The organism is Sphingomonas sp. (genome assembly GCF_036387535.1).
Classification (GTDB): Bacteria; Pseudomonadota; Alphaproteobacteria; order Sphingomonadales; family Sphingomonadaceae; genus Sphingomonas_R.
This window is the reverse complement of sequence record NZ_DASVTO010000079.1, coordinates 1-51108: the sequence shown is the minus strand read 5'-3', so window position 1 is coordinate 51108 and position 51108 is coordinate 1. Positions and strand designations below refer to the sequence as shown.

General features: G+C 67.0%; 47 protein-coding genes, 1 other RNA gene and 1 pseudogene. 22 read left to right on the top strand and 27 right to left on the bottom strand.

The features are described 5' to 3' along the window. A partial coding sequence (locus VF649_RS07295) for a TPM domain-containing protein (protein WP_331011297.1) occupies positions 1–342 on the bottom strand: 342 nt, incomplete at its 3' end. 5 nt (positions 343–347) lie between these two features. After that, the gene (locus VF649_RS07290) at positions 348–953 is read right to left on the bottom strand and encodes a LemA family protein (RefSeq protein ID WP_331011296.1); all 606 of its coding nucleotides are present in this window, start codon (positions 951–953) and stop codon (positions 348–350) included. Positions 954–1068: 115 nt separating this feature from the next. Here VF649_RS07290 and mscL point away from each other — a divergent pair, with 115 nt between their 5' ends. The 3 genes from mscL (at position 1069) to VF649_RS07275 (ending at position 2680) form a co-directional block, all read left to right on the top strand. Then, positions 1069–1515 (top strand): large conductance mechanosensitive channel protein MscL, encoded by a 447-nt coding sequence (mscL, locus tag VF649_RS07285; protein WP_331011295.1) that lies wholly within the window; start codon positions 1069–1071, stop codon positions 1513–1515. A gap of 4 nt (positions 1516–1519) precedes the next feature. Then, positions 1520–1880: a transfer-messenger RNA gene (gene ssrA, locus VF649_RS07280) on the top strand. A 71-nt stretch (positions 1881–1951) separates the two neighbouring features. Continuing rightward, complete coding sequence (locus VF649_RS07275) at positions 1952–2680, top strand: GNAT family N-acetyltransferase (RefSeq protein WP_331011294.1); 729 nt, start codon at positions 1952–1954, stop codon at positions 2678–2680. Between the two features lie 210 nt (positions 2681–2890). On the opposite strand, the gene pnp is transcribed toward VF649_RS07275, so the two are convergent. The 12 genes from pnp to rimP all read right to left on the bottom strand — a co-directional run bounded on the left by pnp (position 2891) and on the right by rimP (position 14859). Next, a complete protein-coding gene (pnp, locus tag VF649_RS07270) occupies positions 2891–5224 on the bottom strand; it encodes a polyribonucleotide nucleotidyltransferase (protein ID WP_331011293.1) in 2334 nt (777 codons plus the stop codon). Positions 5225–5451: 227 nt separating this feature from the next. Then, positions 5452–5721 carry a 30S ribosomal protein S15 gene (gene rpsO, locus VF649_RS07265; RefSeq protein ID WP_331011292.1) on the bottom strand — a complete coding sequence of 90 codons (270 nt, stop codon included), beginning with the start codon at positions 5719–5721 and terminating at the stop codon, positions 5452–5454. Beyond that, on the bottom strand, positions 5718–6650 hold the full coding sequence (gene truB / locus VF649_RS07260) for a tRNA pseudouridine(55) synthase TruB (protein WP_331011291.1): 933 nt from the start codon (positions 6648–6650) through the stop codon (positions 5718–5720). Before truB ends, rpsO begins: the two co-directional genes overlap by 4 nt. After that, positions 6635–7183, bottom strand: a complete 549-nt coding sequence (locus VF649_RS07255; protein WP_331011290.1) for a GNAT family protein — start codon at positions 7181–7183, stop codon at positions 6635–6637. Before VF649_RS07255 ends, truB begins: the two co-directional genes overlap by 16 nt. Beyond that, a complete protein-coding gene (locus VF649_RS07250) occupies positions 7173–7754 on the bottom strand; it encodes a thymidine kinase (RefSeq protein ID WP_331011289.1) in 582 nt (193 codons plus the stop codon). The genes VF649_RS07255 and VF649_RS07250 overlap by 11 nt, the downstream gene beginning before the upstream one ends. Then, positions 7754–8152 carry a type II toxin-antitoxin system VapC family toxin gene (locus VF649_RS07245; protein ID WP_331011288.1) on the bottom strand — a complete coding sequence of 133 codons (399 nt, stop codon included), beginning with the start codon at positions 8150–8152 and terminating at the stop codon, positions 7754–7756. Before VF649_RS07245 ends, VF649_RS07250 begins: the two co-directional genes overlap by 1 nt. Then, complete coding sequence (locus VF649_RS07240) at positions 8149–8415, bottom strand: AbrB/MazE/SpoVT family DNA-binding domain-containing protein (protein ID WP_331011287.1); 267 nt, start codon at positions 8413–8415, stop codon at positions 8149–8151. Before VF649_RS07240 ends, VF649_RS07245 begins: the two co-directional genes overlap by 4 nt. Positions 8416–8446: 31 nt before the next feature. Then, positions 8447–8839 (bottom strand): 30S ribosome-binding factor RbfA, encoded by a 393-nt coding sequence (gene rbfA, locus VF649_RS07235; protein ID WP_331011286.1) that lies wholly within the window; start codon positions 8837–8839, stop codon positions 8447–8449. 239 nt (positions 8840–9078) lie between these two features. Then, positions 9079–11856: a translation initiation factor IF-2 gene (gene infB, locus VF649_RS07230; protein WP_331011285.1), complete on the bottom strand. Its 2778-nt coding sequence runs from the start codon at positions 11854–11856 to the stop codon at positions 9079–9081. A 7-nt stretch (positions 11857–11863) separates the two neighbouring features. Continuing rightward, complete coding sequence (locus VF649_RS07225; protein ID WP_414713645.1) at positions 11864–12610, bottom strand: DUF448 domain-containing protein; 747 nt, start codon at positions 12608–12610, stop codon at positions 11864–11866. Between the two features lie 82 nt (positions 12611–12692). After that, positions 12693–14297 carry a transcription termination factor NusA gene (gene nusA / locus VF649_RS07220; RefSeq protein WP_331011284.1) on the bottom strand — a complete coding sequence of 535 codons (1605 nt, stop codon included), beginning with the start codon at positions 14295–14297 and terminating at the stop codon, positions 12693–12695. A gap of 4 nt (positions 14298–14301) precedes the next feature. After that, positions 14302–14859, bottom strand: a complete 558-nt coding sequence (gene rimP, locus VF649_RS07215) for a ribosome maturation protein RimP (protein WP_331011283.1) — start codon at positions 14857–14859, stop codon at positions 14302–14304. Between the two features lie 180 nt (positions 14860–15039). Here rimP and VF649_RS07210 point away from each other — a divergent pair, with 180 nt between their 5' ends. Next, entirely contained in the window at positions 15040–16200 is a 1161-nt protein-coding gene (locus VF649_RS07210; RefSeq protein ID WP_331011282.1) for a PQQ-dependent sugar dehydrogenase, read from the top strand. On the opposite strand, the gene VF649_RS07205 is transcribed toward VF649_RS07210, so the two are convergent. Genes VF649_RS07205 through glgB form a run of 6 tightly spaced genes read right to left on the bottom strand, consistent with a single transcriptional unit; the run spans position 16197 to position 27063 of the window. Continuing rightward, positions 16197–16568, bottom strand: coding sequence for a hypothetical protein (locus VF649_RS07205; RefSeq protein ID WP_331011281.1), 372 nt, complete (start codon positions 16566–16568; stop codon positions 16197–16199). The two genes, VF649_RS07210 and VF649_RS07205, sit on opposite strands and share 4 nt — an antisense overlap. 50 nt (positions 16569–16618) lie before the next feature. Further along, a complete protein-coding gene (gene treY, locus VF649_RS07200) occupies positions 16619–19129 on the bottom strand; it encodes a malto-oligosyltrehalose synthase (RefSeq protein WP_331011280.1) in 2511 nt (836 codons plus the stop codon). After that, the gene (gene malQ / locus VF649_RS07195; protein WP_331011279.1) at positions 19126–21090 is read right to left on the bottom strand and encodes a 4-alpha-glucanotransferase; all 1965 of its coding nucleotides are present in this window, start codon (positions 21088–21090) and stop codon (positions 19126–19128) included. The genes treY and malQ overlap by 4 nt, the downstream gene beginning before the upstream one ends. Next, a complete protein-coding gene (gene treZ / locus VF649_RS07190) occupies positions 21087–22805 on the bottom strand; it encodes a malto-oligosyltrehalose trehalohydrolase (RefSeq protein ID WP_331011278.1) in 1719 nt (572 codons plus the stop codon). The genes malQ and treZ overlap by 4 nt, the downstream gene beginning before the upstream one ends. Next, positions 22802–24895 (bottom strand): glycogen debranching protein GlgX, encoded by a 2094-nt coding sequence (gene glgX / locus VF649_RS07185; RefSeq protein WP_331011300.1) that lies wholly within the window; start codon positions 24893–24895, stop codon positions 22802–22804. Before glgX ends, treZ begins: the two co-directional genes overlap by 4 nt. A 5-nt stretch (positions 24896–24900) precedes the next feature. Next, complete coding sequence (gene glgB, locus VF649_RS07180) at positions 24901–27063, bottom strand: 1,4-alpha-glucan branching protein GlgB (protein ID WP_331011277.1); 2163 nt, start codon at positions 27061–27063, stop codon at positions 24901–24903. A gap of 148 nt (positions 27064–27211) precedes the next feature. Between glgB and glgC the strand changes: the two genes are divergently transcribed. Then, on the top strand, positions 27212–28486 hold the full coding sequence (glgC, locus tag VF649_RS07175) for a glucose-1-phosphate adenylyltransferase (protein ID WP_331011276.1): 1275 nt from the start codon (positions 27212–27214) through the stop codon (positions 28484–28486). Further along, on the top strand, positions 28486–29928 hold the full coding sequence (gene glgA, locus VF649_RS07170) for a glycogen synthase GlgA (RefSeq protein WP_331011299.1): 1443 nt from the start codon (positions 28486–28488) through the stop codon (positions 29926–29928). The genes glgC and glgA overlap by 1 nt, the downstream gene beginning before the upstream one ends. Positions 29929–29943: 15 nt before the next feature. Here glgA and VF649_RS07165 read toward each other — a convergent pair whose 3' ends face one another. From VF649_RS07165 to VF649_RS07155, 3 genes are read right to left on the bottom strand one after another with little or no spacing between them, the layout of a single operon-like run. Beyond that, complete coding sequence (locus tag VF649_RS07165; RefSeq protein WP_331011275.1) at positions 29944–30837, bottom strand: amidohydrolase family protein; 894 nt, start codon at positions 30835–30837, stop codon at positions 29944–29946. Beyond that, complete coding sequence (locus tag VF649_RS07160; RefSeq protein ID WP_414713646.1) at positions 30834–31868, bottom strand: 4-oxalomesaconate tautomerase; 1035 nt, start codon at positions 31866–31868, stop codon at positions 30834–30836. Before VF649_RS07160 ends, VF649_RS07165 begins: the two co-directional genes overlap by 4 nt. 13 nt (positions 31869–31881) lie before the next feature. Further along, positions 31882–32556: a 4-carboxy-4-hydroxy-2-oxoadipate aldolase/oxaloacetate decarboxylase gene (locus tag VF649_RS07155; RefSeq protein ID WP_331011273.1), complete on the bottom strand. Its 675-nt coding sequence runs from the start codon at positions 32554–32556 to the stop codon at positions 31882–31884. A 110-nt stretch (positions 32557–32666) separates the two neighbouring features. Between VF649_RS07155 and VF649_RS07150 the strand changes: the two genes are divergently transcribed. The 9 genes from VF649_RS07150 to VF649_RS07110 all read left to right on the top strand — a co-directional run bounded on the left by VF649_RS07150 (position 32667) and on the right by VF649_RS07110 (position 41661). Next, complete coding sequence (locus VF649_RS07150; RefSeq protein ID WP_331011272.1) at positions 32667–33878, top strand: LysR family transcriptional regulator; 1212 nt, start codon at positions 32667–32669, stop codon at positions 33876–33878. Positions 33879–33931: 53 nt separating this feature from the next. Beyond that, the gene (locus VF649_RS07145) at positions 33932–34882 is read left to right on the top strand and encodes an NAD(P)-dependent oxidoreductase (protein WP_331011298.1); all 951 of its coding nucleotides are present in this window, start codon (positions 33932–33934) and stop codon (positions 34880–34882) included. Next, a complete protein-coding gene (locus VF649_RS07140; protein ID WP_331011271.1) occupies positions 34879–35904 on the top strand; it encodes an amidohydrolase family protein in 1026 nt (341 codons plus the stop codon). Before VF649_RS07145 ends, VF649_RS07140 begins: the two co-directional genes overlap by 4 nt. Positions 35905–35950: 46 nt before the next feature. Continuing rightward, a complete protein-coding gene (ligA, locus tag VF649_RS07135) occupies positions 35951–36361 on the top strand; it encodes a protocatechuate 4,5-dioxygenase subunit alpha (protein WP_331011270.1) in 411 nt (136 codons plus the stop codon). After that, positions 36361–37203, top strand: a complete 843-nt coding sequence (locus VF649_RS07130; protein ID WP_331011269.1) for a class III extradiol dioxygenase subunit beta — start codon at positions 36361–36363, stop codon at positions 37201–37203. Before ligA ends, VF649_RS07130 begins: the two co-directional genes overlap by 1 nt. A 25-nt stretch (positions 37204–37228) precedes the next feature. Next, positions 37229–38170: a Gfo/Idh/MocA family oxidoreductase gene (locus tag VF649_RS07125; protein ID WP_331011268.1), complete on the top strand. Its 942-nt coding sequence runs from the start codon at positions 37229–37231 to the stop codon at positions 38168–38170. Further along, positions 38167–39327 carry a 4-hydroxybenzoate 3-monooxygenase gene (pobA, locus tag VF649_RS07120; protein ID WP_331011267.1) on the top strand — a complete coding sequence of 387 codons (1161 nt, stop codon included), beginning with the start codon at positions 38167–38169 and terminating at the stop codon, positions 39325–39327. The genes VF649_RS07125 and pobA overlap by 4 nt, the downstream gene beginning before the upstream one ends. Next, complete coding sequence (locus VF649_RS07115) at positions 39324–40331, top strand: aldo/keto reductase (RefSeq protein WP_331011266.1); 1008 nt, start codon at positions 39324–39326, stop codon at positions 40329–40331. The genes pobA and VF649_RS07115 overlap by 4 nt, the downstream gene beginning before the upstream one ends. A gap of 88 nt (positions 40332–40419) precedes the next feature. Further along, entirely contained in the window at positions 40420–41661 is a 1242-nt protein-coding gene (locus VF649_RS07110; RefSeq protein ID WP_331011265.1) for a threonine synthase, read from the top strand. 4 nt (positions 41662–41665) lie between these two features. Here VF649_RS07110 and VF649_RS07105 read toward each other — a convergent pair whose 3' ends face one another. After that, positions 41666–41953 (bottom strand): DUF1330 domain-containing protein, encoded by a 288-nt coding sequence (locus VF649_RS07105; protein WP_331011264.1) that lies wholly within the window; start codon positions 41951–41953, stop codon positions 41666–41668. 28 nt (positions 41954–41981) lie between these two features. Between VF649_RS07105 and VF649_RS07100 the strand changes: the two genes are divergently transcribed. Genes VF649_RS07100 through VF649_RS07090 form a run of 3 tightly spaced genes read left to right on the top strand, consistent with a single transcriptional unit; the run spans position 41982 to position 44390 of the window. Continuing rightward, positions 41982–42422 (top strand): hypothetical protein, encoded by a 441-nt coding sequence (locus VF649_RS07100; protein WP_331011263.1) that lies wholly within the window; start codon positions 41982–41984, stop codon positions 42420–42422. 52 nt (positions 42423–42474) lie between these two features. Further along, positions 42475–43635 carry a glycosyltransferase gene (locus VF649_RS07095; protein ID WP_331011262.1) on the top strand — a complete coding sequence of 387 codons (1161 nt, stop codon included), beginning with the start codon at positions 42475–42477 and terminating at the stop codon, positions 43633–43635. Further along, complete coding sequence (locus VF649_RS07090) at positions 43632–44390, top strand: LamG-like jellyroll fold domain-containing protein (protein ID WP_331011261.1); 759 nt, start codon at positions 43632–43634, stop codon at positions 44388–44390. The genes VF649_RS07095 and VF649_RS07090 overlap by 4 nt, the downstream gene beginning before the upstream one ends. A 23-nt stretch (positions 44391–44413) precedes the next feature. On the opposite strand, the gene VF649_RS07085 is transcribed toward VF649_RS07090, so the two are convergent. The 3 genes from VF649_RS07085 to VF649_RS07075 form a co-directional block, all read right to left on the bottom strand. Next, positions 44414–45181, bottom strand: coding sequence for a sugar transferase (locus tag VF649_RS07085; protein WP_331011260.1), 768 nt, complete (start codon positions 45179–45181; stop codon positions 44414–44416). A 116-nt stretch (positions 45182–45297) separates the two neighbouring features. Continuing rightward, complete coding sequence (locus VF649_RS07080) at positions 45298–46470, bottom strand: polysaccharide deacetylase family protein (protein ID WP_331011259.1); 1173 nt, start codon at positions 46468–46470, stop codon at positions 45298–45300. Then, complete coding sequence (locus VF649_RS07075; protein WP_331011258.1) at positions 46467–47450, bottom strand: GNAT family N-acetyltransferase; 984 nt, start codon at positions 47448–47450, stop codon at positions 46467–46469. Before VF649_RS07075 ends, VF649_RS07080 begins: the two co-directional genes overlap by 4 nt. A 103-nt stretch (positions 47451–47553) precedes the next feature. Between VF649_RS07075 and VF649_RS07070 the strand changes: the two genes are divergently transcribed. The 4 genes and pseudogenes from VF649_RS07070 to VF649_RS07055 form a co-directional block, all read left to right on the top strand. Beyond that, positions 47554–48663: a GNAT family N-acetyltransferase gene (locus tag VF649_RS07070; protein ID WP_331011257.1), complete on the top strand. Its 1110-nt coding sequence runs from the start codon at positions 47554–47556 to the stop codon at positions 48661–48663. Then, positions 48650–49327: a GNAT family N-acetyltransferase gene (locus VF649_RS07065; protein ID WP_331011256.1), complete on the top strand. Its 678-nt coding sequence runs from the start codon at positions 48650–48652 to the stop codon at positions 49325–49327. Before VF649_RS07070 ends, VF649_RS07065 begins: the two co-directional genes overlap by 14 nt. After that, on the top strand, positions 49324–50925 hold the full coding sequence (murJ, locus tag VF649_RS07060; RefSeq protein WP_331011255.1) for a murein biosynthesis integral membrane protein MurJ: 1602 nt from the start codon (positions 49324–49326) through the stop codon (positions 50923–50925). The genes VF649_RS07065 and murJ overlap by 4 nt, the downstream gene beginning before the upstream one ends. Next, a pseudogene (locus VF649_RS07055) lies at positions 50925–51108 on the top strand (hypothetical protein); the annotation flags it as partial. The gene murJ and the pseudogene VF649_RS07055, both read left to right, overlap by 1 nt.

Below are 51108 nucleotides of genomic sequence, written 5' to 3'. Positions count from 1 at the left end.
GGGGGTAAGGCCGTAGCCGACCTCGATCCGGACCTTGCGCGCGTTCGGCGCGACGATCAGGATGGCGCCATCGTCCGCATTCTTCCGCCCGACGCCCCAATGGCGACCGAGGCGGTAGCCATAATCCTCGATCGTATAGCCTTGCAGGTCGGGGATGGTGGCGACCACCAGCTGACGCCCGGTATCCCTTTGCAGCGCCGCCAGTTTGCCGACCAGCTCCGCTTCGGTCGCGGGCGGCAGCACGTTCGCCTGATCCACGACATAGTCGGTGAAGGCGGGAAAGGTCTGCGTCGCCGCGGGGGCGGCGACCAGCAGGCACAGCAGCATGGCTGCGCGACGCATCCGGCTCAGCCTGCCTTCGGATCGAACGTGATGGTGGGGGCGGTCTGCGCGCCGGGCGTCGTGGCCTCGAACGGCGGCATCGGCTTCGCCCCGTAGAAGATCTTGGCCCCGATCGCGTCGGGAAAGGTGCGGATGCGGGTATTATAGGCCTGGACCGCTTCGTTATAATCGCGGCGCGCGATGCCGATCCGGTTCTCGGTTCCTTCCAGCGTCGCCTGCAGCGCGAGGAAGTTGGTGTTGGATTTGAGGTCTGGATAGTTTTCCGTGACGGACATCAGCCGACCGAGGGCGGCGGACAACTCCCCCTGCGCCTGCCCGAATTTTTCCAGAGAACGGGGATCGTCGACCGACACGCGGATGGCGGTGGCGCTGGCGCGCGCCTGGGTGACCTGTGTCAGGACATCCTGTTCCTGGCGGGCATAGCCCTTCACCGTCGCCACCAGATTGGGGATCAGATCGGCGCGGCGCTGATATTCGTTCTGGACGTCGGCCCAGCGCGCCTTGGCGGTTTCCTCCGCGGTCGGCACGCTGTTCACGCCGCACGCCGACAGCGCGATCGCGGCCAGCGGCGCCAGCAGGGCGGCACGGATGCGGGTTGACGGATGCGGCATGACTGTTCCCCCTGACCGGACCGGCATTTTCTAACGATGCCCGATCGGCGCCGCAATCACCGCTTGATCGTCCGGATCGCGGATGGGATCATATCCGCGATCAAGGAGACCCTGCATGCTATCGCAGTTCAAGACGTTCATCAGTCGCGGCAACGTCATCGACCTGGCAGTCGCGGTCGTCATAGGCGCTGCGTTCGGGCGGATCGTGACGTCGCTGACCGACGATATCATCATGCCGGTGATCGGGCGCATCTTCGGCGGGCTGGATTTCAGCAGCTATTATCTGCGGTTGGGTCCGGTGCCGGCGGGCTATACCGGGTCCCTGTCCGATTATGCCGCGTTGAAGAAGGCGGGCGCGCCCTTGCTGGGCTATGGCCAGTTCGTGACGGTGGCGGTCAATTTCCTGCTGGTAGCGTTCGTGATCTTCCTGATCGTCCGCGCGGTCAATCGCGCCATGCCCAAGCCGCCGGAACAGCCGGCGGTGCCGGTCGAGCCGATTGACGTCATCCTGCTGCGCGAGATCCGCGACGAATTGCGCGCGCGGGGGAGCTCCGCCGTTTGATCGCGCGGTTGCGGAGCCGTGCGCGCCACTCTATATCCCCGGTCGCCGGGTTCGCCCGGCTATGGTGATAAATGATGTCGTGACATAGACGCAGCGGACCCGGGGGCAGTACCCGGCGGCTCCACCATCATCGGCGCGCCCGACCCTAGACGGGGTCGCGCCGATCCTGACGGGGCCGAACTAGGATCGACGTGTGTTGAAAGACGATATTTTTACCCGGCCTGATTGAGCCGTAAAACCGATCAAAACCACAAGTGCTAACGACAACGAGGCACTCGCGATTGCTGCGTAACTAAGTCTTAACGGACGAGGTTAACCAGACAAAAGCGCGGTTCGGGCCGCACCGGGCAACAGAAGCGGACACCGGCGGTACGGGGAGCACCGAGCAACAGAAGCTCCCCACTTTCTTCGTGGTACGATCACGGATGTGCGCCGCATGGCGCCGACACGGGAGATTGGCATGTCTGCCGGGTCCGGATCGCTGTCGATTGCCGTCCTTGATCGCCCTGTTTGGAACGCGTTGACCGGTCGGCAGGCACATCTTGCCCACGGCGATGAAACGGGCCTGCGCTTTGCCCCCGAATATGGCCCCTTCGCTGCCCCACCCGATCCCGCCGGCGATATGCGTGCGCTCGCCCGTTTGGCGGGCAACGCCGAAATCTGGGTGGTCGAAAAGGACCGGATCGTCATTCCTGTCGGTCTGACGCTCGTCCGAAGCGCCGAATGCGTCCAGATGGTGGCCCCCGCGATTGCCGACGACGGGCACGATCATGCCTTTTGCGAACTGGGCAATGAAGATGCTGCGGAGATGTTCGCTCTGGCCGCGCTGACACAGCCTGGCCCCTTCTCGACAAGAACCCATGATCTTGGCCGCTTTATCGGCATCCGCAGGAACGGGGTTTTAGCCGCAATGGCGGGCGAAAGGATGAAGCCGGGTGCTTTTACGGAGCTCAGCGGCGTTTGCACGCATCCAGATTATCGTGGGCGAGGCTATGCCCGGTATCTGATGCGGCTCGTTGCCTTGAGAATGATGGAGCGCGGGGAAGTGCCATTCCTGCACTGCTATGCGACGAACACTGGAGCGATCGCTCTTTATCGAAGCCTTGGCTTCGAAATCCACCAGACCATGAAGGCGATGGTGTTGACGCCCGCCCGGAGGAATTGAGCAGGGCAGCATTTCCCTGTTCCGCACTACATGCGGTTCGAGAAAGCATATCATGCCCACAAACCGATGGTTTGCGGCGAGTGGTCAGGATCAAGATTCGGCTGTTGCCGGCCGGAAGTCCGGTTGTCGTCCAGAGACCTGATGGCGGCATGGGTGCATGAAAAAGGGGGCCTTTCGGCCCCCTTTCCCACGTCATGCCATCGACGCGGATCAGTCTTCGCGGGTCAGGAACGCCGGCGCGAAGGTGCTGTCTTCGTTGGAGCCTTCGTTGCGGGCCGGGCGGTCGCCGTCGTTGCGGTCGCGGCGCGGGCCACGGTCGCCGCCTTCGCGGCGCGGGCCGCGATCGCCGCGCTCGCCGCCACCGCCGCCGTCACGGCGCGGGCCGCGGTCGGGGCGGGGGCCGCGATCCGGGCGTTCCCCGGCTTCGCGCGGCGGGCGGGTGTCCTCCAGTTCGGCACCGGTTTCCTGATCGACGACGCGCATCGACAGGCGGACCTTGCCGCGCTGGTCGATTTCCAGCACCTTGACCTTAACCTCCTGCCCTTCGGACAGGACGTCGGAGACCTTGGCGACGCGCTCGTTCTTGATCTCGGACACATGGACGAGACCGTCCTTGCCACCCATGAAGTTCACGAATGCGCCGAAATCGACGAGATTGACGACCTTGCCGTCATAGATCTTGCCGATCTCCGCTTCGAGCGTGATGCCTTCGATCCACTTGCGCGCGGCCGCGATCTTCTCCGGATCGGACGACGCGATCTTGATCGTGCCGTCGTCTTCGATGTCGACCTTGGCGCCGGTGGTGGCCACGATCTCACGGATCACCTTGCCGCCGGTGCCGATGATCTCACGGATCTTGTCCTTGGGCACCTGCATCGTTTCTATGCGCGGCGCGTGCGCGGACAGTTCGGTGCGGGTGGTGTCGAGCGCCTTCGCCATTTCGCCGAGAATGTGGGCGCGGCCTTCATTCGCCTGCGCGAGCGCGACCTTCATGATCTCCTCCGTGATGCCGGCGATCTTGATGTCCATCTGCAGGCTGGTGATGCCTTCGGACGTGCCGGCGACCTTGAAGTCCATGTCGCCGAGATGATCCTCGTCCCCGAGAATGTCGGAGATGACCGCAAAATCCTTGCCTTCGAGGATCAGGCCCATCGCGATGCCGGACACCGGACGCTTCAGCGGAACGCCCGCGTCCATCATCGCCAGCGAACCGCCGCAGACCGTCGCCATCGAGGAGGAGCCGTTGCTCTCCGTGATGTCGGACAGGACGCGGATCGTGTAGGGGAACTCCTCCTTCGATGGCAGCACCGGGTTGAGCGCGCGCCACGCCAGCTTGCCATGGCCGATCTCGCGACGGCCCGGCGCGCCGAAGCGGCCGACTTCACCGACCGAATAGGGCGGGAAGTTGTAGTGGAGCATGAAGCGTTCGTAGTGCAGCCCGTTCAGGCCGTCGATCATCTGTTCCGCGTCGGCGGTGCCGAGCGTGGTGGTGACGATCGACTGGGTTTCGCCGCGCGTGAACAGCGCCGAACCATGCGCCCGCGGCAGGAAATGGACCATCGATTCGATCGGGCGCACCGTCTTCGTGTCGCGACCGTCGATCCGGCGGCCTTCCTTCAGGATCGCGGTGCGGACGATGTCGCCTTCCAGCTTCTTCGCCAGCTTGCCCGCCTTCAGCCGGGTGGCGGCGTCGGCATCCTTGAAATGTTCGTGCATCGCCTTTTTCGCGTCCGCAATGGCGGCGACGCGGTCGGCCTTGCCGGTGAGCTTGTAGGCGGAGACGAGGCCGTTCCCGATCAGCTTCTTGACCTGCTTCTTCAGATCGCCGCCATCGTCGAGCGCAGGCAGTTCCCAAGGCTCCTTCGCAGCCTTTTCCGCCAGATCGATGATCGCGTCGATCACCTGGCGGCTCGCCTTGTGCGCGAACATCACCGCGCCGAGCATGATGTCTTCCGACAGCTCCTTCGCTTCGGATTCGACCATCATCACGGCGTCGTGCGTGCCCGCGACGATCAGGTCGAGGTCGCTGTCCTTGATCGCCTCGTTCGACGGGTTCAGCAGAAACTCGCCGTCCTTGTAACCGACGCGTGCGCCGCCGATCGGACCCATGAACGGAACGCCGGAGATGGTGAGCGCGGCCGATGCGGCGATCATCGCCAGAATGTCGGGCTCATTTTCGCCATCATAGCTGAGAACCTGGCAGATCACGTTGATTTCGTTGTAGAAACCTTCGGGAAACAGCGGGCGGATCGGGCGATCGATCAGGCGGCTGGTCAGCGTTTCCTTTTCGGTGGCGCCGCGTTCGCGCTTGAAGAAGCCGCCGGGGATGCGGCCGGCAGCGCTGTATTTTTCCTGATAGTGGACGGTGAGCGGAAAGAAGTCCTGCCCGTCCTTGACCGACTTGGCCGCCGTGACGGCGCACAAGACGACCGTTTCGCCGAGCGTCGCGAGCACCGCGCCGTCAGCCTGGCGGGCGACGCGGCCCGTTTCCAGGGTCAGCGTCTGGCCGCCCCACTGGATTTCGCTCTTCTGGATATCGAACATCATGTTTCCTTGTCTCCGACGCGCCCAATGCGGTCGGGGCCTCTTGGTGCGGGCTAGCCGGCCCGCGGCGGTGCGAGGTGCCTGGGCACCCCTTTCGACAAATGGCCGGATTGCCGCTTGCCGTATCGCGTTTGGACCCCGGCCTTGAGGCAGGATCCGGATCGGTCATCGAACCGAGCGCGCCGGAGCGCGGATATGAAAAAGGCGCCTTTCGGCGCCTTTTCCCGTTACTTGCGGAGGCCGAGCTTGCCGATCAGATCGGTATAACGCTGAGCGTCCTTCTTCTTCAGATAGTCGAGCAGGCTGCGACGGTTGTTGACCATCATCAGCAGGCCACGGCGGGAATGATTGTCCTTGGCGTGGCCCTTGAAATGTTCGGTCAGGTTGACAATCCGCTCGGTCAGGATTGCAATCTGAACCTCTGGGCTACCCGTGTCGCCTTCGCCGCGAGCATGTTCGGCGATGAGGGCAGTCTTGCGTTCGGCAGTGATCGTCATGTGTCATCCTCGACATCCGGAACATTGAAGCCCCGCACGACCCGGATGTCCGCCCCGTCGGATTCGACCAGCGCCACGGGGGTGCCGGCGTCAACCGCGAGATGCAGGCCGGGTGATACGGCGATCCCGATCAGCTTGCGCCCCTGGCGGAGCGCCCCTGCCTGATCGGGGGTGACGGGAAAGGCCGGGATGTCGTCCAGCCCCGCCGTCAACGGCAGAAGTGCAATATGCACAGCCCGTTCCTGTCCCATATCGGCCAGTTTGTCCAGCGATATCGCCGCGTCGAGCGTGAACGGCCCCGCCCTGGTCCGGCGCAGCATGGTGACATGGCCGACGGTGCCGAGCGCCGCCGCGATGTCGCGAGCGAGGCTGCGGATATAGGTGCCCTTGGACACGCGCGCGGTGAGGGTGACGGCGTCGCGCGGACCGTCCGACAAGGACGCGGACCCGACGATGGCGAGATGATGGATGGTGACGGCGCGGGTTTCGATCACGAACGTCTCGCCGGCGCGGGCGCGGGCATAGGCGCGTTCGCCGTCGATCTTGATCGCGCTATAGGCGGGCGGCACCTGCGTGATCGGGCCGGTGAACTGCGGCAGGACGGCGTGCAGATCGGAGAGCGTCGGGCGAATGGCAGAGGTGGCGACGATCTGCCCCTCCAGATCGATGGTATCGGTGGCGGCGCCGAACGCGATCGTGAAGTCATAGACCTTGTCGGCATCCAGCATGCGACCGGCCAGCTTGGTCGCTTCGCCAAGCGCGATCGGCAGGACCCCGGTGGCGAGCGGATCCAGCGTGCCGCCATGGCCGACCTTGACCTTTGGATAGCCGCCGCTGCGGAGCGCGCGCTTGACCGCGGAGACGACCTGCGTCGAGCCGAGGCCGAGCGGCTTGTCGATGACGAGCCAGCCGTTCACGGGCGCGGCCATTCATCGGCCAGGATGGCGTAAACGGCGGTGTCGCGGACATGCCCGGTCCAGGTGATACGCTGTTTCCGCAGCACGCCTTCACGGACGGCGCCCAGTTTTTCGACCGCCGCAATCGAGCGGGTGTTGCGGACATCGATGCGAAACTCGACCCGGTTGAACCCGGCCGCAAAGGCGCGGCCGATCAGCGCGTCCTTGATCGGGCGGTTGAGCCCGGTGCCGCGCGCGGCCGGCGTGAGATAGGTGCCGCCGATTTCGATCACATGATTGGCGGCATCAATGTTGAGATAGCCGGACATGCCGACCATGGTACCATCCGCGAACAGCGCGAACGGGCGGCGACCGGGATCGGCGCGCAGGGCGGCGAAACTGGCGTCGAACCGGTCCGGCGCATAGGAGGACGGGAAGATCGCCCATACCGGATCATCGGCGGGACAAAGCGCCCGCAAGGCGTCCCGGTGTCGGTCATCCAGCTGTTCGAGGTGGAGAGCGCCGTGATCGACGGGGATGAGCAGCAGATCATGATCAATCGGCACGATGATGTTCCATGAAATGCCGGCGGCACAGGGCGATATAGCGGTCATTACCGCCAATTTCGGTCTGGGCGCCGTCGCGGACCGCCGCGCCCACGCTATCGACGCGCAGGTTCATCGTCGCCTTGCGTCCGCAGGCGCAGATCGCCTTGATCTCGACCAGCGCGTCGGCGAGGGCGAGCAGTTGCGCGCTGCCTTCGAACAGGGCCCCGCGAAAGTCGGTGCGGAGGCCATAGGCGAGGACGGGGATGCCCGTCCGGTCGCAGATCCGGGTAAGATCCAGCACCTGGGCCTGCGTCAGGAACTGCGCCTCGTCGACCAGCACGCAGGCGAGCGGGGTGACGGCGTGGCGTTCCGCGACCGCGGCGCGGATGTCGGTGGTGCGATCGAACGGCGTCGCGGGGGCGCTGAGCCCGATCCGCGAGGTGATCATGCCGGTCTGGTAGCGATCGTCGACCGCAGCGGTGAACAGCATCGTTTCCAACCCGCGTTCGCGGTAGTTGAAACTGGATTGCAGCAGCACCGTCGATTTGCCGGCGTTCATCGATGCATAGTAGAAATAGAGCTTTGCCATTACGAGACGATCAGGGTTTCGACCGGAAGCGGAGTTTCGGAGCCTGCGGCCTGTTCCAATTTGCGATCGAACGTCACGAAGGCAGGCAGGTTACGTACTGCAACCAGATGGATCATGTCGGCGAAGTCGGCGCCCTTGCGAAGACGAGCGGCGGCCCAGCGCACCAGGAGAGCGTCTTCGACATGCAGCCCTTCGAGTTCGGTCAATATCACCATGGCGTTCGCAATGCGGATGCGATCCCAGCGATAGGCGCTGCGCAAAACCCATTCGACTTCGATCGCGACGGTGAGAGAGACGTATAATGTGGCATTGCGCATGGCCGCACGCGCAAGCGCTGCCTGTTGCTCATCATCCTCCGTAATGATCCGAAGAACGACGTTGGTATCGGCAGCTTTCACTCCCGGCCTTTTTCGGCGAACATAGCGTCGACCGCGACATTCATGTCTTCGATGCTGACGGGAGGTCCGTTATGTTTGGGCACCAGCCGACGAAATGTCTCATAGTCGATTTTGGGACGATCCGCTTCTACGGAGCGCAGCAGCACCATGTCGCCGGTCACGATCACATCCAGCTTGTGGCCGGATGTCCAATGAAGACGGTCCCGCACGTCTTTCGGAATGACGATCTGCCCCTTGGCCGATACTGTGGTTTCAGCGTTCATCCCGGTAAGATACGTCTTACCGTCCGCAGCGTCAATCTTCGGCCAGATCGCGGGCGATGCGGGGGTCGCGAAGGAGGCGGTCGATGTGGGTGCCTTCGTCGAAGCTCTCGTCCGGCAGGAATTTCAGCTTCGCAGCGAAGCGCGACTGGACACGGCGCGCGACTTCGCTCTGCAGATAGGCGGTGTTGGTACGCAGCGCCTTCAGGATCGCGGCCTCGTCCGCGTCGCCCAACGTCTTCACGAAGGCTGTCGCATGGCGCAGATCCGGAGACATCCGGACCTCGGTGATCGAAATGCTGTGCCTGGTCAGCAGATCGTCATGCACGTCCCCGCGCATCAGCACATCGGACAGGGCATGGCGCACCTGTTCGCCCACGCGCAGGACGCGGACCGACCGGCCTTCCGGAGTTTCGTTGGCGCGCATGGGTGGCTCCGTTCAGTCGTGCCGCCGAGGCGGCATCAGCAGGGTCATCAGGATCATAAGACCGCTGAACAGCAGGTGGAAGGGGGCGAAGGCGATTCGGGTGAGGAGAGTGGTGGGGTCAGGTTTCATGCGAAATCGCCTTGCCACGGGAGTGGGCTGGCCTCACCCCCCCCACCGCTCAAGGAGGCGGTGGGTCCCTCCCTCTCCCCGGGGGGAGAGGGGAAGGAAGAAGGAGAGGGTTATAGCGTGCGTTCGCGTTCCTCGACCTCGAAGGTTTCGACGATGTCGCCGGGCTTGATGTCGGTCGAGCCCTCGATCGTGATACCGCATTCCAGGCCCGCGCGGACTTCGGGAACATCGTCCTTGAAGCGGCGGAGCGAGGCGATCGCACCATTGTAGATGATGACATCGTCGCGGAGGATACGGGCACGCAGTTTCTGGCGAATATAGCCTTCGACCACGAGCAGACCCGCGGCCTTGCCATGCTTGCCGGCCGAGAACACCTCCCGGATTTCGGCGCGGCCGACGACATGCTCCAGATATTCCGGCCCAAGCTGCCCCGCCATCGCGGCGCGGATCTCGTCCAGCAGATCATAGATCACATCATAATATTTCAACGCCACGCCGTCACGGGTCGCAAGCTCCCGTGCCTTGGAATTGGCACGGACGTTGAAACCGATGATCGGCGCGCGCGACGCGGCCGCCAGCGACACGTCGCTCTCGGTGATGCCGCCCACGCCCGAATGCAGGATGCGGACCTGGATGAGATCGGTCGAGATCTTGTTGAGCGACCCGACGATCGCCTCGACCGAGCCCTGTGCATCCGCCTTGACCACCAGCGGGAACTGCTGCGCCTGCTTTTCGCGCAACGCAGAGAACATCGTTTCCAGGTTGGCGGGCGCCGAGGTGGTCCGCTTCTGCTGGATGACGCTGGCACGGTAATCGGCGACCTCGCGCGCGCGGGCCTCGTTTTCCACCACCGACAGCGGATCGCCCGCCGACGGCACGCCGGTGAGGCCGAGCACCTGGACCGGGGTGGAGGGAAGCGCGAGCTTCACATTCTTGCCCGTATCATCGATCATCGCGCGGACCTTGCCGCTTTCGGCGCCGACCACGAAGATGTCGCCGACGCGGAGCGTGCCGCGACCGACCAGGATGGTCGCCACCGCGCCGCGACCCTTGTCGAGCGTCGCTTCGACCACGGTGCCTTCGGCCGGACGATCCGGGTTGGCGCGCAGTTCGAGCAGATCGGCCTGCAGCTCGATCTTATCGATCAGCTCATCCAGGCCGGTCTTCTTGGTCGCGGAAACCTCCACATCCTGAACGTCGCCGCCCATGTCCTCGACCTGCACGTCATATTGCAGCAGGGCTTCGCGGATCTTCTGGGCGTTGCTGCCCGGCTTATCCATCTTGTTGATCGCGACGATCATCGGAACGCCGGCGGCCTTCACATGGCTGATCGCCTCGATCGTCTGCGGACGCATGCCGTCATCGCCAGCGACCACCAGCACGACGATGTCCGTGATGTTGGCACCGCGGGCGCGCATGTCGCTGAACGCTTCATGGCCCGGCGTATCGAGGAAGGTGATCTTGTTCCCGGACTTCACCTTCACCTGATAGGCGCCGATATGCTGGGTGATGCCACCCGCCTCGCCCGAAGCGACATTGGCACCGCGCAACGCATCGAGCAGCGACGTCTTGCCATGATCGACATGGCCCATGATCGTGACGACCGGGGGACGCGTGACCTGGGTTTCGTCGGCGTCGATCTCCTCATGGCTGGTGAGATCGATATCGCTGTCGGACACGCGGTTGATGTTGTGACCGAATTCGGTGACCAGCAGTTCGGCGGTGTCCTGATCGATCGTCTGCGTGATCGTGACGGGCATCCCCATCTTGAACAGCGCCTTCACCAGATCGGCCCCGCGTTCCGCCATGCGGTTCGCCAGTTCCTGGACGGTGATCGCCTCCGGCACGTTGACGTCGCGAACCTGCTTGACCTGCGGGCCGCTGTTGCCCGAACCCTTGGCCTTTTCACGGCTGCGCTTGAGCGCGGCGAGCGAGCGGGTGCGGGCGCTGGCGCCGTCATCGAGCGCACGCGTGACGGTGAGCTTGCCGGACTGGCGACGCTCATCGGCGTTCTTTTCGCGCGACACCGGCTTGGGGGCCGGACGCGGCGCGGAGGGGACGGGCGTGAAGCGGCGTGGCGGCGGGAAACGGCCATCCGCGCCGGCTTCGGCCGGAGCAGCGTCCGCCGACGCGGGCGACGCGGGTACGGCCGGCGTAACAGCGGCGGGGGTAGGAGCCTCCGGCGCGGGCTGATCCCCGGTCAGGCGATTCTGTTCCGCGCGACGCTTCTCTTCCTCCAGCGCTTCGGCACGAAGGCGATCCTCGCGGCGGCGTGCTTCCTCCAGCGCGGCCATGCGGGCCTCTTCGGCCTCCCGCAGCAGCTTGGCCTGGCGTTCCTGACGGCTCAGCAGGTCGTTGCCCGGGTTGCGCGCAGGTGCGGCCTGGCGCGTGGGTGCACGCACCGGGGCTGGCGCCCGGCGCGGTGGTGCGGCCACCGGCTTCGGTGCGGCGGCAGCGACCGGTTCGGGCGTCGGTTCGGGCACGGGCGCCGGTGCGGGTTCGGCGACCGGCGGCGGGGTCGGCACCGGTTTCGCCACCGGCGTGAAGGCGCGCGGCGGCGGGAAGGCCGTGGCGGCCGACGACTGGACCGGGGCCGGATCCGCCACGGGCGTCGGGGCCGGCGGCACCGCGGCGGGTGCTTCCGCCACGGGTGCGGGCGTCGGAGCAGGCGCCGGCGTGGGTGCCGCGACCGGCTCGGGTGCAGCCTGTTCGACCACAGGCGCTTCCGCCTCGCCGGGCTTCCGGAACACGCGGGCCTTCTTGACCTCGACCACGACGGTGTTCGAACGGCCATGGCTGAAGCTCTGCTTCACCTTGCCCGTCTCGACCGTGCGGCGAACCCCCAGAGGCGCGCGCATGCCAAGCTTCGGCTTTTCGTTGTCGCTCATATGGTCGTCAGAACCCTTCAGTATTCAGCGGCGAGGGACCTTGCGAAACGATGTCGCAAGGCTCGGTCGCCCAGTCTCGTCCGATAAAGTCGCGCCAGCGACCCAGCGCCTGCGTGACTCGCGCGGCGGCAGCCGGCGTTATCAGCGCAATATGTACCACATTTTCGCGGCCCAGCGCCATCGACAATATGGCCCTGTCCAGCGGGATTACCAGCCCGCGCAGATCGCTGCCCTCCACACCGCGCCCGACGCGCAGCGCCTGATCGAGCTTGCGATTGCCATCCACGCCCGCATCCGCGGCGTGGATCAGCAACGCGACCAGACCCTTACGGGCGCTTTCCGCGATCTTGTCCGATCCGGTGAGCAGCGTGCCGGAGCGTGCTTCCAGCCCCAGCCGGTCGAGCGCGTCGCGTTGCAAGGCCGCCGCGGTCCGAGCGGGAAGATCAGCGGGGATCGTCAGCGCCTGCGTCTTGAACGCGCGGTAGAGCGCGCCCTTCAGCCGACCCTTGGCGAGCGCGATTTCCAAAGTAGCCTGATCGACACCGATCCAGGCACCACGGCCCGGCGCCCGCGCCCGCACGTCGGGCGCGATCTGCCCATCAGGGCCAAGCGCGAGCCGGATCAGGCTGTCCTTCGGGCGACGATCGCCGGACAGGATGCAGCGCCGTTCCGGATCGTGTCGGTTGGCCTTGGTGTCTTCCTCGGGCTCGCACGTTGACACGCCGCCGTCGGACTCTCCGTCCCCACCGGCCACGGTCTCGACTTCGCTCGACCCGTCCCGCGATTGTGTTCGCGATGGACGGGAGGAGAACGGGCTTTCTACATGCGCGAGGCGATCATTGTCCGACATCCGCAGGTGCGACCTCCTGCGGCTGTTCTTCGTCGGCGAACCAATGGGCGCGCGCCGCCATGATGATCTCGTTGCCCTGATCTTCGGTCAGGCCATATTCGGCGAGGATGCCGCTCTTCTCGCCATCGTTGCTGGGGGTACGGCGGCGGGGTTCGACGCGCTTCTTCAGGATCAGTTCGTCCGTTGCCAGATCGGCAAGATCGTCCAGCGTCAGGATGCCGGCCTTGCCCAGCGTGACCAGCATCGCTTCGGTCAGATAGGGCAGATCGGCCAGCGCATCCTCTACGCCCATCGCCTGGCGTTCCTCACGGTTCGCCTGTTCCCGGCGGTCGAGCGCTTCCTGGGCACGGCTCTGAAGCTCGGCCGCGAGTTCCTCGTCAAATCCTTCGATCGCCGCAATTTCGTCGACCTCGACATAGGCGACTTCCTCGAGGCTGGAGAAGCCCTCGGCGACCAGCAGCTGCGCCAGCGTCTCGTCGACGTCCAGTTCCTTTTCGAACAGGCCGCTATTCTCGACAAACTCCTTCTGGCGCTTCTCCGAAGCATCGGCTTCGGTCATGATGTCGATCGCGGAGCCGGTCAGCTGCGAGGCGAGCCGGACATTCTGACCCCGACGGCCGATGGCGAGCGACAGCTGATCATCGGGGACGACGACCTCGATCCGGCTGTCTTCCTCGTCGATCACGACGCGGCTGACCTGCGCCGGCTGCAACGCGTTGACGACGAAGGTGGCGGTGTCGGGCGACCAGGGGATGATGTCGATCTTCTCGCCCTGCATTTCCTGCACGACCGCCTGCACGCGGCTGCCCTTCATGCCGACGCACGCACCGACCGGATCGATCGACCCGTCATGGCTGATGACGCCGATCTTGGCGCGGCTGCCAGGGTCGCGGGCAGCGGCCTTGATCTCGATCACGCCGTCGTAGATTTCGGGGACTTCCTGCGCGAACAGCTTCTTCATGAAGTCCGGGTGCGCGCGGCTGAGGAAGATCTGCGGCCCGCGGGTTTCGCGTGCGACACGCAGGATCAGCGAGCGGATGCGGTCGCCGACGCGGACGACCTCCCGCGGGATCTGCGCATCGCGGCGGATAACGCCCTCGGCCCGACCGAGATCGACCACGACATGGCCGAATTCGACGCGCTTGACGACGCCGGTGATGATTTCACCCGCGCGGTCCTTGAACTCTTCATATTGACGGTCGCGCTCGGCATCGCGGACCTTCTGGAAGATGACCTGCTTGGCGGCCTGGGCGGCGATGCGGCCGAATTCGATGTTGGGCAGCGGATCGACGATATAGTCGCCGACGACGGCACCCTTCTGCAGTTTCTGCGCGTCCGCGACGCTGACCTGCTTGAAATAGTCCTCGACCAGCTCGACGACCTCGACCACGCGCCACAGGCGCAGATCGCCGCCCTTCGTGTCGATCTTCGCACGGATATCGTTTTCCGCGCCGTAGCGGGTGCGGGCGGCGCGCTGGATCGCGTCCTCCATCGCCTCGATCACGATTTCGCGATCGATGAGCTTTTCCTTGGCGACCGCATCGGCGATGGCGAGCAGCTCGGCCTTGTTGGCGGAAATGGCGGTGGCCATCGGACTATCCTTCCTGCGTGGTTTCGACGCCGTCGTCGGCGTCCTGTTCGACGATCTCGTCAGCGCCGTCCGTGTCGAGCGGGGCGGTCGCCTTCAACAGCGCGTCGGTCAAGATCAATTTGGCGGAGGCGATGCTGGAAAAGGGCAGGGTCAGTTCGCCGACGCGCTCGACATAGAGCAGCACGTCGTCACCCTCGACCCCGCGCAGGGCGGCCTCATATTGCTTGCGACCGTCGCGGGGCTCGACCAGCTTGATGCGTGCATCATAGCCGGCCCAATCCTGAAAATCCCGAAGCCGGGTGAGCGGGCGATCGATGCCGGGCGAGGATACCTCCAGCCGATAGGCTTCCTCGATCGGATCCTGTTCGTCCAGCATGTCGGAGATGCGGCGGCTGAGTGCTTCGCAGTCCGTCAGGTCGAGTTGCCGCGTGTCCGGGCGTTCGGCCATGATCTGGAGCGTGGGATCGGACTTGCCGCCGTTCATCTGGACGCGCACGAGCGCCAGACCCAAAGCCTCTGCTTCGGGTTCGATCAGCTTTGTCAGTAAGGCGATATCCGCCATCCGGGCTCCTGCAACGCGATATGCGTCTAGTGGCGCCGGATCCGGTTGGATCCGACCTCGCCAATGTTACCAATGTCGAGAAGACGAAAGCGATATAGTCCAGTTGCCGCGGGCGGGCAAGACTGCAACATAAAAGCCGACATGGGGTTTAACGCCCATATTTCGTCCACGGAGAGATACATGCGCGTGCCGCCGACAAGTTTCATCCTGTCCCTGCTGCTGGTGGCGTGCGGGACGGCCGCGACCGATATCGGCAGGGCCGCGGCACAGGGGCAGGCGCCGATCACCGGGGAACAGCCGTTCGCGGCCAAGCCGTTCGCCGACAATGTGATCGCGACGTTCGACCAGCCCTGGGCGATGACGTTCCTGCCGGACGGTCGGATGCTGGTGACCGAGAAGCCGGGCCGGTTGGTGCTGCTGTCCGCCGATGGCGCGCAAAAGGTTTCGGTAACCGGTGTGCCGCAGGTGGCGAGCGCAGGGCAGGGCGGGTTGATGGATGTGGTGCCGCACCCCGGCTTCGCCCGCAACCACCGGATCTATCTCAGCTATTCCGAGGCAGGCGCCGGCGGAAACGGCGTCGTTCTGGCGCGTGCAACGCTGGTGGAAGGACCGGACGACGCGGCACGGCTGGATCAGGTGGAAACGCTGTTCCGTGCGCCGAAGGTCGACGGCAACGGGCATTATTCGGGGCGGATCGCCTTTGCGCCGGACGGGCATCTGTTCTTCACGGCGGGCGAACGGCAGAAGTTCGATCCGGCGCAGGATCCAAAGCTGCCGCTGGGCAAGGTCCTGCGGCTGAACGACGATGGGACAGCGGCCAAGGGTAATCCGCTGGCGGCGAAGGGGTTCGATCCCCGCATCTGGAGCTATGGCCACCGCAACCTGCTGGGTATCGCGTTTGACGCGCGGGGCGGGCTTTGGGAGCAGGAGATGGGACCAAAGGGCGGCGACGAGCTGAACCTGATCCTGCCGGGGCGCAACTATGGCTATCCGATCGTGTCGAACGGCAACCATTATGACGGGCGCGATATTCCCGATCATCCGACCCGACCGGAATTGGAGGCGCCCAAGGCCAGCTGGAATCCGGTGATTTCCCCGGCGGGGCTGATGATCTATTCCGGAACGATGTTCCCCGATTGGCGCGGCAACGCGTTCATCGGCGGACTGTCGTCCAAGGCGCTGATCCGCGTCGCGCTGACCGGAATCAGCGCGCGGGAGGCGGCGCGGTATGACATGGGCGCGCGGATCCGCGAGGTGGAGCAGGGACCGGATGGCGCGATCTACGTCCTTGAGGACGGAGCGGGCGGTCGGCTGCTGCGGCTGACGCCGAAACAGCCTTAGGCCGGTGCGATGATTGCGACGATGTTTTCCGCATAGGTCGGGTTGGCGGGGTCGAAGGCGGGATTGCGATCGAACGGGACGGGGGTGAGGGCGAGACCCCCGAGCCCGGAGAGCCGGAACGCGCCGATCTTGATCAGTTTCGGCTTGGCGCCGTCGCGTTCCAGGACGACGGCATCGACGATGAGATCGTCATGGCGCGTGTATAGAATGTGCGGGGCGAGCCGAATCACCGTCTTGTTGTAGGTCGCCGTCAGGCACAATTTCTTGGCGATCGCCGTGATGACGAGCTGGGCGGTCGGGCCGCTGCCCTCCGGCGCCGAGGTGGCGGGTTTGAGCGTGGCGCGGAGGATGGGACGGGTCGGTGACATGGCCGGCTCCCTAGGCCAAGCGTGCGGGGGTTGCACGCGGAAATGCTGGTCTACAGGCTTTGGATCGCGAAGGGCAGGTCAGCGAAGAGCGACCGGACGGACAAAGGCGCCCGGCCCGGCAGCAGCAGCGCCGTATCCTGCCACCAGTCGGCGGGGATGGCCGGATGCGGCGCATCGGCTAGTGCGGGCTGGACATGGCGCGGGACCGCGACCAGCCAGGCGAGATCGCCCAGCCGGCGGAGGAAGGCGACGACATGATCGCACCGGGCGCCGGTCGCGGCGACTGGCTCAAACGTGCCGTCCGCAAACAGGGCGGGATGCGTGCGGCGCGCGCGGAGCGCGGCCGCAAGCGCCGCCTGTTTCAGGCGACCGTCGCGCCAATGCGGCACCAGTGCGTGAGGATAGTCCGCATAGGCCAGTGCCGCGATGCGTGCGCCATAGTCGACCGGGCGCCGATTGTCGGGATCGACCAGGCTGAGGTCCCAAAACTCCGTACCCTGATAACAATCGGGGACACCAGGCAGGGTGGCGCGCAGCACCGACTGGGCGATGCCGTTGACGGCCGCGGCGGACGCGATATGCGCGACGAAGGTCACAAGCTGTTGCCGGAAGCCGGTTTCATCGTGCAACAGCGTGCGGATCGCATCGGCACAGGCGGCTTCATAGCCCGTATCGGGTTCGGCCCAGGCGGAGCGCAGCTTGGCTTCGCGGAGCGCCTTCTGGTTCCAGCCGATGACGCGATCGGCAAAGGCGGACCAGTCGGGCGCGTCATCCAGCGGACAGGCGCCGACCAGCGTCTGGAGCATCATGTAGACGTCGGCGGGGTCGATAGCAGCGTTGGCGGGGTGCTCGCCCCACCGCCGGGCCTCGGCGATCCAGCGATCCGGAATCTCGCTGAGTACCGCCAGCCGGGCGCGGACATCCTCGCCACGCTTGTGATCGTGGGTCGCGGTGGTGAGCATGGCGTGCGGGTGATCGGCGGCGCGGCGGGTGACGGTGACCGCGAACGCCGCGGTGTCGAGCGCGAAGTCGGCGGGCGCGAAGCCGACATCGTTGCGGGAGAGCAGCCGCCCATAGCGGTAGAAGGCGGTGTCCTCGACCGACTTAGCGGAGAGGGGCGCGCTCAGCTGTTCGAACCGGCGGACCGCTTCGCGCCGATCGGGATCGTCGAGATCGGCGCGCCCGCTGATCCAGTCGGCCAGCGTTTCCAGCACGATCCGTTCACCCGGCGGGGTGGCGGCGTCGGCCAGCGCGGCGGTGAACAACGGATCGTCCGTCACCGGCGCCTGCGCGAAGGCCGCATAGGTGCGGTAGCTGGGGAAGACCGCGAGCAAGGCCTCCAGCGCGCGGCGGATCATGCCGGCGGTGATATCGCGCGTGGCAAGGCGTGCCTGCGCCAGCCGGTGGAAGGCGGCGACGGCGGCATCACGTTGACCCGCGAAGCTGCGCGCGAGAATCTCCACGCGAGCAGCATGTTCTTCCAGCCCGAAATCGGAGGGGCGGCCGCTGAGCGCGCGCCAGTGCGCCGCCAGCGCGGGTTCGCCGCGGGCATCATGCTGGAGCGCGGACACATGATCCATGAACTCATAGCCGCTGGTGCCATCTGTCGCCCAGGCTGGGTCTAGCCGTTCGCCGGCGGCCAGGATCTTTTCGACCAGCAAATAGGCGTGGCGGTCCGGATCGATCGCGGTGAAGGCGGCGCGGAGCGCGCGGCAATATCCGGCAGGGTCGGCCAGTCCATCGACATGATCCACGCGAACCCCGTCGATCAGTCCTTCGCGGAACAACCGGAGCGGGAGCGCATGGACGGCATCGAACACCGCCGGATCCTCGACCCGCAGCCCGGCGAGTTCGGTGATGTCGAAGAAGCGCCGCCAGTTGATACAGTCCCCCGCGGTCCGCCAGGATGCGAGGCGGTAATGCTGGCGTTCCAGCAGCGCGTGCAGGCGGGCGGCGCCCTGCGGATCGCGGCCGTCATGCTGCTGGCGCAGCGTGGTGATATCACCCTGTTCCAGCAGGGCGTGGGCGTCCTCCGGCCGGAGCGGGAAGCGGTGGGTGCCATAGGCGAGGACGGAGAGCCGGCCGCTGTCCGCTTCCCGATCCAGGACCAGATCCCCGCTTGCCAGCACGTCGGCATATGGCGCGCCGAGAAACGGGGCGAGCAGGCGACCGCGCAGCGTGGGGTCCGCCGGGCGCCAGTCGATATCGAAGAAGCGAGCGAAGGCGCTGTCCTCGCCATGTTCCAGCACGTCGAGCCACCAGCGATTGTCGCTACCCCCGACGGCCATGTGGTTGGGCACGATGTCCAGGATGATGCCGAGTCCCTGATCACGGAGCGCGGCAGCAAGCGCGCGAAACCCGTTCTCGCCCCCCAGTTCGGGGTTGATGCGGGTGGGATCGACGACGTCATAGCCATGCGTCGAACCGGCACGCGCGGTGCCGATCGGTGAGGCATAGAGATGGCTGATGCCGAGGTTGGCGAGATAGGGGGCGAGCGGGACCGCATCGGCGAAGCGGAAGCCGGCATGAAACTGGATACGGTAGGTGGCGCGCGGAATCATCGGGTTCTCGTCTGGACAATGCGGGCGATCCGCCGGCGGACGGCGGCGGTCGCGAACAGCGCGTCGCCGGTATCGGGCAGGCGGCGGCGCCAGTTGGGATGTTCGGTGATCGTGCCGGGCATGTTCGGTGCTTCTTCCAGGCCGAACAGATCCTCCACCGGAACGATCAGCAGTTCGCACGGGGCGGCGGCGGCCTGGGCGAGGGCGGCATCGACGACGGGTGCGGGATCGTCCGGCAAGGGCGGGGGAACGGTGGCGGCGCCAGACGCGGTGAAGGCGTCCCACAGGCGGGTGCGATCCGCCGCGCGGTCCTGCGTCTGCGCATCGGCGCCGATCGCGGGATCGATCCGGGTGCGCCATTCGATGTCGGTGCCGCGCCACCAGCCGGCGATCGGCACCATATCGTGCGTGCTGGTCATCGCGACCGCCTGCGCGGGCCAGGTGGACGGCGGGGTGAAGGCGCCGTCGGCATCGCGTTCGAACGGCAGGACCCGCATGCCATAGATGCCGCGTGCGGTGATGCCGTCGCGGAAGCCGGGCGGAACGACGCCAAGATCCTCCCCGATCACGATCGCGCCGGCGCGGTGCGATTCGAGTGCGATCAGCCGGAGCAGATCCTGTTCCGGGTAGCGGAGATAGGCACCGTCGAGCGGAGATGCGCCGTGCGGCACCACCCACAGCCGGCGCAGGCCAAGCGCATGGTCGATCCGCACGCCGCCGGAATGCCGCATCGCGGCCCGCAGCATCGCCAGGAAGGGATGAAAGCCGGTTTCGCGCAGGGCGGTCGGTGAAAAGCTGGTGATACCCCAATTCTGGCCATTGGCCTGATAGGCGTCCGGCGGTGCACCGATGCCCAGCCCCATGATCAGGTCGCTGCGCCGGTTCCACGCGTGGCTGCCGCCGGGATCGAGCCCGACCGCGATGTCGGAAATCAGCCCGATCGCCATGCCCGCGCCCTTTGCGGCCTGGCACGCGGTGGTGAGCGAGCGTTCGGCGATCCATTGCAGGAAACGGTGGAAGCGGATCGTATCGGCATGTTCGGACGCGAATGCCGCCACCGCGGCACTGGTCGGGTCGTGATAGGCGGCCGGCCAGTCCTGCCACGCGCCGGCCCCCGTCTGCCGGAAGAAGTGGCCGTGCAGCGTTTCGAACAGGGCGTGTCCGTCAAGATCGGCAGAGGATGGTTCCGCATCCAACGCGGTGCGCGTCGGACCATCGAGCGTTTCATAGAGGGTGCGGAGCCGGTCCAGCTTGTCCGCCGCCGCGGCCGGCCAGTCGATGAGATCGGGCGCCACGCCATTCGCGGCGGCCGGCGCCGTGGCAAAGAGCGGGTTCAAGAATTGACGACTGGAGGGTGCATAGGGGCTGTAGCGCGTCGGATCGGCGGCGAAGAGCGCGTGGACGGGGCTGATCGCGATCGCGTCGACGCCGTGCGCCCCGGCGGTGCCGGCGATGCTGGCGAGAGTGCCGAAGTCACCGAACGGCGACGGGGTGGCATCGCGGAGCGCGTAGAGCTGCGCCGCGATGCCCCAGGGGCGGGTGCCGTCACGGACCGGTACGGGGTGACCGCGCGGCGGAGCGACGGCGATCGTCAGCTGACCGCCGGACCAGGTGAGCCGGTGATAGCCGGGGCGATCGATGGCAGGAACGTGGCCGGCAAGCGACACGTCCAGCCGCGTGCCATCCTCATGGATCAGTTCGCCCTTGCCGGCGAGCGCGGGCAGCGGGATCGGCATTCCGACATCGGTGGTCAGGACATCGGTGCTTGCGGCCTGCACCTGCGCGGTGAGGCGGTGCAGGCTGTCGCGGCATTCGGCAGCGGATGTTGCGGGGAGATCCAGTTGCCCCAGAATGACGCGCAACGTGTCGGGGGTGACGCGCTGCGGCCGGCCGGACGCATCCTCCCAATCGATCAGGATGCCCGCGGCTTCCGCCAGCTGCGCGAGAGCGGTGTCGGTCATTCCCCGATCCAGCCAACGAAGGTGGCGGGCGCAAGCCGGCCGTCCGCTATGCCGTCGCCGATGGTGACGACACAGTCGCCGGCGGGTGCGGCGAGCGGAACGGGGGCGTCACCGATGTTGAGCGCGAGCGTGAGCGTCGCCTGGCCCAACCGCCAGCGTGCCAGAACCGCCTTGTCCCCCAGCACGGCGGCGTCGAGCTCGGTGCAGCCCGGCAGATGCGGGACAATATGATTACGGCGGATGGCGAGCAGATCGGTGTAGAGCGCGGTCCAGGCATCGGCGTCGGGCCCCGGCGTGGGGCGGGATGCCGCGAAGGTCGCGGGATCGTTCGGATCGGGAATGCGGGCGCGCTGTTCCGGGTCGGCAAAGGCGGGGAACTTTGCAAATTCCGCGCGGCGGCCGTTGCGGACCGCATCGGCCAGGGCGTCGTGGAAATCGGTGAAGAACAGGAACGGCGCCTGCGACCCGGTTTCGTCGCCCATGAAGAGCAGCGGGATTTGCGGGCAGAGCAGCAGCAGGCCGGTCGCGGCGCGCAGCCGATCGGGCGCGACCAGCCGCGTCAACCGTTCGCCAAGCGCGCGGTTGCCGATCTGGTCATGATTCTGCAGGAAGGCGACGAAGCGGGTGGGGGGCAGATGCGCGCTGGGCATGCCGCGGGGGCGACCATCATGATTGGGCGACCCCTCACCCTGATAGATGAACCCTTCGGCCAGGCAGCGGGCGAGCCGTTCGGTCGCGCGGTCGGCGAAATCGGCATAATAAGCGTGATGCTCGTCGGTCAGAAGGACGTGGAGGACGTTGTGGAAATCGTCGTTCCACTGTGCATCATAGCCGCGTTCCAGCCGGCGGGCGTCATTACGCTCGTTTTCCAGCATCAGGTGGACGTGACGGCCCGGCGCGATCGTGGCGCGGATCTCGCCGGCCAGCCGATCGAGAAAGCCGGGATCGGCGATGGCGTGGACGGCATCGAAGCGCAGGCCGTCGAAGCGGTATTCGGTCAGCCAGTATAGCGCATTGTCGATGAAGAACCGCGCGACCGGTTCGCGCGCGAAATCGATCGCGGGGCCCCAGGGTGTGGGCACGTCGGGCGTGAAGAAGTCCGGCGCATAGGCGGCGAGGTAATTTCCGTCCGGCCCGAAATGATTGTAGACGACATCGAGGAAGACCATGAGGCCGAGACCGTGCGCGCGGTCAATCAGTGCCTTCAGCTCGGCCGGCGTGCCATAGCTGCTGTCGGGTGCGAACGGCAGCACACCGTCATAGCCCCAGTTGCGGGTGCCGGAGAAATCCGCGAGCGGCATGAGTTCGATCGCGGTGATGCCGAGCGCCGCCAGCCGCGGCAGGGCCGCCGCGACGCCGGCATAGCCACCCATGGCGCCGACATGCAGTTCGTAGATGACGGCATCTTCCCAGGGACGGCCGGCCCAGTCGCGATGCTGCCAGTCATGGGCCGGATCGACGACGATGCTGGCATCGTGGACGTCGGGACCCTGCAACCGGGAAGCGGGGTCGGGAACGGCCGTGCCGTCGTCCAGCACGAAGCGGTAAAGGGTGCCGGGTCCGGCGTCGGTATCGCACGCGAACCAGCCGGCATCACCCGGGACCATCGGCAGGGACGGGCGCCCCTCAATCTGTAGCCCGAGCGCGGCCTGGCCCGGTGCCCAGAGCGTGAAGCGGGTGCCGCCATCCGCCAGCGGCATCGGACCCCAGATCATGCGACCGTTCCCGTCGCGTGGATCAGGATGGCGCCGCGATCCTGCACCATGATCGTCGTTTCGGTCAGGTCGCGTTCGCCGATGCCCTGATCCGCGCTGTCCACCAGCAGCCGGCGAGAGCCGTCGGGTTCAGGCAGCGTGAATTCCAGAGGATATTGCGAGCCGTTCATCAGCATCAGGATCGCTTCATAGCTGCCATCGGGCAGCAAACGCGTCCGCCGCATGATGAGTGCCTTGCCTTCCGGATTCTGCCAATCCTCGGGCGAGAGCGCATGTCCACGTTCGTCGAACCAGTCCATGTCGCGGATGCCGGGCGCGACCTCCTCCCCATACAGAAAGTGCGAGGAGCGGACGAGCGGGTAATGTTTGCGGATCAGGATGAGCCGGCGGACGAACGCGGTGAGGGATCGCCCGGCGTCCGACGCGGCTTGCGACCAGTCGAGCCAGCTGATCTCGTTATCCTGCGCATAGGCATTGTTGTTGCCGCGCTGCGTGCGGCCGAATTCGTCGCCGGCCAGCAGCATCGGCGTGCCGAGCGAGGCCAGGACCGTCATCATCATCGATCGCCGGACGCGTTCGCGGGTGGCGGTGATGGCGGGATCGTCGGTCGGACCCTCCGCCCCCCAGTTGCAGGCGAAATTCTCGCTATGACCGTCGCGATTATCCTCGCCATTGGCTTCGTTGTGGCGCTGTTCATAGGCGGTGACGTCCGCCAGCGGCTGGCCATCATGGCTGGCGACATAGTTGACGCTGGCCCAGGGGCGGCGGGCGCGGCGGTCGAAGATGTCGCCGGATCCGGACAGGCGCGCGGCGAATTCATCACGGATACCGGCATCGCCGCGCCAGAAACGACGGGTGCTGTCGCGGAACTTGTCATTCCATTCCGCAAAACCCGGCGGGTGATTGCCGAGCTGGTATCCGCCGGGCCCGATGTCCCAGGGTTCCGAAATGAGCTTCAGCCGGCCAAGCACCGGATCCTGGCGCAGCGCCTGGAAAAAGGCGGCGCTGGGTTTGAATTCCCCGTTGCCGGTTCGCCCGAGCGTGACACCGAGATCGAAGCGGAAGCCATCGACATGGAAGGATTCCGCCCAGTAGCGGAGCGAGTCCACCACCATCTGCATCACGCGGGTGCGGCTGACGTTGAGGGTGTTGCCGGTGCCGGTATCGTTGACGCAGTAGCGCGGATTATCCGCCTGCAACCGGTAGTAGGTGGCGTTGTCGAGACCGCGGAAGGACAGCGTCTGGCCAAGCTCGCTGCCTTCGGCGGTGTGGTTGTACACGACGTCCAGAATGACCTCGATCCCCGCCGCGTGCAGCCGGCGGATCGCGAAGCGCAGGTCGTTGGCGTCGCCATCGCCCATGTAGCGCATTTCCGGCGCGAAGAAGGACAGGCTGTTATAGCCCCAATAGTTGGTGAGCTGTTTTTCCTGGAGAAAGCGATCCTGCACGAAGCCCTGGATCGGCAGCAGTTCGAGCGTGGTGATGCCGAGCCGCTGGAGATAGGCGATCACCTTCGGGTTGCAGAGCGCCGCATAGGTGCCGCGTTCGCGCGGGCGCACCGCCTCCATCAGCTGGGTCAGGCCCTTGACATGCGCTTCGTAGATGACGGTTTCGGACCACGGAATGTTCGGGCGGCGATCCTCGCCCCAATCGAAATTGTTGGCGACCACGACGCATTTGGGCATGGCCGGCGCGCTGTCGCGACGATCGAAGCTGAGATCGCCGCGGGGCGATCCGACGCGGTAGCCGTGGAGCGCATCGGTCCAGCGGATCTGGCCGGACAGCTGCTTCGCATAGGGATCCAGCAGCAGCTTGTTGGGGTTGAACCGGTGTCCTTCCTCCGGCGCGTAGCGGCCGTGCGCACGGAAGCCGTAGAGCATGCCGGGCCGCGCATCGGGCAGGTAGCCGTGCCACACCTCGTCCGTGCATTCCGGGAGCGGCATGCAGGCCACCTCGCGGCGTCCGCTGGGATCGAACATGCAGAGATCGATGCCGTCCGCATTGGCGGAAAAGACCGCGAAGTTGACGCCGAGCCCGTCAAATGTTGCGCCAAGCGGGTACGCGCTGCCGCTTTCGAGGCGTTCGGGCATATAGCTCAAAGTGCAGGTCCTTCATGTCGCAGGAAAATGGCCGCGAGGGGGGGCAGGGTCAGTTCGATCGATGCCGGGTGGCCGTGGGCCGGGACGGGAACGGTGCGAACGACGCCGGCATTGCCGAGGTTCCCCCCGCCATAGCCCGCGGCGTCGCTGTTGAGGATTTCGGTCCAGCCGCCTTCGGGTACGCCGACCCGGTAGTGGTGGCGCGGCACCGGAGTCATGTTGATCGCGCACAGGACCGGCGGCGCGCCATGGGCCGAATGGCGGAGGAAGACGAACACGCTGTTCACGCTGTCGTCACCCACCACCCATTCGAAGCCGCGCGGATCGGCATCGCCGTGATGCAGAGCGCCTTCCGCGCGGTAGAGCGCATTCAGGTCGCGGACCAGCGCCTGGATGCCGGCATGGGCGGGGTCCGAGAGCAGCGACCAATCGAGCTGCGTATCGTGATGCCATTCGGCCGGCTGCGCCAGTTCGCCGCCCATGAAAAGCAGCTTCTTGCCGGGATGCGCCCACATGAAGCCGAGATAGGCGCGCAGGCCTGCAAAGCGTTGCCAGGCATCGCCCGGCATGCGGGCGATCAGCGAGCCCTTGCCATGCACGACCTCGTCATGGCTGAGCGGCAGCACGAACCGCTCGCTGAACGCATAGGACAGGCCGAACCCGATTTCGCCGTGATGCCAAGGGCGGTGGACGGGATCGGTTTCCATGTAGCGGAGCGTGTCGTTCATCCACCCCATGTTCCATTTGTAGTGGAACCCCAGCCCGTCATAGGCGACCGGCGTGGTGACGCCGGGAAAGGCGGTGGATTCCTCCGCCACCATGATCGCGCCGGGGAAGCGTTCGGCGACGGTGGCGTTCAGTTCTTTCAGGAAGGCGATGGATTCATAATTTTCGCGCCCGCCGTGGATGTTGGGCACCCATTCCCCGGCCTTGCGGCTGTAATCGCGGTAGAGCATCGACGCGACCGCATCGACGCGCAGGCCATCGACATGGAAGGCGTCCAGCCACCAGAGCGCCGATGCGATCAGCGTGCCGGCAACCTCCCGCCGGCCGAGATTGTAGATCATGGTGTTCCAGTCGGGGTGATAACCCTCCTGCGGATTGCCATGTTCGTAGAGCGCGGTGCCGTCGAACAGTACCGGGCCGTGCGCGTCGTTCGGGAAGTGCGCGGGCACCCAATCGAGCAGCACGCCGATGCCGGCGGCGTGGCAGCGATCGACGAACCGGGCGAACTGGGCGGGCGTGCCGTAGCGCGCCGACGGCGCGAATTGCGACAGCGGCTGATACCCCCAACTGCCCCCGAACGGATGTTCCATGATCGGCATCAGTTCGACATGGCTGAAGCCGAGATCGACCAGATAGGGGATGAGGAGATCGGCGAGCGCATCCCAGCTTTGCGCCTCCGCACCGTCCCACGGACGTTTCCAGGACGCGGCGTGCATTTCGTAGATGGTGATCGGCGCGCCGGCATGCTGGCGGTCGGCACGGCCGGCCATCCAGGCGGCATCCGTCCAATCATGATCGAGCAGCGGCGCGACCACGGACGCGGTGGCGGGGGGGCGTTCGGTAGCGCGGGCGAGCGGATCGGCCTTTTCCCGCAGCACCCCGTCGACGCCCATGACCGCGAACTTGTAGGAGGCACCCACGCCAACGCCAGGCACGAACAGATCCCAGACGCCGCCCCCGGGATGCCGGCGCATCGGCAGACGGTGCGGATTCCAGCCGGTGAAATCGCCGATCACCGAAACCCAGCGCGCATTGGGTGCCCAGACCGAGAAGGCGGTGCCGGCGATACCGTCCATCTCCACCGGGATCGCACCCATGCGCCGGGCAAGATCCCAATGCCGCCCCTCGTTGAACAGATGCAGGTCGACATCGCCCAACACCGGGCCGAGCGCATAAGGGTCGGGACCCTCCTCGATCGTGCCGCCCCAATCGGTGCGCAGGCGATAGGAGGACGCGTCGGCGGCGGTCGCATCGCCGACGAACAGACCGGGCGTTGCCGTTTCCGCAAGCGGCACGGCCGTCCCCCCGTCGGCGCGGATCAGCATCACGGCGGCAGCACCGGGCCGATAGACCCGGACGACACCATCGTGCCGGCCGAGATAGGCGAATGGATCGGCCAGCCACTGTTCGACCGATCGGTTGTCATGCGGCATGCTCGTCTCCCCCGGTCCGCCCTTCTTAAGGGTGGACATGATCGAAGCAACGATGGACGACGTAAAATGTGCCCGCCGGCAAACGGGCCGCGTGGAACTCCGCGCGGCCTGAACCGCTACCGGTCACGAAGTCAGGACGGAGGATGCAATGGCGGCGGGGCAGGGTGCGACCTTACGGGGATTGGTGACGCGACAGGCGATGGCGTTCGTGCTGGCCGGCGGGCGCGGCAGCCGGTTGATGGAATTGACCGATCGCCGTGCGAAGCCGGCGGTGTTCTTTGGCGGCAAGACCCGGATCATCGATTTCGCGCTGTCGAATGCGCTCAATTCGGGCATTCCGAGGATCGCGGTCGCGACGCAGTACAAGGCGCACAGCCTGATCCGCCACCTGCAATATGGCTGGACGTTTTTCCGGCCGGAGCGGAACGAAAGTTTCGACATCATGCCGGCAAGCCAGCGCGTGTCCGAAGACAGCTGGTATCAGGGTACGGCCGATGCCGTGTATCAGAACATCGACATCATCCGCAGCTATGCCCCCAAATATATCCTGATCCTGGCCGGGGACCATGTCTACAAACAGGATTACGGCGTGATGCTGGAACAGCATTGCAACAGCGGGGCAACGGTGACGGTCGGCTGCGTCGAGGTGCCGCGGATGGAGGCGAGCGCATTCGGCGTGATGCATGTCGACGAGCAGGACCGGATCATCGATTTCCTGGAGAAGCCCGCCGATCCGCCGGCAATGCCCGGTCGTCCGGACCAGGCGCTGGCAAGCATGGGTATCTATGTGTTCGATACCGAATATCTGTTCGACCGGCTGGCCGAAGATGCGGCCGACCCCAATTCATCGCATGATTTCGGCAAGGACGTGATCCCCGCGCTGGTCCGCGACGGCAAGGCCCATGCGCATCATTTCAGCCGGTCGGCGCTGCGGACGGAGGCGACCTCCGAACCATACTGGCGCGACGTCGGGACGCTGGACGCCTATTTCGCGGCGAATATCGACCTGACCAATACCCTGCCGGACCTGAACCTGTATGATCGCGAATGGCCGATCTGGACCTATGCCGAAATGACGGCGCCGGCCAAGTTCGTGCATGACGAGGACGGACGACGGGGCGAGGCGATCTCGTCGCTGGTGTCGGGCGACTGCATCGTGTCGGGCGCGACGCTGCGCCATTCGTTGCTGTTCACGGGCGTACGCGTGAACAGTTTCACGTCGATCGAGAATGCGGTGATCATGCCGCGCGTAGAGGTCGGTCGATCGGTGCGGCTGAAGAATGTGATCGTCGACCGCGGGGTGGTGATCCCCGAAGGCCTGGTGGTGGGCGAGGATCCGGAGGAGGATGCGCGGCGGTTCCGCCGGACCGAGAACGGAATCTGCCTGATCACCTGCGAGATGATCGAAGCGCTGAAGGCATGATCGACCTGCAGCTGTTGTCGGTGGCGTCGGAACTCTATCCGCTGGTGAAGACCGGCGGACTGGCCGACGTCGCCGGCGCCCTGCCGGCAGCGCTGGCCGGGGAGGGCGTGCGCGTCACCACGCTGGTGCCGGGCTATCCCGCCGTGCTGGCGGCGTTGCAGGACAGGGTGGCGGTGCTCGATCGCCCCATGCTGATGGGTGGCGCGGCGACGGTGTGGCGCGGGACGGCGGCGGGGATCGACCTGCTGGTGCTGGACGCGGCGCATCTCTACGACCGGCCGGGCAATCCCTACCTGGCGTCAGACGGGCAGGACTGGCCCGACAATGCGGCGCGGTTCGCGGCACTGGCGCGGATCGCGGCCGACATCGCGGTCGGTGCGATCGCCGATTATGTGCCCGATGTCGTGCAGGTCCATGACTGGCAGGCGGCGCTGGTGCCGGCGTACCTCCATTATGGCCGGGTGCCGCACCCACCGGTGGTGCTCACCATCCACAATCTGGCGTTCCAGGGGCGGTTTCCCGCGTATCGGTTGGGCGAGATCGGGTTGCCGGCGGCGGCCTATGCCCTGGACGGCGTCGAATATTATGGCGACATCGGCTATCTGAAGGCGGGCATCCTGTTCGCCGACCATATCACCACGGTGTCGCCGACCTATGCGACCGAGATCATGACCGTCGCCGGCGGGATGGGGCTGGACGGGTTGTTGTCCGGCCGGGCGGCGGACGTGACCGGCATCCTGAACGGGATTGACACCTACGTGTGGAATCCGGCGACCGATCCGCGGATCGCGCAGACATTCGATGCAGCGACGATCGCACGGCGGGCGGCAAACAAGGCCGCGGTGCAGCGCGTGTTCGGACTGGCAGAGGATGCGGACGCCCTGCTGATCGGGGTCGTCAGCCGGCTTACCGACCAGAAGGGGATCGACCTGATCCTGGCGGCGCTGCCCGACCTGCTGGCGGCCGGTGGCCAATTGGCGTTGCTGGGCAGCGGGGATGCGGTGCTGGAGGATGCGTTCCTGCTGTCGGCGGCGCGGCATCCGGACCGGATCGGATGCCGGATCGGCTATGACGAGGATCTGGCCCATGGCATCCAGGCCGGGGCCGACGCGCTGCTGGTGCCGTCGCGGTTCGAACCATGCGGGCTGACCCAGCTGTGTGCGCTGCGCTATGGCGCGGTCCCGATCGTGGCGTGGGTCGGGGGCCTGGCGGATACGGTGATCCACGCCAACCCGGTCGCGATCGATCGCGGGGCGGCGACCGGCATCCAGTTTCCACCGGCGTCGCTGGCCGCCCTGCGCGCCGCGCTGGCGCAGGCCGGGCAGTTGTTCGCGGACGGCGCGCCGTGGCAGCAGATGCAGGCGAACGCCATGGACACGGACGTCAGCTGGTCTGCGCCGGCCAAGCGCTATGCCGCGCTGTTCCGGCGGCTGGCGGACTGACCTCCGACCCTTTCGCTACGATGCCACCTCGTCCGGCCAGTAGAGCCGCATCGGATTGGCGACGAGCAGGCGGTGCTGGAGGTCGGTGGTCGGGGCGATGCGGGGGATGATGTCGACCAGCGCGCCGTCGTCGGGGATCGCATCCTGCATATTGGGGTGCGGCCAATCGGTGCCCCATAGCACGCGATCGGGATAGTCCGCGACCAGCGGCGCCACGGCCCGGGCGAAATCATCCCAAGGTGGCCCGGCGGGGTCGAGCCGATCCGGGCAGGTCGCCTTGAACCAGATGTCGGGCCGGCTGTCGAGCAGGGCGCGGAAGGCGCGCATGTCGGCGCCGTCGGGGCCCTGTGTCACGTCCGGGCGGCCCATGTGATCGATCACCAGCGGCACGGGAATCGCATCCAGGAAGGGGCGGAGTTCCGCGAGGATATCGGCTTCGAAATAGACGACGACGTGCCAGCCGGCGGGCAGCCGCGCGGCGACGTCCAGAAAGCGATCCTTGGGCGCGTCATCCACCAGCCGTTTCAGGAAGTTGAACCGGATACCGCGAATGCCACCCGCGTGGAGCGCCGTCAGTTCGTCCGCGCCGATGCCGGGATCGACCACCGCCACACCCCGCGCCTTGCCACCGGAGCGCGCGATCGCATCCAGCGTCGCGGCATTGTCGGTACCATGGCAGCTCGCCTGGACAATGACGTTGCGAGCGAAACCCAGTCGATCGCGCAACGCGAACAGCATGTCGGGCGTCGCATCCTGCGGCAGATACTTTGCCTTCGCACTGAACGGAAAGGCGTCCATCGGACCGAAGACATGGCAATGTGCGTCGACCGCGCCTGGCGGTGGCGTGAACGTGGGTCGGGACGGGGCGTCGTCCCAGCTGCGGATCCGGTCGGTATCGGTGGCGGTCATGCGAAAACCTCTCCATCCATCAATTTGCGCGCGGTGCGCAGCAATGCGGCGCTGGTCACCTGATCATCGTCGTCGGTGTCGAGAACGCAGGTCATTTCCCCGGTCGGATGTTCCACCGAAAGCGTCTTGCGAGGCCCGGCGGGAATGGTCGCGACATCGGCGGCGGGCGATCCCGGGATCAGGCAGGCGGTCGCGACGCTGACCGCGCCGAGCACGCCGATCGTGGCATGCGCGCGGTGCGGAATGAAGCTGCGCACGGTTACGGCACCACCATGCGCCGGTTCGGCGACCAGCATCATCTTCGGCACCGATTTGGTCGTCACGTCGCCCAGGTTCATCATCGGGCCGGCCTGCAGCCGGATCGATTCGATCCGGGCCTTCAGCGCGGTGTCCGAATCGAGCGTGTCGCGATCCTCATATCCGGTCACGCCGACCGCCGTCGCCCTGAACACCACGCAGGGCATGCCGTTGTCGATCAGCGTGCAGGCGACGCCGTCGATCCGATCCGCGGCGTTGCCGGTCGGGAGGAGCGCGCCGCAGGAGGAGCCGGCGGTGTCGCGGAATTGCAGGGGGACCGGCGCGGCGGTGCCCGGTACACCGTCGATGCGCGCATCGCCGGCATAGCTGGGGGTGCCGCCGGGTGTCTGCACCGTCGCGACCGCGGACTGCCCGGTATTGTCCATGAAGATCGTGACGCGGGTTTCGTCGCCAGTCGGGGCGACAAGGCCGCGTTCGATGGCGAACGGGCCGACCGCCGCCAGCATGTTGCCGCAATTCTGGCTGTCGGACACGATCGCCTGATCCACGAAGACCTGAAGGAACAGATAATCGACATCGACGCCGTCGCGGGTGGAGGCGGACACCACCGCCACCTTGGACGTCAGCGGATCGGCGCCGCCCATGCCGTCAATCTGGCGCGGATCGGGCGAGCCCATGATGCGGAGCAGGACGGCATCACGCTCGGCCGGGTCGGTCGGCAGGTCTTCGGCGAGGAGCATCGCCCCCTTCGACGTGCCGCCGCGCATCCACATGCAGCGCACGCCCTTATTCATAGCGGAGCCCGAGTGCGGCTAGCGAGCCGCGCATGTCGTAGATGTCGAGCCCGAGTTCCCCGGCGGCCAGCCGCTGGCGCTTTCCTTCCTCGGCGGCTTCGCGCGCCTGCGCCTTTGCGAGGATGTCGGGGGCGTCGGCACGCCGGACGACGCAGACCCCATCGTCGTCGGCAACGATCACGTCGCCCGGTTCGATCAGCGCGTCCGCGCAGACGATCGGCACGTTGACCGAGCCCAGGGTTCCCTTGATCGTACCCTGCGCGAAGATCGCCTTCGACCAGACCGGAAAGCCCATCTGCGTCAGATCGCGCACGTCGCGGACACCGGCGTCGATCACCAGCCCGCGACAGCCGCGCGCCATGGCAGAGGTTGCAAGCAGATCGCCGAAATAGCCATCGTCGCACGGCGATGTCGGCGCCAGGACCAGGATGTCGCCGTCGCCCAGCTGTTCGATCGCGACATGGATCATCCAGTTGTCGCCCGGCGGGGCCGAGATGGTGACCGCCGAGCCGGCGATCCGCGCGCCCGGATAGATCGGGCGCAGCCGGCTGGCGAGCAGCCCGATCCGGCCCTGCGCCTCATGCACCGTCGCCACGCCGGCATGGGCCAATCCGTCGATCACCGCCGCGTCGGCGCGGGCGATGCCGGTGCGTACAAGTCCAGCCATGTTCCACTCTCCTGCTGCAACGGGCCTGCTGTCGTGGGGCATGGTGGCTGGCGACGAAATGACCCAATCCATATGCTGGTCCCGCGATAAGTTTTTGCTAAATGCGTGGGATGCTTTCCGCCTTCGACCTCAACCTGCGCCACCTGCGCGCGCTGTCGGCGATCGCGGCGCATGGCAGCATGAGCGCGGCGGCGGCGGCGGTCAGCCTGTCGCAGCCGGCATTGACGCAGGGTCTTGCCAAGCTGGAGCGGCGGATCGGCACGACGCTGTTCGTGCGCCGGAGCGACGGGATGATCCCGACCGATGCCGGCCGGATGCTGATCGACCGGGTCGATGCCGCGTTCACGCAACTGGCCGGCGCGGGGCGCAACGCCGGCCGACCGTCGGCGCGCGGGTTCGGGCGGCCCGAGCATCTGATGACGTCGACGCAGATGTACGCGTTCCTGAGCCTGGCCGACGCAGGCAGCTTCGTCGACGCGGCGGGGGCGACCGGTCTGTCGCAACCGGCCTTGCACCGGGCGGTGCGCGACCTGGAGCAGATTTGCGGTGTCGTGCTGGTCGAGCGGCGGGGGCGGGGAGTCGCATTGTCGACCGCGGGGCGGCGGCTGGCGCGCGGATTGCGGCTGGCCGCGGCGGAGATCGCCGCGGGCCTGAGCGAACTGGCGGGTGACGGGGGGCAGCCGGCGCGGCTGGCGATCGGCGCGATGCCGTTGTCACGCGCGCTGGTGCTGCCGCGGGCGTTGGACCGGTTCCTGCGCACGGGGCATCCGGTCGCGATCGAGGTGTTCGAGGGGGCGTGGCGTGATCTGGTGGAGCCGCTGCGCGACGGGGTCATCGACCTGATGCTGGGCGCGTTGCGCGATCCGGCGCCTGCGGGTCTGGTGCAGCAACCCTTGTTCGAGGACCGGCTGACGGTGGTCGGGCGCGCGGGGCACCCGCTGACGACGGGCCCCACGCCGAAGCTGGCAGCCCTGGCGGACTATGGCTGGATCGTCGGGCAGCCGGGGACGCCGCTGCGCGCGCAGTGGGATGCGATGTTCGCTGGGCAACCGCCGCCGGCGGCGCCGATCGTCTGCGGATCGGTGATGGTGATCCGCGGGCTGCTGCGCGACAGCGACCTGTTGACCCTGCTGTCGCCGGACCAGATCGCGCTGGAGGTACGGACCGGAATCCTGACCGCGATCGGCGGACCGCTGGATCATGGCGTGCGCACGATCGGCATCACGACGCGCGCGGACTGGCGCCCGACGCAGGCGCAGCGCGCGTTCATCGCCTGCATCCACGAAGCGGTCCGATCGACCAGAGTTCCAGAAAACGAATAGCGCCACCGGCCATTGGATTTGCGGTGCGATGCCGATCGGGCCAGTCCGGTGCCATGGTGGAGGACGGCGTTCAGCGATTGGCCTATATCGGGTTCGGCGAGGCGGGCATGGCGTTTGCGGCCGGCCTGCGCGGCGGGGTCGCCTATGATCGCAAGACCGACCTGGCAGAAACGGCGCAGGCGAAGCGGGACGATTATGCCGCGCGTGGCGTCACCGGCGCGGACAGCAGCGACGCGGCGGTGGCGGGCGCGACGCTGATCCTGTCGCTGGTCACCGCGGACCAGGCGCTGGCGGCGGCACGCGCGGCGGCGGCGGCGATCACGCCCGGCGCGCTGTTCTGCGACCTGAATTCGGTGGCGCCGGATACCAAGCGCGCCGCCGCCGCGATCATCATGGCGGCGGGCGGACGCTATGTCGATGTCGCGGTGATGGCGCCGGTAGACCCCGCGGGCCGTGCCGTGCCGTTGCTGATCGCAGGACCGCATGCGGCCGCGGCGCGGGTGGCCCTGGCGACGGCGGGCTTTACCCGGGCGCGGGTGCTGGACGGCCCCGTGGGCGCGGCATCGTCGGTGAAGATGATCCGATCGGTGATGGTGAAGGGGCTGGAGGCGCTGACCACCGAATGTTTCCTGGCGGCGGAGGCGGCCGGCGTGCTGGACGAGGTTGCGGCATCGCTGGATGCGAGCTGGCCCGGAACCGACTGGGCGGCGAAGGCGGACTATAATCTGGACCGGATGATGGTGCACGGGCTACGCCGCGCGGCCGAGATGGAAGAAGTGGTCAAGACGCTGGACGTGCTGGGTACCGGATCGGCGATGACGCGCGGAACGGTGGCGCGGCAACGCGCGGTCGGCGCGCTGGCCCTGGTGCCCGCCCCGGGACTGGACGCCAAGCTGCGGGCGGTGGGCGCGGGCCATGCGCATGGCCCCGAAAGCAGGGAATCCGCGGCAAGCGCAGCGGCGATGTCGCACGCGCCGGAGCGCGAACAGGAGAGATACGCATGACCCTGATCATCGATTGTCACGGCCATTACACCACCGCGCCGCCGCAGCATGATGCGTGGCGCGACGCGCAGAAGGCGGCGTTCAAGGCAGGCGAGGCAGCCCCGGCCTATCCGGCGATTTCCGACGACGAGATCCGCGAGACGATCGAGACCAATCAGCTGCGCCTGTTGAAGGAGCGCGGTGCGGACATGACCATCTTCAGCCCGCGTGCGTCGACGATGGCGCATCATGTCGGGGACGAGGGCGTCAGCCTGGCCTGGGCGCGGGTGTCGAACGATCTGGTCGCGCGGGTGTGCGACCTGTATCCCGAGACGTTCGTCGGCGTGTGCATGCTGCCGCAATCGCCCAAGGCGGACCTGGCAGGATCGATCGCCGAGCTGGAGCGCTGCGTCACCGAACGCGGGTTCATCGGGTGCAACCTGAACCCCGATCCGGGCGGCGGACATTTCACCGCGCCGTCGCTGACCGATCGCTTCTGGTATCCATTTTACGAAAAGATGGTCGAATTGGACGTGCCGGCGATGGTGCATGTGTCGGGATCCTGCAATCCCGGCCTGCACGCGACCGGCGCCTTCTACATCGCCGCCGACACGATCGCGTTCATGCAGCTGATCCAGGGCGACCTGTTCAAGGATTTTCCGACGCTGCGCTTCATCATCCCGCATGGCGGCGGGGCCGTGCCCTATCATTGGGGGCGGTATCGCGGGTTGGCGGACATGCTGAAGCAGCCCGGGCTCGACACGCATGTGATGAACAATGTCTATTTCGACACCTGCGTCTATCACCAGCCGGGCATCGACCTGCTGGCGGAGGTGATCGAGACCAAGAATATCCTGTTCGGGAGCGAGATGGTGGGCGCGGTGCGCGGGATCGATCCGCAGACCGGCCATTATTTCGATGATACCAAGCGCTATGTCGATGCGCTGCCGATCGACGCGGCGGCGAAGCACGCGATTTTCGAAGGCAATGCCCGGCGCGTGTTCCCGCGGCTGGATGCCAGGCTGAAGGCGCGCGGACTATGACCTTCATTCAGCGCATGATCCGCAACGCCGACGAGAGCATGCCAGCATGAGCGATACGCAGGACATCCACGCCTATCTGTCGGAGCTGGAGGATATTCCGGGTACACGGGTGTTCACCGCGGCGCGTGCGCGTAAGGGATATCATCTGAACCAGTTCGCGATGAGCCTGATGAAGGCGGAGAACCGCGCGCGGTTCAAGGCGGACGAGCGCGCCTATCTGGACGAATGGCCGATGACGGAGGCGCAGAAGCAGGCGGTGCTGACCCGCGACTATAACGCCGCGCTGGACGAAGGCGGAAACATCTACTTCCTCGCCAAGCTGTTCTTCACCGACGGAATCAGTTTCCTGCAGGCGGTCGGCACGATGACCGGGATGAGCGCCGAGGCATATCAGGCGATGATGCTGGCGGGTGGGCGATCCCCCGACGGCGTACGATCCAAGAAGGAAGGCAAATAATGGCGCGTTTGACCGCCGGCATCGGCAGCAGCCATATCCCGGCATTGGGTGCGGCGATCGACAATGGCCGCACCGCCGAGGACTATTGGACCCGCTGTTTCGCCGGATACGACTGGACCCGGACATGGGAGAGCGACCAGAAGCCGGACGTGATCGTGCTGGTCTACAACGACCATGCATCGGCGTTCGACATGAACATCATTCCGACCTTCGCGATCGGTTGCGCCGACCGGTACACGTCCGCCGACGAAGGCTGGGGCCCGCGGCCGGTGCCGGACGTGATGGGCGATGCCGACCTGGCATGGCACATCGCGCAGAGCTGCATCCTCGACGAATTCGACCTGACGATGATCAGCAAGATGGATGTCGATCATGGCCTGACCGTGCCGTTGTCGATGATGTTCGGCCAACCGGATGCGTGGCCGGTGAAGGTGGTCCCGATCGCGGTGAACGTCGTCACCTATCCGCCCCCGACCGGCAATCGCTGCTATGCGCTGGGCGAGGCGATCGGGCGGGCGATCGCAAGCTATCCCGAGGATATCAACGTCCAGATCTGGGGCACCGGCGGCATGAGCCACCAGTTGCAGGGGCCCCGCGCCGGCCTGATCAACAAGGCGTGGGATACCCGGTTCCTGGACGACCTGACCGCCGACCCGGACCGGCTGCGCACGATCCCGCATATCGAATATCTGCGCGAGACCGGATCGGAAGGGATCGAAATGGTCATGTGGCTGATCATGCGCGGCGCGCTGGGTGCCAATGTGCGCGAACTGCACCGCCATTATCATGTTCCCGCCAGCAACACGGCGGTCGGGCATATCGTGCTCGAACCGGTTCGCTGATCCTGTCCTTCTTCGGAGTTTCATCATGAAAATCGCTCTCGCCGGGGCCGGCGCATTCGGGGAAAAGCATCTCGACGGTCTGAAGCTGATCGACGGGGTGGAGGTGGTCAGCCTGGTCGGCCGGCGGCTGGAGCCGACACAGGCCACCGCGGCAAAATATGGCATCCGCCATGCCTGTACCGACCTGGCCGAGGCGCTCGCCCTGCCGGAGGTCGATGCGGTGATCCTGTGTACCCCGACGCAGATGCATGCCGCACAGGCAATCCAGTGCATGGACGCCGGCAAGCATGTGCAGGTGGAGATCCCGCTGGCCGACAGCCTGGCGGACGCCGAGGCGGTGCTGGCCAAGCAACAGGCCACCGGTCTGACCTGCATGGTGGGGCATACCCGCCGGTTCAATCCGTCGCATCATTATCTGCACCGCAAGTTCGCGAGCGGTGAAGCGCAGGTCCAGCAGATGGATGTGCAGACCTATTTCTTTCGCCGCAAGAACATGAACGCGAAGGGCGAGGCGCGCAGCTGGACCGACCATCTGTTGTGGCATCATGCCGCGCACACGGTCGACCTGTTCGCCTATCAGGCCGGGCCGATCGTGCAGGCCCATGCCGTCCAGGGGCCGATCCACCCGGAACTGGGGATCGCGATGGACATGTCGATCCAGTTGAAGGCGGACAGCGGGGCGATCTGCACGCTGTCGCTGTCGTTCAACAATGACGGGCCGCTCGGCACCTTTTTCCGCTACATCTGCGACAACGGGACGTGGATCGCGCGCTATGACGATCTGGTCACCGGGCGCGAGGAGGCCGTCGATCTGGCGGGCGTGGCGGTGTCTTCGAACGGGATCGAGTTGCAGGATCGCGAATTCATCGCCGCGATCCGCGAGCGCCGCGAACCCAATTCCAGCGTGGCGCAGGTCCTGCCCTGCTACCGCATCCTGGACCAGCTCGACCGACAGTTGCGGTCATGAAGACGCAGGTCGGGATCGTCGGCGCGGGGCCGGCCGGATTGCTGCTGGCCCATCTGTTGAAGGCGGAGGGGATCGACACCGTCGTGGTGGAGCGGCAGACGCAGGCCCGCGTGCTGGAACGGATCCGGGCGGGCGTGCTGGAACGCACGACCACCGATCTGTTGCGGCGACTGGACATCGTGACGCGGCTGGATGCGGAGGGAATGCAGCATGGCGGGTTCGCGCTGGCGGACGGCGATCGCCTGATCCGCATCGACGTGGCGGGACTGACCGGGAAGCATGTGACGGTCTATGGCCAGACCGAGGTGACCCGCGACCTGATCGAAGCGGCCGCAGCGCGCGACGTGCCGATCCTGTGGGAAAGCCCGGTGCTGGCGATCGAGGGGATCGATGGGGATCGCCCGGTGATCGTGCATGGCGATCATCAGCGGCTGGAATGCGATTTCGTCGCAGGGTGCGACGGGTTTCACGGCGCGGCGCGGGCGGCGTTGCCGGACGGCGTGCGCAAGATCTTCGAACGGGCCTATCCGTTCGGCTGGCTGGGGATGCTGGCGGACGTGCCGCCCTGCGACCATGAACTGATCTATGCCAGCCATGATCGCGGGTTCGCGCTGGCATCGATGCGGTCGCCGACGCGCAGCCGCTATTATGTGCAGGTCGGGCTCGACGAGTCGGTGGAGGACTGGTCCGACGATCGGTTCTGGGACGAGTTGTGCCTTCGCATCGGCGACGATGCGGGCAAGCGCGTGGTGCGCGGGCCGGCGCTGGAAAAATCGATCGCCCCGTTGCGGTCGTTCGTGTCCGAACCGATGCAGCATGGCCGCCTGTTCCTGGCGGGCGATGCCGCGCATATCGTGCCGCCGACGGGGGCGAAGGGGCTGAACCTGGCGTCGTCGGACGTCGCCTATCTGTCCGATGCGCTGATCGGCTGGTACAAAAGCGGCGATCAGGCTGCGCTGGCGGGTTATGGCGCGAAGGCGCTGGCGCGGGTGTGGAAGGCGGAGCGGTTCAGCTGGTACCTGACCAAGCTGATGCACCGGTTTCCGGAGGACGGCGCGTTCGAGCGCCGTATGCAGGTGGCCGAACTGGACTATATCGCGACATCGGATGCGATGCGGACCGCCATCGCCGAAAATTACGTGGGATTGCCCTTATGACCATGCCGACGCGCCGGATCGGACCCTATACCGTATCGGCGATCGGCCTGGGCTGCATGAACCTGAGCCATGCCTATGGCACGCCGCCGTCCGAAGCCGATGCGGCGGCGCTGCTCAACCGTGCGCTCGATCTGGGCGTGACGTTTCTGGATACCGCCGCGCTATATGGTGGCGGCAGCAACGAGGCGCTGATCGGGCGGACGGTGATGCACCGGCGCGCCGAATTCACGCTGGCCAGCAAATGCGTGCTCGACCTGGTCGATGGGAAGCGGGTGCTGGACGGCAGCCCGGCGGCGATCGCCCGGACGCTGGACGCCGCGCTGGTGCGGCTCGGCACCGAGCATATCGACCTGTATTACATGCACCGGCTGGACCCCGATGTACCGATCGAGGAGTCGGTCGGCGCGCTGGTCCGGGCGAAGGAGGCGGGCAAGATCGGGGCGATCGGACTGTCCGAAATGTCGGCCGATACGCTGCGCCGTGCGCAGGCCGTGCATCCGATCGCCGCGATGCAGACCGAATATTCGCCGATGGTGCGCAATGCCGAAATTGCGGTGCTGGACGCGTGTCGGGCACAGGGGACGGCCTTCGTCGCCTTTTCCCCGCTGGCGCGCGGCATGCTGGCGGGTGGGGTGACCGACGATGCCTATGCCGCCGGCGACATCCGCGCGATGATGCCCCGCTTCACCGGGGCGAACCTGGCGCATAATCTCGGCATGTTCGCACGGTTTCAGGCATTGGCCGAAGCCGCAGGACGGACCCCCGGCCAGCTGGCGCTCGGCTGGGTGCTGGCGCGGGGCGATCATATCGTCGCGATCCCGGGTACGCGGAGCATCCGGCATCTGGAGGAGAATGTCGCCGCCGCGACGATGCCCGTCGATGATGCGCTGTTCGCGGCAATCGACGCGATCTATGCGCCCGGTGCGATTGCCGGCGTCCGCTACGCCCCCGCGATGCAGGCGCAGATCGACACCGAATTGCTGCCGGAGGAGCAGGCGGGCTGATCGCGGTTGCGCGTGGAGCCGCGATCGGGTCTGGATCGTTCGACCGGGGCCTGACCTGCAGGCGACCCGGCACGAGGATGACGATCCGATGATGCACGACGACAATCTGACGACCGAGCGGCCGACCTTCGTCACGCATCTGGAATGTTCGATGACGGGCGAACGGTTCGAGGCGGACCGGCTGCATGGTCTGTCGAACGTCGGGCGGCCGTTGCTGGTGCGCTATGACCTGGACGGCGTGGCGGGGTCTCTGAGCAAGGCGGCGCTGGTGGCGCGGCCGGCGGACCTGTGGCGGTACCGCGAACTGCTGCCGGTGCGGCGCGCGGCCGATATCGTCAGCCTGGGCGAGACGATGACGCCGATCGTGCCGCTGGACAAGATCGCGCGGGCGAGCGGCGCGGCGGCGCTGCTGGTGAAGGACGAAGGGCGGTTGCCGACCGGGTCGTTCAAGGCGCGCGGGCTGGTGATGGCGATCAGCATGGCGAAGGCGCTGGGCGTGCAGACGATCGCGATGCCGACCAACGGCAATGCCGGCGCGGCGGCGGCGGCCTATGCCGCGCGCTGCGGGATCGAAGCGGTGATCTTCTGCCCGGCCGACACGCCGGAGATCAATGTCCGCGAAATCGCGGCACAGGGCGCGCGCGTCTACCGCGTCGACGGGCTGATCGACGATTGCGGAAAGCTGGTGGGGCAGGGCACGAAGGAACGCGGCTGGTTCGACCTGTCGACGCTGAAGGAGCCGTACCGGATCGAAGGCAAGAAGACGATGGGGCTGGAGCTGGCCGAACAGCTCGGCTGGGTGCTGCCGGATGTCATCTTCTACCCCACCGGCGGCGGGACCGGGTTGATCGGGATGTGGAAGGCGTTCGACGAACTGGAAGCGATCGGCTTCATCGGATCGGAACGGCCGCGGATGGTGGCGGTGCAGGCGGAAGGATGCGCCCCGATCGTGCGCGCGTTCGAACAGGGCGCGCGGCATGCGACCCGCTGGGAAGATTCGCACACGGTGGCGGCGGGCATCCGCGTCCCGCAGGCGGTGGGCGATTTCCTGATCCTGGACGCGGTGCGGGCAAGCGGCGGGTTCGGCATTACCGTGTCCGACGCCGCGATCCTGGAGGCGGTCGACCGGGTGGGCCGCATCGAGGGGCTGCTGCTGTGCCCCGAGGGTGGCGCGACCCTGGCCGCCTATGACAAGGCGCGGTCGGCGGGGCTGGTGTCCGCCGAGGAGCGCGTGCTGCTGTTCAATTGCGCGACGGGGCTGAAATACCCCATGCCCGACCTGTCCCGGACGATCGCCAGGGACGGGCCGATCGATTGGGCGGCGCTGTAGCGGGTCAGACGCCTTCGATGATGAAGGCGCGGTAGGCGCCACCGGCATGGCGGTGGGCGGCGGCGGCCTGATAGAGCGGGCTGTCATACCAGGCGCGGGCAGCGGCCATGGTCGGAAACTCCAGGATCACCGCGCCTTCGACCGGGTCACCTTCCAGCATGTCGATCGTGCCGTAGCGGGCGCGGGTGGTGACCGGGTGACCGGTGCGGGCGGCGGGCGCCAGTTCGGCATAGAGATCGAGTTCGGACTGGTCGGTCGTATTCTCACGCGTCAGGACGACATAAGCGACCATGGTGGGTCTCCGGAAAAAGGGTAGCAGGATGTCCGTTGCAGGTTCCGATCGAGACGGCAACCATCGGTCGGTCGACCGGATACGATCGGTGCTGCGCTGGATGCTGGTCGTCGCCTATCTGTTCGTCGGGATCGCGCATCTGCGGACGCCTGGCACGTTCCTGCCGATCATGCCCGGCTGGGTGCCGTATCCGGCGCAGGTGATCCTGGTGACGGGCCTGTGCGAGATTGCGGGCGCGGTCGCGCTGGCGACCCGGCGCTGGCGCTATGCGGCCGGGGTGATGCTGGCCGCCTATGCGGTCTGCGTCTACCCGGCCAATATCAAGCATGCGGTGGACGGCGTGGCGATCGGCGGCGGCCGGCTCGGCTGGTGGTATCATGGCCCGCGGCTGGCGTTCCAGCCCGTGATCGTCTGGTGGGCGCTGTTTGCGGGGCGGGTGATCGAATGGCCCTGGCGCCGCAGGCCTTAAGGATTTTCACAGCATTGCGGGCTAACGCGACACCCTAGCTTCGGAGTCCGGGATGCAGTTGGCCGCCATCGCGATCGTCGCCGTCCTGTTCGCCGTGTTTGCGGGCTATCCGGTGGCGATCATCCTGATCGCGCGGATGGTGCCGGACCGGGTCGCGCCCGCCGCGGTCCCGCCGCCGTCGATTTCGATCCTGATCTGCGCCTATAACGAAGCGGCAGTATTGGCGGCAAAGCTGCGCAGCGTGATCGCAGCGACATCGGCATGGCCGGGCGCGGCCGAGATCCTGGTGGCGGACGACGGGTCGAGCGATGCGACTGCGGCAATTGTGGCGGGATTCGGCGATTGCGGGGTCCGGCTGGTCCGGCTGGCGCGCGGCGGCAAGGCGGCGGCGTTGAACCGGCTGGCGACATTGGCGGTGGGCGAGATCTTCGTGTTCACCGATGCCGATCCGCTGTTCGATGCGGAGACGTTGCCGGCAGTGATCGCGCCGCTGGCCGATCCGGATGTCGGCGCGGTGGCCGGAAAGGTCGAGACGATCCGCCATGCCGCGCGGGCGGCGGGGCGGTTCGCGGCGTTCGACATGGCCTATCGCCGTTATGAGTCCGCGGTGCGGGCGGCGGAAAACCGGCTGTTCGGATGCGTTTCGGCTGATGGCGGATTGTTCGCGATCCGCGCGGCGCTGATGCCGGTGGTCGTGCCGGATGCGACGGACGATTTCTATATCAGCACGGCGGCGGTGGCGGCGGGGCAGCGGATCGCCTTTGCCGCGATGGCGCGCGTGCACGAAGAGAGCATCGGCGGCAGTCGGCAGAACTGGCGGCGGCGGGTGCGGATCACGGTGCGCGGGATGACCGCGTTGTGGCGGCGGCGCGCGCTGATGAACCCACGCCGGACGGGATGTTATGCGGTCGGGCTGATCCTGCACAAGCTGGCGCGGCGGGTGGCGCCGTTGCTGCTGCTGCCGCTGTGGGTGCTGGCGGCGCTGCTGACCCTGCGGGGGGTGCTGATCTGGGCCCCGGTTTTCCTGATGCTGTCGGGGCTGGCCGTGCTGGGCACGGTCGGGGCGTTGCGCCCGGCCTGGCTGCCGCGCCGGCTGGCGCCCGGATATGGCGCGGCGCTGCATCTGGCGGGGCTGGGCGCGGGCGTGCTGTTGTTCCTGGCGGGGCGACGCTATGCGCAATGGACGCCGCAGAAGCAGGCGGCGGTGGCATGACGCGCCGCGCGTGGGGCATCGTGGCCGGCGTCGCCGGACTGGCACTGGTCGGCGCAGCGTTCGGCGCGGCGCGTCCATCCGGACCGTTGCTGCGCGGGGACGGGCCGTTCGTGGACGATTTCGATCGCGGGCTGTGCGTGGGCGGCTGTGCCGGCGCGATCTGGGCCGTGCGGCAAGAGGTGGCAGGCGGCGTCGCGACGATCGCGGCACCGGGCCGGCCCGGGCTGGCGCTGCGTGCGGTGGCAGGGCCCAAACGCGGCGACGTCGTGGCGAAGGCGGCGCTGATCGCGCGCACCTTGCCCGTGGGGCGAGGGAGCATCGTGTCGATCGCGTTCGACCTGTATGTGCCCGCCGCGACCCCGCTGGATTCGATCCAGCTGGTCGACCTGGAATGCGCGACGTGTGGCGAAGGCGGCAATCCGGGCATCCGGCTGTACCTGCGGCGCGGGCGCCTGCGCATCGATCGGTCGAAGATCGGGATCGCACATGCCTGGGTCCGGGACGATGCGCTGGCCCTGGCGCACGACCGCTGGCACCATGTGCTGTGGACCGTGCGGCTGGATGCGGGGGCAGGGGGTGCGACGCGGGTGACGCTGGACGGGCAGGAGGTGCTGTCGGCCGAGGGTGCGACGCTGTTCCCCGGTGGCGATCCGCATATCGACCGTATCCAGATCGGGGTGACCGCCAATTCCAACGCTGTTCCGGTGACGCTCTACATCGACCGGGTCGCGTTGCAGCGGCGGGCGGTCCGCTGATCCCGAACGCCGCGGACGGCGCGTCAGTGCGCGCCGTCCGCGCGGCGCACGGCCGATACCGTCCGGACGAGCAGCGACAGATCCTGCGGCGCCGAAACGCTGTGGATATAGGTGATGTCCATCGCGCTGCGTTCATCGAAGCCGACATGCGCCCGGCCCGATACCTGCCATACGCCGGTCAGGCCGGGACGGGCGGCGAGCCGCGGGAGATGCCGCATTTCATAGGTGGTGGCGTCGAACGAGGTGGGCCGCGGACCGACGAACGACATGTCGCCGACCACGATGTTCCAGATGTTGGGCAGTTCGTCCAGGCTGGTCCGGCGCAGGAAACCGCCGATGCGCGTGATGCGCGGATCATTCGCCACCTTGAAATCCGGGGACGCGGTGCCGTGCAGATTGCGGTGGAGCAACGTCGCCTTCAGCGCCTCCGCATTCACCACCATGGTGCGGAACTTGACCATGCGGAAGCGGCGGCCGAGATAGCCGGTGCGGTGTTGCAGGAAGAAGATCGGGCCGCCGTCGCACAGCTTGATCGCGAGGGCGATCAGGATCAGCGCGGGCAGGAGCACCACCAGCAGGATCAGGGCAAGGACGCGGTCGAGCAGTGGTTTCATATGACGGGCGTAGCTGAGCCGTTGATGTTCGAGCGCGAGCGGCACGCCGCGGATATCGCATTCGAAGCGCACGCGACGCGGAAGATCGCGACGCCGTTCGATCGTGATCGGTTCGACCAGAGACGGGATCAGATCCTGGTCCTGTGCGCCGATATCCGTGTCCGGATCAAGATCCACCATGTCATCTCATCCCTGGATATCCCGTCGTCAGGGATGACCATGGTCACAAGACAGGAACCGGACAGTGATCATTGTGGGTTGATGGCGCGATAACCATCAATAGTGTGGTCACACTATATCCGTCGGGCCTTCATCACCAGTTTGCGCAGTGCCGTCATGGGCGCGAGCAGCAGGTACCAGTAATGATTGCCCTGGACGAGGCGGACCGAGGCGCGAAGATAGAGGGCCTCCGCCGGCAGCCAGCGCAGGCCGATCGCACGATCGTCGATATGGATCCGCGACAGGATGGCGCGGGATTCGTCGGGTGCGTTCCGCCCGGTGCCGCCCGTGGTCGCGCGGTAGCCAAGGGTCGGGGCGATACGGCGCCCCTCCGGCCCCACCTTGTTTTCGGGCCAGCAGAAGATGGTCGGGGCGTAGCCGAGCCGATCGCGGAACCGATCCCGGCAGGTGGCGAGCGTGGTCGCGATCCGCGCCTCCAGCGCGTCCTGCGGCTCGGTGCCGTCGGGGCGCCAGCGACGCGCCGCCAGTGCCAGCGCGGATCGTGGCACGGGGGCGCCGATCGGAACCGCGGTCGGCAGATCGGGGCGAAACCAGTCATGCTTCGGCCCCGGCGTCGCATCCCAGATCATCCAGGCATGGCGGCGCCAGTTGGCGGGGGTCAGCCGGTCGACGGCCTCGTCCGATATCGGAACGCGGCCATGATCGATGCCGTGCGGTTCGATTTCAAACAGCGGATCGGCCGCGATGGCACGCAGTTCCGCCCAGTTCATATAGCCGGCCTCGTCGCCGCCCGGCGCCCGCAGCCGGTCGCCCGGTGCGATGAAGTCCAGCGAGGGGAAGAAGGTGGCCGGGCAGCGATGCCGCCGGAGCGCGGGAACCGCATGCAGCCAGTTGTCGAGATAGCCATCGTCGAAATGGAGGATCACGGCGCCGCGCGGCGGGGCATCCGCGGGATGATCCAGATAGGCGCGCGTGCCGATCAGGGTGCAGCCCATCGCGCGCAGCGTGGCGAGGTGGCGTTCGAAGGTGGCGGGCGCGACAGCGATGTCCTGCGCCCAGGGGAGCCAGGCGGGATCGTCGGCGATGGCATGATAGGTCAGGATCGCGACACCGGGCGGCGCGATCATCCAGCGATGGCCGATCGCCAGCGTCGTGAACAGGATGGCGGGCGGGAGCCATGCCGGCAGCGGCAGCCAGGCGAAGGCTGCACCCGCCGACAACAGACCAGCAAGGAGCATGCCGGCCCAGTTCCGCACGCGGCGGCGACGATCCTGCTTCCGGGTCATGCCGCCACCGCGCGCGCGGCCCGCCAGCGGTCGCGCAGGCGCTTCGCACCGCGTCGCGCGCTGGCCACCGTCCAGAGCAGGGTGCCCCGCCATCCGGCGCCGTAGATGCGGACGCGGTAGAGATCGTCGAGCCGATCGGCGAAGCGCATTTTGTGCGCCGCCGGGGTCAGCCCGTTGCCCAGCACGTCGTAACAGCCGATCGCGGGATCGTCGCAACAGGCGCGGATGTGAAGCATCGCCAGGACGTGGCCCGGCGACTGTGCCGCCCACGCCTCGTCGAACGACGCCTTTGGCACGAACAGGCGATCCCCGCCGAGCAGCCCATATTCGAAGGCGACCAGCCGCCCCCGGTGCCGGAGCGTGGCGACGCGGAGTTTCCCCGCCGCCGCCGCCGCATGCCAGATGCGGGTATAGAACAGGGTGTCCGCCGCAGAGTTGCGGATCGCGCTGCCGTTGCGGCCTTTCCAGCCCGCGGCCTCCAGCGCCAGCACCTCGGCCAGCACCGTATCGGACCCGTCCTGTTCGACGGCGAAAGTCATGCCGGCGCCGTCGATCAGATCGCGTTCCAGCTTCAGCCAACGCCTGCGATCCCGTTTGCTGCGTCCGGCCAGCCACGACGCGAACGGGCGACGGCAATCGGTGACGGGCGCGCGCGCGAACACATCGCAGTGGACCCGCCTGCCCCAGGACCGCGCCGCGGCAACCAGCGGGCAATCGGCCGGGAGATAGGCGATCTCGATACTGTCCCAGTCGCCAGCGCACGGTGCGGGTCGGCCGGACGCACCCGGCGGCAGATCCAGGCGGATGGTATGAAGGTTGGTGAAACTGCGCAGGCAGCGGAAGCGGATCGGCCCGAACCGGCGGGCTTCGGACAGCAAGGTCATGCCGTCCAATGTATATTCCCGTGCGGTTGCAGGCATATAGGCATCGCGCCACGCGCGGAACCAGGCATCGCTGTTGTGAAAAGGCGTTGCCGGCATGCCCTCCATGATCACTTAAGCACTCCGTAACGCTCCACCGCTATTTCCCGAATAGAGGCTGAGTACGATTTTTTGGTGAACGGCACGCACGGATGAGCAGGGCATGACCGAATGGACGAGCTGCCTGCGATCGCTGTGCGATGCCGATGCCGGTGCGGCATTTGACGCATTCGCCGGCACGGGGCCGTTTGCGGCCTATCAACAGAGCCGCGCCTGGGCGCAGGCGGCGCCGGCCGCGAAGCACAAGGACTGGCTGATCTTCCTGTGTCGCGACGGGGCGGAAGTGATCGGTACGGCGCTGATCCGCCGAACCTGGCTGGGGCCATGGCGGTGGCTGGCGACGGTCCAGCGTGGGCCGGTGGTGCAGGATCCGGCAAAGCTGGGCGCGGTGCTGGACCGGCTGGTGGCCGATCTGCGCCGGGCACGCTGCTGTTCGCTGCAGCTGGCGCCGCGGATCCGGGGGCGCGACCTGCCGCATGCGGCGGAGACGATCCGCCAGGCGGGGTTCGCGCCGCTGCCCCCGCGCCGCCAGCCCTTGCATGTCGCGACGGGGATCGTCTGGCTCGACAAGCCCGAAGCCGACATCCTGGCCGGGTTCAAGCAGCGCGGACGGCGGCAGATCCGCGCGGCGGCGAAGGCGGGCGTGACGGTACGCGCCGTGACCGATGCGGCGGACATCGCCCGCTATCAGGCGCTGATCGACCTGTTCCGTCGCAACCGCCCCGATTACGACATGTCCGGCCTGCCCGATGCAGCCGGGCAGGCGGCGCTGATCGCCGATCGGGGTGGCGCGATGCTGCTGGCCGAACGCGAAGGCGTGGCGATCGGCGGGCATGCGTTCGTGCGGCAGGCGGATGAGGCGATCTGGCTGTCGCTGGTCACCGACGACGCACAGGCGGCGACGGGATGCAGCTATGCCTTGTTGTGGGCGGCGATGCGGGCCGCGCGGGCGGCGGGATGCGTCGGATATGACCTGGCCGGAATGCCGGTGGGCGCGACGGTGGACGCGGGTGAAATCGGCCGGGCGCAGTTCAAGACCGCGTTCGCGCCGCATCGCCGGATCCTGTTGCCGATGCAGATCCGCGCGATCCGGCCGTTGGACCATGTGTTGCTGTTTTCGGCGCGGCAAGCTTACCGCATGTCGCGGTTGCGGCGGCTGACCGCCGGGCGGCGGCGTCCGGCAGCGAAGGAGCATGCCGATGTCGTCCGCTGAACCGCGCGTGGGCGCCGTCCAGCGGCTTGCCCGCCGCATCCGCGAACGCGGCGTCACCGCGACTCTGCGCAAGGCGTGGTCGGACCATGTGTTCCGCCGGTCGACCAGCGTGATCGTGGAATATCACCCCGATCAGCGACCGCTGGGTCCGAACGACCAGACCGGGACCGGGCTGAGCTTCGCGGAGCTGCGCGCCGGCGACGCGGTACCGCCGCTGTGCGCGTGGATGGCGTACCGCGCCGCCGATTTCGCGGCGATGCTGACGCAGGGCAAGATCGGCGTGTTCGCGTTGCGGAACGGCGTGGCGATCGGCTGCGCCTGGATTGCGCTGGACGATCATCATGACCCGCTTTCGCGCGAACATTATGCCGTCGGTCCGAAGGAAGCCTATCATTATTGCTGGATGGTCGACCCGGCACAACGCCGGACCAATGTCGGCATTTCCCTGTGTCGCGAGGTGCTGCGCCTGCTGGCGTCGATGGGGATCGAGCGGCAGTTCGGGGTGGTCGATGTCGTCAACCGTGCCTCCTACCTGATCCAGTATCGGTTCGGGTACCGCGAGTGCGGGCGGAAGGTCCTGCATTATCATCTGCTCGGGATGCGCTGGACGCGCTATGGCCGATATCAGGGAACGCTGGGCCCCGCGCCGCGCGGGCGGGCGTGACCGCCGTCGCCGGGGCGGGCCGGCGGCCGGGGCTGTTGCATTCGGCGATCGTCGTCGGCGGCCTGCGCGGTGCGGATTTCCTGCTCAGTTTTCTCGTGTCGGTGTTGCTGGCCAACCGGTTCGGCGCGAGCGGGCAGCTGGACGCGTTCTTCATGGCGCGCCGGACGACGGTCGGTTTCGCCGATACGATCCGCAAGCTGGTCGGCCAGATCGTGATGCCGACCGTCGTTGCGCGGATCGACCGTGGGGAGGGGATGTCGGTGCGCGGATTGCCGCCGCGCACCTTCCTGTTCCTGGGTGGCCTGATCATGTTGACGCTGGCGGGGATGCTGTTTCCGGCGGCGCTGATCGGGCTGTTCGCACCGGGTTTCGCGGGGGTGCGCCGCGACCTTGCGACGACGATGATGGCGATCCTGATGCCCTTGTTGCCGGTGGCGGTGATCGCATCCGTGTTGATGGCGGCGTTGCAGGCGAACCGCCATTATCTGGCCAGCGAGAGCACCACCCTGTTGCAGCGCGCGATCCTGGTGCTGGTGCTGATCGTCGCGATCCCGCCGCTGGGGATCGTTGCCGCAGCCTGGACGATGCTGGCCGCCGGCCTGATCGGGCTGATCGCGTTGGCCGCGGGGGCATGGCCGCTGGTGCGGCAAAGGCGGGCGACGCCGCCGGCCCCCACCGCGATCCCGACGCCGGCCATGCCGGAACAGGGCGGCGGGGTGGCCGCGGCGATCCTGCTGTTCGCCTATATGCAGGCGACGTCGCTGCTGGATTTCGCGGTGGCGTCGCGATTGGCCGACGGCAGCGTCGCGGCGCTGGAATATGGCGCGCGGCTGGTGTCGCTGGTTCCGGGGCTGGTGACGGCGACGCTGTCGACGATCCTGTACCCCGAACTGGTGCGGGCGATCCGGAACAGCGATCCGGCCGTGACGTCGGCGGCCTTGGCGCGGTTCCAGCGGCTGGGGCTGTTCGTGCAGTTGCCGGTGTCGCTCGGCATGATCCTGGGCGCGGACCTGATGGTACGCATCCTGTTCGGCCATGGCGCGTTCGGGGAGCAGGGGATCGGGATGGCGACCGCGACGACTGCGGGCTATGCCGCCGCCGCCATTTTCCTGACGCCGCTGAACGCGACCACTTCGGCGATCTATGCCGATCCGCGTGCGCCGTGTCTGCGCGACATCGGCGTGATCGCGGGTGGCGGGTTGCTGTTCCGCGTCGCGGTGCTGCTGTGGGCGGCGCCGCGGTTCGGGGTTGCGGGGGTCGCGTGGGGCGCGGCGGTGTCGACCCTGCTGGCCTTGATATTGGCGCAGATCGTGGCGGTCCGGCGGTTTCCGCTGTTCGATATCGGCGCGCAGCACCACGATTTCGCCCGGATCGCGCTGTGCGGCGGGGCGGGCGCGATCGCGGGCGCAGCGATCCTGATCTGGGGACCGCCGGCGCAGGGGCTGATCGCGCGCCTGGCGACACTGGCCGCCACCGGGCTGGCGACGCTGGCGGGCTATGCCGCGACCGCGGCGCTGTTGCGCCTGCCGGAACTGACGACGGTTCGGCCGATGATCGCGGCGCTGGTGGCGCGGCGCGCCGGACGGCGGGCGCGGTGATGCCGGGTCGTCGCACCGTCGGCTTCTTCCTGCCGCATTTTCGGTCGGGTGGCGCGGAAAAGGTGGTGCTGAACTGGATCCGGTATCTGGACCGGGACCGCTACCGACCGATGCTGTTCCTGATGCGGTGCGAGGGACGCTTGCTGGACGCGTTGCCGGACGATGTCGTGCCGCACACGCTGC

What these genes read in the sequence shown, in the direction of transcription:
- VF649_RS07290 (WP_331011296.1), bottom strand. Translation starts at nt 953, where the DNA reads ATGCCGCATCCGTCAACCCGCATCCGTGCCGCCCTGCTGGCGCCGCTG.
- mscL (WP_331011295.1), top strand. Translation starts at nt 1,069, where the DNA reads ATGCTATCGCAGTTCAAGACGTTCATCAGTCGCGGCAACGTCATCGAC.
- VF649_RS07275 (WP_331011294.1), top strand. Translation starts at nt 1,952, where the DNA reads ATGGCGCCGACACGGGAGATTGGCATGTCTGCCGGGTCCGGATCGCTG.
- pnp (WP_331011293.1), bottom strand. Translation starts at nt 5,224, where the DNA reads ATGTTCGATATCCAGAAGAGCGAAATCCAGTGGGGCGGCCAGACGCTG.
- rpsO (WP_331011292.1), bottom strand. Translation starts at nt 5,721, where the DNA reads ATGACGATCACTGCCGAACGCAAGACTGCCCTCATCGCCGAACATGCT.
- truB (WP_331011291.1), bottom strand. Translation starts at nt 6,650, where the DNA reads ATGGCCGCGCCCGTGAACGGCTGGCTCGTCATCGACAAGCCGCTCGGC.
- VF649_RS07250 (WP_331011289.1), bottom strand. Translation starts at nt 7,754, where the DNA reads ATGGCAAAGCTCTATTTCTACTATGCATCGATGAACGCCGGCAAATCG.
- VF649_RS07240 (WP_331011287.1), bottom strand. Translation starts at nt 8,415, where the DNA reads ATGAACGCTGAAACCACAGTATCGGCCAAGGGGCAGATCGTCATTCCG.
- rbfA (WP_331011286.1), bottom strand. Translation starts at nt 8,839, where the DNA reads ATGCGCGCCAACGAAACTCCGGAAGGCCGGTCGGTCCGCGTCCTGCGC.
- infB (WP_331011285.1), bottom strand. Translation starts at nt 11,856, where the DNA reads ATGAGCGACAACGAAAAGCCGAAGCTTGGCATGCGCGCGCCTCTGGGG.
- nusA (WP_331011284.1), bottom strand. Translation starts at nt 14,297, where the DNA reads ATGGCCACCGCCATTTCCGCCAACAAGGCCGAGCTGCTCGCCATCGCC.
- rimP (WP_331011283.1), bottom strand. Translation starts at nt 14,859, where the DNA reads ATGGCGGATATCGCCTTACTGACAAAGCTGATCGAACCCGAAGCAGAG.
- VF649_RS07210 (WP_331011282.1), top strand. Translation starts at nt 15,040, where the DNA reads ATGCGCGTGCCGCCGACAAGTTTCATCCTGTCCCTGCTGCTGGTGGCG.
- VF649_RS07205 (WP_331011281.1), bottom strand. Translation starts at nt 16,568, where the DNA reads ATGTCACCGACCCGTCCCATCCTCCGCGCCACGCTCAAACCCGCCACC.
- treY (WP_331011280.1), bottom strand. Translation starts at nt 19,129, where the DNA reads ATGATTCCGCGCGCCACCTACCGTATCCAGTTTCATGCCGGCTTCCGC.
- malQ (WP_331011279.1), bottom strand. Translation starts at nt 21,090, where the DNA reads ATGACCGACACCGCTCTCGCGCAGCTGGCGGAAGCCGCGGGCATCCTG.
- treZ (WP_331011278.1), bottom strand. Translation starts at nt 22,805, where the DNA reads ATGATCTGGGGTCCGATGCCGCTGGCGGATGGCGGCACCCGCTTCACG.
- glgX (WP_331011300.1), bottom strand. Translation starts at nt 24,895, where the DNA reads ATGCCCGAACGCCTCGAAAGCGGCAGCGCGTACCCGCTTGGCGCAACA.
- glgB (WP_331011277.1), bottom strand. Translation starts at nt 27,063, where the DNA reads ATGCCGCATGACAACCGATCGGTCGAACAGTGGCTGGCCGATCCATTC.
- glgC (WP_331011276.1), top strand. Translation starts at nt 27,212, where the DNA reads ATGGCGGCGGGGCAGGGTGCGACCTTACGGGGATTGGTGACGCGACAG.
- VF649_RS07165 (WP_331011275.1), bottom strand. Translation starts at nt 30,837, where the DNA reads ATGACCGCCACCGATACCGACCGGATCCGCAGCTGGGACGACGCCCCG.
- VF649_RS07160 (WP_414713646.1), bottom strand. Translation starts at nt 31,868, where the DNA reads ATGTGGATGCGCGGCGGCACGTCGAAGGGGGCGATGCTCCTCGCCGAA.
- VF649_RS07155 (WP_331011273.1), bottom strand. Translation starts at nt 32,556, where the DNA reads ATGGCTGGACTTGTACGCACCGGCATCGCCCGCGCCGACGCGGCGGTG.
- VF649_RS07150 (WP_331011272.1), top strand. Translation starts at nt 32,667, where the DNA reads ATGCTTTCCGCCTTCGACCTCAACCTGCGCCACCTGCGCGCGCTGTCG.
- VF649_RS07145 (WP_331011298.1), top strand. Translation starts at nt 33,932, where the DNA reads ATGGTGGAGGACGGCGTTCAGCGATTGGCCTATATCGGGTTCGGCGAG.
- VF649_RS07140 (WP_331011271.1), top strand. Translation starts at nt 34,879, where the DNA reads ATGACCCTGATCATCGATTGTCACGGCCATTACACCACCGCGCCGCCG.
- ligA (WP_331011270.1), top strand. Translation starts at nt 35,951, where the DNA reads ATGAGCGATACGCAGGACATCCACGCCTATCTGTCGGAGCTGGAGGAT.
- VF649_RS07130 (WP_331011269.1), top strand. Translation starts at nt 36,361, where the DNA reads ATGGCGCGTTTGACCGCCGGCATCGGCAGCAGCCATATCCCGGCATTG.
- VF649_RS07125 (WP_331011268.1), top strand. Translation starts at nt 37,229, where the DNA reads ATGAAAATCGCTCTCGCCGGGGCCGGCGCATTCGGGGAAAAGCATCTC.
- pobA (WP_331011267.1), top strand. Translation starts at nt 38,167, where the DNA reads ATGAAGACGCAGGTCGGGATCGTCGGCGCGGGGCCGGCCGGATTGCTG.
- VF649_RS07115 (WP_331011266.1), top strand. Translation starts at nt 39,324, where the DNA reads ATGACCATGCCGACGCGCCGGATCGGACCCTATACCGTATCGGCGATC.
- VF649_RS07110 (WP_331011265.1), top strand. Translation starts at nt 40,420, where the DNA reads ATGATGCACGACGACAATCTGACGACCGAGCGGCCGACCTTCGTCACG.
- VF649_RS07105 (WP_331011264.1), bottom strand. Translation starts at nt 41,953, where the DNA reads ATGGTCGCTTATGTCGTCCTGACGCGTGAGAATACGACCGACCAGTCC.
- VF649_RS07100 (WP_331011263.1), top strand. Translation starts at nt 41,982, where the DNA reads ATGTCCGTTGCAGGTTCCGATCGAGACGGCAACCATCGGTCGGTCGAC.
- VF649_RS07095 (WP_331011262.1), top strand. Translation starts at nt 42,475, where the DNA reads ATGCAGTTGGCCGCCATCGCGATCGTCGCCGTCCTGTTCGCCGTGTTT.
- VF649_RS07090 (WP_331011261.1), top strand. Translation starts at nt 43,632, where the DNA reads ATGACGCGCCGCGCGTGGGGCATCGTGGCCGGCGTCGCCGGACTGGCA.
- VF649_RS07080 (WP_331011259.1), bottom strand. Translation starts at nt 46,470, where the DNA reads ATGACCCGGAAGCAGGATCGTCGCCGCCGCGTGCGGAACTGGGCCGGC.
- VF649_RS07075 (WP_331011258.1), bottom strand. Translation starts at nt 47,450, where the DNA reads ATGCCGGCAACGCCTTTTCACAACAGCGATGCCTGGTTCCGCGCGTGG.
- VF649_RS07070 (WP_331011257.1), top strand. Translation starts at nt 47,554, where the DNA reads ATGACCGAATGGACGAGCTGCCTGCGATCGCTGTGCGATGCCGATGCC.
- VF649_RS07065 (WP_331011256.1), top strand. Translation starts at nt 48,650, where the DNA reads ATGTCGTCCGCTGAACCGCGCGTGGGCGCCGTCCAGCGGCTTGCCCGC.